Below are 56,430 nucleotides of genomic sequence, written 5' to 3'. Positions count from 1 at the left end.
CGCCGACGCTGAGCACCACGAGGTCGAGATGGGCGGCCATGTCGAGCGTCGAGCGCAGGCCGCAATGCTCGATGAGAGCGGTCTTGGTGGCCAAGCTGTCGACGATCGCGGGGGCGGTGAGAAGGAACGCGTCGCCGTTGAAGATCTGGGCGAAGCGCCAGGCAAATTCCGCGGGGTTGAAGCGATGCGCCTGAGAGATGCCGCCGAGAAGCGAGACGACGCGCAGGTCGTCGAGCGGCTGGGCATCGGTGAAGGGCAGCGAATCCAGAAGCGTGCGCCCCCATCCGAGGCCGACCGTCATGCCGCTCGCCACGGTCTTCGACAGGTAGGCGCCGATGGCGGCGCTGATCACCGGGGAGGGGTCCCGGCCGGCACCCGGCGCGGGCACGACGATCGCGGTTTCCAGCGTGAACCGGGCTTCGAGCGCGCGCTCGATCTGCGTGAGTTCGGCAAGTTCCCCGGCCACGGAGATGCGCACCTCCGAGCGGTTGCGCGCCTCCGCCAGCAGACGCACGACGCTGACCCGGCCGATGCCGAGCGCGGTCGCGATATCGTTCTGCGTCATCTGCTCGACGTAATACATCCAGGCCGCGCGCACCCGCATGCGGTCGGCCCGCGAGCCGATCTCGGCGGCGCGCTCGGATGAGGCCGAGCCGTTCGGGCCGGCCATCAGAATGGGCCCATCGCGCGGGCTTTCGGCCTCTTGCACGATACCGGGCCTAGCGGCCGGGAGAGCCCGGTCGTCGACGGTCTGGTTCGGGGTCGATCCATATAAGCCCTCTGGATTTCCATGCCCATATGCTAGAAATCCGCTACAGGTTGGAGAGTTCGATGTTGCCTCATCCCGATAGCTTATCGCTTCCCTTCAAGGAAGGAATACGAGACCTGCGCTGCTCGATCCGCCTCGAAGCGCGCTCGGGCGCGGTGTCGAGCCGGCTGTTCGGAACGCCGCGGCCGACGCGGGGTCTGGCGAGCTTCGCCGACGGCGTGCTGTCGCGGGCCGAGGAAGTCGCCGCGCGGGTGCTGCCGCGCGAGGGCGCCGATCTCGGCCAGCGGCTCGACCGGCTCGCCGTCGGCCTTCGCGGCGGACGGGGGACCGAGCGGCCCGGCGATCTCTATGCCGTGTGCCGCGAGATCCTGCGCGGTGCCGAGCCTGCGGGCTCCCTCGTCTCGGAACTGAAGCTCGCGGCGCGGCCCGCCGCCGACCTGCCCGTGGGAACCGACCCGATCCTCGCCGCCGTGACGCGGGCCCATCGCATGGCGGCGGGCGGCATCCTGCGCAATTGCCTGTCGCGCACCCTCCTGCCCGGCGCGCCGGTGGCCCATGGCGAGGGGGGCGACGACGCGCGCCTCGCCCTGACCTCCTGGCTGGCGGTGCTCGTGCGGCTGGAAACCGGCGAAGACGGCCGGCGCGTCGTCGAGGGCGCGTGCCTCGCCGTCGAGGCCGAAGGCGAGACCTGGGCCCGGCTTCTGCGCGAGAAGCGGTTGGCCGAATTGGCCGACGACTGGCGCCGGACCGTGCCCTACCTGCCCTGACACACTGGGGGTGTGGCGCGCCATCGAATGATAGGCCGACCCCGCGCCCCGCGACCTGACACGAAGGACGATGCGATGAGCGACAGCGCGGTCAAGCTGAACCTGAGCCTGCCGCTCGCGGGGGGCGGGGCGCCGCAGATGAAGCGCTCGATCCGTCGTCTCAGCGACTTCTCGCGCACCGTCGAGTTCGCGCTGCGCCAGTTCAACGAGCGCTACGGGCTCGAACTCGAACTGGTCTCGCGCAACCTGACGCGGGCCTTCCTCGAATGGGCGCGCTCCTTCGATGCCCAGCGCGAGTTCGCCGACCGCGACCGGCGCGACTTCAGCCATTTCGCCGCCGGGCTGATGCTCGGCAGCCTGATCCGGAACCGTCCGGTGCGCCTTGGCGCGAACCATCGCCCGCGCGTCGGCCACCGGCGACCGGAGGATGCGCTCGTCGATTTCTGGCCCGAGGGCGTCTTCTACTTCGAATTCTGCATCACCGTGCTCGACCGCGTGCTGCAGGAGCAGTCGCTCGAAGGGATCGCGCTGACGCCCGAAGCCGTCAGCCTGCGAAGCTGGCAGTCGTTCCGCGAGAACGTCGCGGAGAACCCCAACGTCGCCATTCCCTTCCTCGACTTGTTTCTAGGCGGCGATCCCGTCTGGGACTTCCCGACCGCCGCGCGCTTCCGCACGGCCCTGCGCGAACACCTCCTCGCCGAGGACCGCCGGCTGCCACCGGCCGCGCGGCCCATCCGCGCCTCCTGACGGGAGGCTCGTTCCGCGCTCGCGCTTGGGTGGGCGAGGAACGAGCCGCTGCCGGGCGTGTCGTCAGGCCGAGGCGGTGATGACGTCACCGAGGATCGAAGCGATCACGTCGATCTCGGCGGGCTCGACGATGAGCGGCGGCGAGAGGGCGACGATATCGCCGGTGACGCGGATGAGCAGCCCGCGCTTCAGGCACTCGGTGAAGACCTCGTAGGCCCGCGCCCCGACCGCCCCCTCGCGCGAGGTGAGCTCGATGCCGGCGACGAGGCCGATCGTGCGGATGTCGGTGACGTGGGGCGCGGCGCGCAAGCCGTGCATCGCCGCGGTCCAGTGGCCCTCGAGCGTGGCGGCGCGCGTCAGCAGTCCCTCGCTCTCGTAGATGTCGAGCGTCGCAAGACCGGCCGCGCAGGCCACCGGGTGGCCGGAATAGGTGTAGCCGTGGAACAGCTCGATCTGCGCGTCCGGTCCGTGCATCAGCGCGTCGTGGACGGCGCGGCGGGCGAACACCGCGCCCATCGGCACGACGCCGTTGGTCAGGCCCTTCGCGGTGCAGGCGAGATCGGGCACGACGCCGAAATGATCGGTGGCGAAGGAGGAGCCGAGGCGCCCGAACCCCGAGATGACCTCGTCGAAGATGAGGAGGATGCCGTGGCGCGTGGCGATCGCGCGCAGGCGCTCGAGATAGCCCTTTGGCGGCAGGAGGACGCCGGTCGAGCCGGCCACGGGCTCGACGATGACCGCCGCGATCGTCTCGGCGCCGTGGAGGGCGACGAGCCGTTCGAGATCGTCGGCGAGCTCCGCGCCGTGCTCGGGCAGGCCGCCGCTGGTGAAGGCATTACGCACGGGGTCGTGCGTGTGTCGGATGTGATCGACGCCCGGCAGCAGCGGGAAGACGCGGCGGTTGTTGACGAGTCCGCCGACCGAGATGCCGCCGAAGCCGACGCCGTGATAGCCGCGCTCGCGCCCGATGAGGCGGGTTCGGGTGCCCTGTCCGATGGCGCGCTGGTAGGCGATTGCGATCTTCAGCGCGGTGTCCACCGATTCCGAGCCCGAGCCGGTGAAGAACACGCGGTCGAGGCGCGTGTCGCCCGAACCCGGCGCGATGGCGGCGAGGCGCTCGGCGAACTCGAAGGCGATGGGATGGCCCATCTGGAAGGAGGGGGCGTAGTCGAGCGTCATCAGCTGGCGCTCGACGGCCTCGGCGATGCGCCGGCGCCCGTGGCCGGCATTGACGCACCAGAGCCCCGCCGTCCCGTCGATCACGGTGTGGCCGTCGATGTCGGTGTAGGTCATGCCCTCGGCCGAAACGAGCATGCGCGGCGCCGCCTTGAACTGCCGGTTCGCGGTGAACGGCATCCAGTAGCTGTCGAGGCTCGGGCGGTTGGGCTTGGCATGGATCGTCATCGCGCATCTCCGAAGGGGGCCATCGACCCCTGAGAGACGCCGATCTCTTGGAACCGACAAGTCCTTTTCTTCGCCGGCCCAGGTCATTGACTTGGCTTGTTCGTCCAGCCCTATGTTGCGAATCGAGAACAGGGAAAACGGCCTACGCATGAGCCTCGATATCGGCGAGCGCCTTCGATACCTGCGCAGCGCGCACAAGCTCTCGCAGCGCCAGCTCGCCAAGCGGGCGGGCGTCACCAACTCGGCGATCTCGCTGATCGAGTCGAATGCGCTCAACCCTTCGGTCGGCGTCCTCAAGCGCATCCTCGACGGCATCCCGATCGGCCTCGCCGAGTTCTTCTCCTTCGAGCCGGCCAAGCCGAAGAAGGCCTTCTACCGGGCCGACGAACTCGTCGAGATCGGCAAGGGGGCCATCTCCTACCGGCAGGTCGGCGAGAGCCTGTTCGGGCGCAGCCTGCAGATCCTCAAGGAGTGCTACCAGCCGGGTGCCGACACCGGAAAGGTGCCGCTCGTCCACGAGGGCGAGGAGGGCGGCCTCGTGCTGTCGGGGCGGCTGGAGGTGACGATCGACGACGAGCGCCGCATCCTCGGCCCGGGCGACGCCTATTACTTCGAGAGCCACCGCCCGCACCGCTTCCGCTGCGTCGGACCGGTGCCCTGCGAGGTCGTCAGCGCCTGCACCCCGCCGACTTTCTGAGCCGCAGGGTCAGGCCCCGCGCCCCTCGCTGTGGATCGCGTCGGCGATGCGCTCGGCGATCATGATCGTCGGGATGTTGGTGTTGGCGCAGGGGATCGAGGGCATGAGGGAGGCGTCACAGACGCGAAGCCCCTCGACGCCGTGGACGCGCCCCTGCGGGTCCGTGACCGCCAGCCGGTCGTCCGTCCGGCCCATGCGGCAGGTGCCCGACGGGTGCCAGGTGCCGCCGACCGAGGAGGTCACGAATTGGGTGAGCGCCTCGTCGTCGGCGAGAAGCCCGTCGAGCGTCAGGCCCCGCGTCACGAGGCCATGGAGGAGCGTCGGGCGCAGCGGGCCGGCCATGTCGAGAAGGGCGCTGAGCGCGCCGCGCTGTGCGGCGTTGGCAAGGCCGGGCACGGCGACCTTGGCGACGCGCGGCGAGTAACTGGTCGGAAAGGCGGCGTCGCAGACCGTCGCCATCGCGGGGTCGCGCAGCACGCCGGCCCCGAGGCGCAGGGCGAGCTTCAGCCGGTCGAGGTCGCGCCGGTCCGACAGCATGCGGAAGTCAACGTCCGGCTCGGCGCGTGGATCGGGCGAGGCGAGGGTCAGCTCGCCACGCGAATAGGACTTGTTGACCCAGAAGAAGATCGTGCCGAGCCGGTAGCCCACCGAATGCCAGCCCGAGCGCGACAGGATCGCGCCGTGCATGTCGCCCTGCGGGGTGCCGGGCAGCTTCGAGGAAAATCGCCAGACCGCCTGCTCGTGATGCTCGTCGGGATGCGGCGTGCGCCCCTTGCGGGTGAGGAAGGCCGAGACCGCGATCGAGGGATGCTCCATCAGGTTGCGCCCGACGCCCGGCCGGTCCGCGACCACTGCGATGCCGTGGGTCTGGAGCGCGGCGCCCGTGCCGATGCCGGAGCGCAGGAGCAGCGCGGGCGTGTGGATGGCGCCGGAGGAAACGACGATCTCGCGGGCCCGGATCGTCTCCGCCGGCCCGCCCGCCAGCGGCGACAGGCGCGCTCCGGTGGCGCGGGGGCCGTCGAAGAGGATCGCTTCGGCCAGAAGCCCGGTGCGCACGGTGAGGTTCGGGCGGGCGCGCACCTGCGGCGTCAGGTAGGCGATCGAGGTCGGGATGCGCTCGCCCGCATCGCTGGCGCCGATCGCGCCGGGAAAGGTGCCGTCCTCCCACTCGCCGTTCTGGTCGGTGCGCCTGGGCTGGCCGGCGGTCTCGATCGCCAGCCGCGCCGCGCGCACGAAGGGCGAGAGCCGCGCCTCGGGCGCGCGGCGCACGAGGATCGGCCCGTCGGTTCCGTGCAGCGGGCCGGCGAAGTCGCGATCGCTTTCGAGCTTGCGGAAGAAGGGCAGGCAGTCCGTCCAGCCCCAGCCGGCGGCGCCGAGCGCTTCCCATTCGTCGTAGTCGGCGGGCGCGCCGCGATTGGCCATGAGGGCGTTGATCGCCGAGCCGCCGCCGAGGATGCGGGCCTGCTCGTAGCGCCGCGGCTGGCGCTCGTCGCGGTTGCCGGCGGGTGCGCCCATGCGCGCCGTCAGGCGGCTCCAGATGTTGGCGGTGTCGAGATAGGCGCGGCCGGGATAGCGCGAGCGGATCGCCGGCGGCATCGAGGCTTGCGTCAGGTCGCGCCCGGCCTCGACGAGGACGACGCGGAGCGTGGGGTCTTCCGACAGGCGCGCGGCGAGCACGCAGCCCGCCGAGCCGCCGCCGAGGATGAGATAGTCGACCGGCTCGCCGCTCACCGGGGCGCCCGCTTCTGGAGAGCACCGACCGCGAGAATGAGCGCGAAGGAGGTGAGCGTCAGGAGGGTCGAGATCGCCGCGATCGTCGGGTCGATCTCGTCGCGCAGCGCCGTGAACATGCGCTTCGTCAGCGTCTGCGTCTCGCCGCCGGAGATGAAGAGCGCCACCACCGTCTCGTCGATCGAGGAGATGAACACGAAGATCGCGCCCGACACGACGCTCGGCCGGATCTGCGGCAGGGTCACGCTCATGAAGGCGCGGAACCGGTTCATGCCGAGCGAGCGGGCGACCATCTCCTGCGAGTGGTCGAAGCTCTGCAGGCCGGCGGTGACGGCGAGGACGACGAAGGGAATGCCGAGCATCGTGTCGGCGAGGACGAGGCCGGGAATGGAGGAGAGAAGCCCGGTCTGCGCATAGATGAGGAAGACGCCGATGGCGACGATGATGATCGGGATCATCAGGGGCAGCATCAGCATGAGTCGCAGCACCCGCATGATGCGCAGCGGCGAATGGGTGATCGCATAGGCCGCCGCGACGCCGATCGGCGTGGCGAGAAGGGTGGCGAGGAGCCCCACGGTGAAGCTGACGCGGGCCGCGCTCATCCAGGCGGCGCTGGCGAAGAAACTCTCGTACCAGCGAAACGACAGGGCTTTGGGCGGAAACGACAGGAAGCGCGCGTCCGAGAAGGACATCGGGATGATGATGAGGACGGGGATGATGAGGAAGAGCAGCGCGAAGGCGACGACGGCACCGAGCGCGAGACGGGAGGCAATCGAGGAGGTCATGACGAGGACAGAACCCGATCGAGGGGAAGGACGCGGCTGACGGCGAAGAAGATCGCGGCGACGATGGCCAGCAGCACGACGCTGACGGCGCTCGCCGCGCCCCAGGCCTGGTAGAGCTCGATGTTGCGCGAGACCACCATGGACACCATGATCGTCTTGCCGCCGCCCATCAGCTCGGGCGTGATGTAGAAGCCCAGGCACAGGACGAAGACGAGCGTCGAGCCCGCCAGCAGGCCCGGCAGCGACAACGGCAGGAACACCCGGCGGAAGACGTGGAACGGCGTGCCGCCGAGGCTCGCCCCGGCGGTGATGAGGTCGCGCGGGATCTTGGCCATCGTCGCCTGCAGCGGCAGGATCATGAAGGGCAGGAGGATGTGGATCGTGGCGATGATCGTGCCGAGCTCGTTGTGGACGAGCGCCAGCGGCCGGTCGATCAGCCCGAGATCGCGCAGCGTCGAGTTCACCAGCCCCGAGCGCTGCAGCAGGATCAGCCAGGCATAGGCGCGTACCAGGACGCTCGTCCAGAACGGCACGATCACCAGCGCCAGGATGAGCGCACGGGTGCGCCCGCTCGTCATCGTCGCGGCATAGGCGACGGGGTAGCCGATGAGGATGGTGGCCAGCGTCACGATGCCGGCGATGCGGAAGGTCAGCCAGAACGTGTTGAAGTAGACGGGGTCGGTGAAGATCCGACGGTAGTGGACGAGCGAAAGGCCGGTCTCGTCGAGGAAGGACTGGGCGAAGAGCCAGCCGAGCGGCAGCACGAGCAGCACGAAGACCACGAGGAAGGCCGGCGAGGCGAGAAGCGCCATCGTCAGGTGCTCGCGTCGCTCGAAGCGCCGGGCGAGGGTGGCGTCGGCGGCCGGCATGGGCGGTCTCCTCGGGCACGAAAAAGGCGGGGGATCGGCGAGAGGGCGCCCGCGCGGATCGCACGGGCGCCCCGGTTTCTCGTCTACTGCATGAAGGTCAGCCAGCGCGCCTCGGCGGCGACGCCCTCGGGCGAAGCCCACCATTCGTCCGACAGCAGCGCCTGCTTGGCGGCATTGGCGGGCGCGCTCGGCAGTTCGGCGGCGCGCTCGGCCGGGATCGTGCCGACATCGAAGGCGGCGGGGTTGCCCGGGCCGTAGTCGATCTCCATCGGCAGGTTGGCCTGCAGCGGTGGCGAGATGGCGGCGTTGAGGAAGGTGGTGGCGGTGGCGAGGTTCGGCGCGTTCTTCAGGATGCAGAGATGGGTGCTCTGCAGCAGGCCTTCGTTGAAGGTGAAGCCGATGTCGTCGCTGTCCTTCATCACGGCGCTGACGCGCCCGTTCCAGGCCATGATCATGTCGGCCTCGCCATCGTGGAGAAGCTGCGCGGACTGGCCGCCCGAGGTCCACCAGACCGTGACGAACGGCTTGATCTCGGCAAGCTTCCTGAAGGCGCGCTCGACGTCGAGCGGGTAGAGGTCGGCGGGCTTCACGCCGTCGGCGATGAGCGCGGCCTCGAGCGTCGCATGGGGATGGTTGCGCAGCGCGCGGGTGCCCGGAAACGCCTCGACGTTCCAGAAGTCGGCCCAGCTTTGCGGGACCTTGTCACCCAGAGTGGCCTTGTTGTAGGCCAGAACGCTCGAATAGAACTCGTAGGCGACGGAGTAGGGCGTCTTGTAGGCCGCCGGCATCGAGGCCGCGTTCGGGATCTTCGAGAAGTCGAGCGTCTCGATCAGACCCTCCTTGCCGCCGCGCACGCAATTGGCCGGCGGCGTGTCGACGACGTCCCAGATCGGCTGCTTCGTCTCGCCCTGCGTCTTGATCATCGGCCAGGCGTCGGGGGCGCTGTCCTGGTTGATGGTGATGCCGAGTTCCTTGGCGGCGGGATCGAGGATCGCCTTCGTCTGGGCCTCCTGATAGGCGCCGCCCTGCGAGACGAAGGTGATCTGCCCGGCGGCCGAGGCCGGAAGCGCCCCGCCGAGGCCAAGGCCCAGCATGGAGCCGAGGGCGAGCATGCGATGGATTCGATGCATTTCTTTGGTCTCCGGGATGCGCGCGGGGACGGGCCCCGGCGAGGGTTGATGGTCGGCCGTCTCGCCTCAGCGCCCGGCGGCGTCGAGGAACTGGTACCAGCCCGCGACCACCCGCACGGCGGGCTCGCGGACGGCGTAGAAGGGCACGGTGCGCAGCGTCGGCGCGTTCATCAGCGCGAGATCGGGCGCCTCGCCGAGCGCGACGTCGGCGACGTGGCGGCCCATCAGCGTCGCCATGGCGATGCCGGTGCCGTTGTAGCCCAGCGCATAGGAAACGCGCTCGTCGAGCCGCCCGACATGGGGCACGCTCGCCAGCGTCATCGCCACGAGGCCGGACCAGCGATGGGTGATCGCGGCGCCCTCGAGCTGGGGAAAGAGCTGGCGCAGCGCCCGCTCCAGCGCGGCGAAGGCCGCGCCGCTGTCGGACTTGCCGAAGGCGCCGCGCCCGCCGAAGATCATCCGGTCGCCGTGCGGGCGAAACCAGCGCATCATCCGCCGCGTCTCGCTGTAGGAGCGGCGTTCGCGCATCAGCGTGGCGCGGACCGCGGGGAGCAGGGGTTCGCTCGCCACCATGGCGCTGCGGAAGGGGATGAGCGTGCGGCGAACGCCCTGCGTCGCCAGCGTCAGGTCGGAATAGCCGTTCGTCGCCAGGACGACGCGCGGCGCGCGGATGCGCCCGGTCGGGGTCTCCACCACGACGCCCGCACCCTCGGGGCGCAGCCGCAGCGCCGGGGTCTGCCCGTGGACGGCGACGCCGCGCGCGAGAAGCGCCCGCGCCATGCCGCGGGCGTAGTTCAGCGGATGGATCAGCCCGGAATGGGGCGTCAGCACGCCGCCGACGAAATCGCGCGATCCCGTTTCGGCGGCGGTGTCAGTGGCATCCAGGATGCGGATCGCGGTGTCGCCGAAGCTGTCGCGCATGACGGCGGCCTCGGCGGTCAGCGCAGCGAGCGCCACGCCATTATGGGCGCAGCGAAGGTTGCCGCAGATCTGAAGGTCGGCGCCCTCGATGGCGAGGGTCTCCACCGTCTCCTCCACCGCGTCCACCGCCTCGTGGCCGATGCGGTACATGCGCCGCGCCGTCTCCAGCCCGTGCGAGCGCGCCACCGCCGGCATCGACACGCGGTACTTGGTGGAGACGACGCCGCCATTGCGCCCGCTCGCCCCCCAGCCGACCGTGCTGGCATCGATCACGATCGGTCGCAAGCCCCGCTCCGCGAAGCGCCGGGCTGCAGAGAGACCGGTATAGCCGGCGCCGACGATCACCACGTCCGCCTCTGCGTCGCCGATCAGCGGTCCGGCGCCGTCCAGCGGCAGCGCCGTCTCGGCCCAAAGCGAGGCCGCGCCGGGCATCGGGAAGGTGGGAGCGGCGGCGCGGCCCATCGTCAGGCCGCCCGGCGGGCGAAGGCGCCGACGGCATCGGCCTCGACGGCGTCGGCGAGCTGCGCCAGCGTCGCGAAGTGGAAGTCCGGCTTCGTCACGGTCTTGGGATCGGGCGAGCCGCCGAAGCCGACCTGTCCCTGCCGGCGCTCGATCCAGCAGACGGTGTAGCCGAGCTCGCGGGCGACGCCGATGTCGTGGTGCTGGCTCTGCGCGACGTGGAGGATCTCCTCCTTCTTGTAGCCGAAGGCCGATTGGCGCCCCTCGTTGAACGAGAAGAAGCGGGCGTTGGGCTTGGCCACTCCGGTCTCGTCGGCCGTCACGCTGTCGTGGAACGGGTTGTCGAGCGTGTGGGCGTAGCTCGTATAGGTCATGCGGTCGGCATTGGTCATCGCCACCAGCCGGAAGCGGGTGCGCAGGCGCTTCAGCGCCTCGATCGCGTCGGGAAAGGCCGGATGCTGGAGGATGCGGGCCTGAAAGGCGGCGGCCACCTCGTCGCGCGCGTCGAGGCCGAGCTTGCCCGCCAGATGCCGGTAGACATCCGCCATCGCCTGGCTGGAGCGGCCGGGGAAGAGGTCGCGCCCTTCGACGTAGGGCTTGAAGATGTCGTCGTCGGAAAGGGCCGTGCCGGCGTCCGGGTTGAGTTGTCGCACGCTGTCGAGGACGCCCTTCTCGAAATCGATGAGGGTGCCGACGACGTCGAAGGTGAGAACCTTGAACCGTTCGAATGCCATGGGGATCGAGCCTTTCTGCACGTGAGGATGACGGCGCCGTCAGGCGCGGGCCTCGGGGACGACGATCGCGTCCTCGGGATGAAGGGTGAGGGCGATGGGGCGGCCGGGTTCGGGGATCGCGGCGCGGCCGTGATGGTGGCTGGGCTGGCGCAGGCTCACGACATGGCCGCCGCCGAGATCGACGAGGACGCGCAGGCTCTCGCCCTGGTAGACGACGCTTCTCACCGTGCCGTGGAGCCGGTTGGCATCCGCCCGCGACCCGTCGTCGACGAGCAGCTTCTCGGTGTGGACGGCGAGAAGGATGGTGCCCGTCTGGGGGATAGCCCGCGCGGTGCGGATCACGGCGCCGGCGACTTCGACGCTCGATGCGTCGATGCGGGTGGCGGGGATCAGCGTCGCCTCGCCGATGAAGCCGGCGACGAAGGCGTCGGCCGGGTGATCGTGCAGGCGCTGCGGCGCGTCGATCTGCACGAGGCGTCCGTCTTTCAGGATCGCAACGCGGTCGCTCATCGTCAGCGCCTCGCGCTGGTCGTGCGTCACGTAAATCGTGGTGGAGCCGAGCTTCTCGTGGAGTTCGCGCAGCTCGATCTGCATCGTCTCGCGCAGCTGCTTGTCGAGCGCCGAGAGCGGCTCGTCCATGAGAATGAGGCGGGGCTCGAAGACGATGGCGCGGGCCAGAGCCACGCGCTGGCGCTGGCCGCCGGACATGGCGGAGATGCGCCGGTCCTCGTAGCCGGAGAGTTCCACCATCGCCAGCGCGTCGCGCACCTTCGCCGGCCAGTCGGCCTTCGGCTGGCGCCGGGCGCGCAGTGGAAAGGCGACGTTCTCGCCCACCGTCAGATGCGGGAAGAGCGCGTAGTTCTGAAAGACGACGCCGATGTCGCGCTTGTGCGGCGGCGCGAAGGTGACGTCCTGTCCGCCGATATGCACCGAGCCGGCGGTCGGCGCGACGAACCCGCCGAGAATGCCGAGAAGCGTCGACTTGCCGGAACCCGACGGGCCGAGCAGCGAGACGAACTCGCCGGGCGCGACGGAAAGCGAGACATCGGAGAGGACGTCGTACTTCCCGTAGCGCTTCGTCGCCCCGGCGATCTCGACCCCGACCTTCTCGCGCATCTGCATTCCCAGCCATTCCCCCGGATCGCGCATGACGGCAGGTTTTCGCTCTGCCGCATGGGTTTTGCTGCAAGGCACCATGACGAGGCGGTCGGAGCGCAGCATCGTTTGGGAAAGATCAGCAAAATGAATTGCTTGCGATCCCTTGAGAGAAGTTGACCAAATCAACGGCAGTTCCGCAATTGCAAAATTGTGCCGCATGGCATTACATCGTGTAATGACGCTGCGACGCCTCGTTCCCTCGATGAATGCCCTCTTCGCCTTCGAGACGGCCGCGCGCCTCGGCAATTTCGCGCAGGCCGCAAAGGAGCTGAGCGTGACGCCGCCCGCCGTCAGCCGCATGATCGCGCGGCTGGAGGAGCATCTCGGCGTCCGGCTGATCCACCGCCTGCCCACCGGCAACCGGCTGACCGACGACGGGGCCATCCTCTTCGAGGGCATCGCCAAGAGCTTCGCCGGGATCGAGCAGGCGCTCCTGGCGATCGAGGCGCGGCGCTCGGGCTCCGAAAGCGTGACGCTCTCGGTCTCCACCGCCTTCACGACGCATTGGCTGATGCCGCGCCTTCAGCGGTTCCAGGCCGACCTGCCGACGGTGGACCTGCGCTTCCAGCTCCTGCCGGGGCCGCTCGGTGGGCCGGTGGACGACGTCGATCTCGGCATGCGCTTCGGCGGCTTCACCGAGGGCCACGACGTGACCGACCTCGCGCCCGAGATCCTGCTGCCGATCTGCAGTCCCGGCTATCGCCGCTCGCCCTCCTCGGAAGGGTTCCAGCCCGATGTCGAGACGATCATCAACCTCAGCAAGGCGCAGCCGGACTGGTCGGGCCTCTTCTCGTTTCCCTCCGAGCGCCCGCCCTCGCACTCGCTGGCCTTCTCGGACTACGCGATCGTGGTGCAGGCGGCGCTGCTCGGGCAGGGGGTGGCGCTCGGCTGGCTCAGCGTCGTCGCCCACTGGCTCTGCGTCGACGCGCTCGTGCCCGCCACCTCGCGCATCATGGTGACCGGCCGGCCCTGCCAGCTCGTGCGCTCGCGTGCCCGGCCGCTGCGCCCCGCGGTCGCGGCGGTGCGCGACTGGATCGCTTCGGAAGTCGCGACGGAGCTGCGTCAGATCGACGCGAAATTTCCCGAGCTGGAGCTTCGCCGAACGCTGGACCATCGCATCCACTGACGCGCCCGGCGGAAACCCGAGGGTTCATGTCGCCCGTCCCCTCGCGTCGCGATGGAAAACCTGCAAGCCTGCCGCGTGACGACCCTTCCAAAATGAGTGGTCGCGCATTTGACGCGCCGTGATGATACCGATACCATCTCACAATCAGCAGGTGTCGGGAGGCTTCTGTGACAGATCTGATCTTCACCAACCTGCAGAAGCGGTTCGGCGGCACGCAAGCGCTGAAGGGCGTCGGCTTCAGCGTGCACTCCGGCGAGGTCGTCGCGCTCTTGGGCGAGAACGGAGCCGGCAAGTCGACGCTCATTAAGATCCTCGGGGGCATTCACAAGCCCGACGAGGGCGGCATCTCGATAGACGGCGAGCCTTACGTTCACGAGCCCAACCGCTCGGCCGGCGCGCGCACCAAGGTCGCCTTCGTCCACCAGGACCTCGGCCTCGTGGACTGGATGACGATCGCCGAGAACGTCGCGCTCGCCAACGGTTATCCCCGGCGTGGTGGCGGTAAGCGCGGGCTGGTCGACTGGGGGGCCTGCGAGCGCGTGGCGGCCGAGGCGCTGGCCCGGCTCGGCTGCGACTTCGAGCCCGATCGCCGCGTCTCGTCGCTGTCGCGCACCGAGAAGTCGCTCGTCGCCATCGCCCGCTCGCTGGCGACCCGCTGCGAATTCCTCGTGCTCGACGAGCCGACCGCCAGCCTTCCCGCCGACGAGGTGGAGAAGCTCCTCGCCGCGGTCCGTCGTCTGCGCGACGAGGGCGTCGGCATCATCTACGTCTCGCACCGGCTCGACGAGATCTTTCGCATCGCCGACCGGGTCGTGGTCCTGCGCGACGGGGCGCTCGTCGGCGTGCGCCCGGTGGCGGAGACGAATGCGGGAGATCTCGTCGAGATGATCGTCGGTACCGGCGCGCTCCGGGCCTTCGAGAAGACGCCGGCCGCCGCGCATCCCGTGCCGCGCGTCACCGTGCGGGGGCTCATCGCCGGCGGCGCCGGGCCGGTGGATTTCGACATCTGCACCGGCGAGATCCTCGGCCTCGTTGGGCTGCGCGGCGCCGGGCAGGAGGCGGTGGGGCGCTCGCTGTTCGGCGCGCTTCCTCACGCCGGGCGCGTCGAGATCGACGGCGCCGTGCCCGACCTGTCGTCGCCGCGCGCCGCGCTCGGTGCCGGGGTCGGCCTGGTGGCGCGCGAGCGCACCGAAGAGTCGATCGCGCCCTCGCTCTCGATCCGCGAGAACGCTTTCCTCAACCCGGCGGCGCGGGCCATCCCGCTCTTCTCGCTGCGCTCGCGGTCTCGCGAACGCGAGATGGCGCGCGAACTCGGCGCCCGGGTCGGGCTGCGGCCAAACGATCCGGATCTGGCGATCGAGGGCCTGTCGGGCGGCAACCAGCAGAAGGTCGTGGTCGGGCGATGGCTCGACACCGGCCGCCGGCTGCTCATCCTCGAGGATCCCACCGCCGGCGTCGATGTCGGCGCCAAGGCCGAAATCTACCGGCTGGTGGAGGCGGCGGTGGCCGCCGGGCTCGCCGTTCTCGTCATCTCCACGGATTTCGAGGAGGTCGCGACGCTCTGTCACCGGGCGTTGGTGTTCAACCGCGGGGCCATCATCGCGGAGCTGTCGGGCGACGAGGTGACCACCGAACGGGTGATCGCGGCCGCGAGCGCGGCCGAGGCGGCCTGACGGGACGTTAGACAGGTTTGAAGGCCCGAGATGGGCAACGGTCTGGGAGGGCCTTCATGAACTCGATCAAGTCGACCGCGCTGGAGCCGACGCGCTCGGACCTGCGCGGCCTGTCCCGAGGCCAGGCGGCGCTGCGGCTGCTGCCGGTCTACGGCCTGCCGATCCTGACGCTGGCGCTGATCTGCCTCTTTGCCATCCTGCTTCCGCGCACCTTCCCGACGATGCTGAACCTGCGCTCGATCGTCTCCGACAAGTCGATCATCGCGCTGCTGGCGCTCGCCGCCATGCTGCCGATGACGGCCGGCAAAATCGACCTGACGGTGGGCTACGGCATCGTGCTCTGGCACATCCTGGCGATCTCGCTGCAGACGGCCTTCGGCATTCCCTGGCCGGTGGCGGTGCTGATCGTGCTCCTGCTCGGTGCGTTCGTCGGCTTCCTCAACGGCCTCCTCGTCGAGGTGGCGCAGATCGACAGCTTCATCGCCACGCTCGGCACCGGCACGATCCTCTATGCCCTCGCGCTCTGGTACACGGGCGGCCGGCAGGTCGTGGCACCGCTGCCGCCGGGGTTCCTCGCCCTCAACGGCACCACGATCCTCGGGCTTCCGATCGGCGGCTTCTACGTTCTGGCGCTGGCCTTCGTCTTGTGGATCGTCCTCGAATACACCCCGGTCGGCCGCTACCTCTACGCCATCGGCTCGAACCCGAAGGCGGCGGCGCTGAACGGCATTCCCGTGCGCCGCTTCACCATCGCCACCTTCGTCGCTTCCGGCCTGCTGACGGCGCTCACCGGCGTGCTGCTCGCCTCGAAGCTGCGCATCGGGCAGGCGAGCGTCGGTCTCGAATATCTCCTGCCCGCGCTGGTGGGCGCCTTTCTCGGCTCGACCACGATCAAGCCGGGCCGGGTCAACGTCTGGGGCACGGTGATCGGCGTCGTGATCCTCGCGGTCGGCATTTCCGGCATCCAGCAGTTCGGCGGCTCCTTCTTCGTGGAGCCCCTCTTCAACGGCGCGACGCTGCTCGTCGCGATCGGCATCGCCGCCTACGCCCAGCGCCGTCGCGGCGCGAGCGCGGCGGCCGCACCCAAGACGGGCGCCTGAACCCGTCCCAACCGGAGGAACCACGGCATGCTGAAACGAACGCTCCTGATGACCGCCGCAAGCCTCGCGCTGCTCGGTACGGGTCTGTCCGCGGCGCGGGCCGACGCCCTCGTCGACGAGGCCAAGGCCGTCGTCGCCAAGGCGACGAGCCGCGCCGACAAATGGGAGGGCCCCACCACCGGCCCGAAGGCGGTCGGCGCCAAGTCGATCGTCTATGTTGCCGGCGACATGCGCAACGGCGGCATTCTCGGCGTCGCCACCGGCGTCAAGGAAGCGGCCGGCGTCATCGGCTGGGACTATCGCGAGATCGACGGGCAGGGCACCGTATCCGGACAGGCGACCGCCCTGTCGCAGGCCATCGCCCTGAAGCCCGACGCGATCGTCGTCAGCGGCTCCGACGCCGTCGAGCAGAAGGCGGCGCTCGAGGGCGCGGCGGCCGAGGGCATCACCATCGTCGGCTGGCACACCGGTCCGGTGCCGGGACCGCAGGCGGGAACGCCGGTCTTCGCCAACGTCAACACCGACTCGATGGAGGTCGCCCGCGTCGCCGCGATGAAGGCGATCGCCGATTCCGATGGCAAGGCCGGCGTCGTGATCTTCGCCGACTCCACCTACGCCATGGCGATCGCCAAGGGCCGGGCGATGGAGGAAGTCATCAAGAAATGCGCGGGCTGCAAGGTGCTCGACTTCCAGGACACCCCGCTCGCCGACGTCTCGACCCGCGTTCCGCAGCTGACGACGACGCTCCTCCAGAACAACGGATCGGCCTGGACGCATTCCCTGGCGATCAACGACCTCTACTACGACTTCATGCCGCCCGCGCTCTCGGCGGCCGGTCTCGATTCGGCCAGCGCACCGCAGAACATCTCGGCCGGTGACGGCTCCGAATCGGCCTTCCAGCGCATCCGAGCCAAGGATTTCCAGGCCGCCACCGTGCCGGAGCCACTGGCCATGCAGGGCTGGCAGGTCATCGACGAGCTGAATCGCGCGTTCTCCAAGCAGCCCTGGTCGGGCTACGTTCCGAGCGTCCATCTCGTCACCGCCGACAATGTCGAGTTCGACGGCGGGCCGAAGAACGTCTTCGATCCCGACAACGGGTATCGCGACGCCTATCGCAAGATCTGGGGCAAGTAACCGACGCCCCGCAATCGGCCGACGGCGATGCGCCGCCGGCCTCGTCTTCCCTGTCTCCAGATCGGATCGCCGCCCATGTATATCCGCTGCGCCTTCTTCCGCGGCCGCGCCAAGCCGGGCCGCGAGGCCGAGTTCACGGCCTATGTTCGCGAAAAGCTCGTGCCGCTCTGGACGAGGTTTCCCGGCGCCGAGGAGGTGCGGGTGCTCCGCCAGGAGGAGGCCGACGTCGAGGATCCCCATTTCGAGATGGTTCTGCAGGTCCGCTACCCCTCGAAGGCCGCGATCGAGGACGCGCTCGCCTCCGATATGCGCACCCGGTCGCGCGAGGTAACCAAGGGGCTTCTGGAAATGTACGAGGGCGACATCTTCCACACCGTGTTTCGCGCCGACGATTACGCCCTGCCGACGGATTGAGCCGCCATGTCCGCCCCCTTCATCGTCCATGACCCGCGTTTTTCCCGCCTCATGATCGGCCATGCCCGGCTCGACACGCTCTGGACCGGCGGTCGCTGGGTGGAGGGCCCCGTCTACATGCCGGCCGCCAAGTCGCTGCTCTGGTCCGACATCCCGAACGACCGGGTGATGCGCCTCGACGAGTGCGACGGTTCGGTCGGCGTCTTCGAAGCCCCATGCGGCTTCCACAACGGCCATACGCTGGACGCGCAAGGCCGCGTCATCGCCTGCGAGCACGGCGGACGGCAGATCTCCCGCCTCGACCATGACGGCGTCTGGCGCGCCCTCGTCTCGCATGTCGGCGACAAGCGCCTGAACTCGCCCAACGACGTCGTCGCGCATTCCGATGGCTCGATCTGGTTCACCGACCCGACCTACGGCATCGACTCGCACTATGAGGGCCATCAGGCCACGCCGGAGCTCGCCTCCTGCGACGTCTACCGTCTGGATCCCGAAAGCGGTGCGCTGACGGCGGTGGTCACCGACATGCTGCGGCCGAACGGGCTCTGCTTCTCGCCGGACGAGCGCCTTCTCTACGTCTCCGACACCGGCAAGACCCATGACGAGAGCCACGATCCCGTGATCCGGGTCTATCCAATCGGCGCCGACGGGCGGCCGGGCGAGGGGCGGACCTTCGCGCGCTCGCCGAACGGCTTCTTCGACGGGTTCCGCTGCGACCGCGAGGGCAACGTCTGGGCCTCGAACGCCAACGCGGTCTGCGTCTACGCGCCGGACGGCACCCATATCGGCTCGATCCCGATCCCCGAAATGGTTGCGAATCTCTGCTTCGGCGGGCCCCGGCGCAACCGCCTCTACATCACCGCGCAGACCTCGCTCTACGCGATCTACGTCAATGCCCACGGCGCCGGCTGGACCGGCTGACGTACGGCTTGCGAGGATCGTCCGGGCTCTTTAGTGTCGAATGGTGTTATCGGTATCATGGCGCCTGATTCCCGGATGGGTCGTGGTGCGAGGAGAGTTTCGATGAAGGCAGCCGTCATCCACGCCGCCAAGGACCTGCGTCTCGACGAGCGCGAAACCCCTCGCCCGGCGCCGGGCGAGGTCGTGGTGCGCTTCGGCGCCGGCGGCATCTGCGGGTCCGATCTGTCCTACTGGGGCAAAGGGCGCGTCGGCGACTTCGCGCTGCGCGAGCCGCTGGTTCTCGGCCACGAAATCTCGGGCGAGATCGAAGCCCTTGGCGAGGGCGTCTCGAACCTCGCGGTGGGCCAGCGCGTCGCGGTCAATCCGAGCCGCCCATGTCTCCACTGCGACTATTGCCGGGCAGGGCGCTCCAACCTCTGCCGCAACATGCGCTTCTTCGGCTCGGCCGCCATCTATCCTCATGTGCAGGGTGGCTTTTCGGAGCATCTCGTCTGCCGGGCGGACCAGGCCGTCGTGGTGCCCGCCAACATGCCGTTCGCAAGGGCCGCGCTCGCCGAGCCGCTGTCGGTGGCGATCCACGGCATCCGGCGCGCCGGCGATCTCGTCGGCAAGAAGGTCCTGATCGCGGGCGCGGGGCCGATCGGCCTGCTTCTCGCGCTGGCCGCACGGCGCGCCGGCGCGAGCTTCGTGGCCATCACCGATCTCATCGACGAGCCGCTGGCGCTGGCCCGGCAGGCCGGCGTCGACGAGGCGATCAACGTCGCGACGTCGCCGGAGAAGCTTGCGGCTTTCGGCGCCGACAAGGGCTTTTTCGACGTGGCGCTGGAAGCCACCGGCTCGCCGCAGGCGCTGGCCTCGCTCTTCGACGTGGTGCGGCCCGGCGGGCGCGTCGTACAGCTCGGCATGATGCCGCCCGGCGACATTCCCGTTCCCGCCAACAAGCTGATGGCCCGCGAGATCGACTTCGTCGGCGCCTTCCGCTTCGCCTCCGAGTTCCAGACCGCCGTCGAATGGCTGGTGGCCGATCTTGTCGACGTGACGCCCGTGCTCTCGGCCGAGATGCCGATGAGCCGTCTCGGCGAGGCGTTCGAGCTGGCAGCCGACCGGCGGCGCGCCATCAAGGTCCACCTGCACTTCTGAGGCCTGAGCGAGCGAGGCCATGATATTATAACGAGGACAGGACATGGAGACGCGCAGCGCCATCTTCACCGGTCGAATCCATACCGGGCGGGAGGACGAGTTCTTCGCCATCGTCGAGTCCGAACTGCTGCCGGTCTGGCGGCGCATGCCCGGCGCCCTCGCGGTGCGGGTCTATCGCCCGCGCCGGGCCGATCCCGGCAGCCCGCCGATCGTCCTCCTGCAGGAGATCGACTATGCCTCGCCCGAGGCGGTTCGCGAGGCCGAGGCGTCGCCGATTCGCGCGGAGGGCGCGCCCGTCGTCGCTCGTCTCATGACGATGTTCGACGGCGCCCTCCACCATATCGTTTCCGAGCGCATCACCTGACCGATCCGGCAGGACCGGGAGTTTCCGCCATGGCCGCACAGCCCCGAAAGCCGACGATGCGAGACGTCTCGCGGCTGGCCGGCGTCTCCACGATGACGGTCAGCCGCGTCCTCGCCGATCCCTCGATCGTCGCCGAGGATACGCGCGCGCGCGTCATGCAGGCGGTCGAGCAACTCGGCTACGTGCCCGATCTCGTGGCGGGTTCGCTCTCGTCGCGTCGCACCCGCTTCGTCGGCCTCATCCTGCCGACCCTCACCAACAGCAATTTCGGCGACACGGCGCAGGGTCTCGCCGAGGCGCTGGGGCCCGCCTACCAGCTCCTGATCGGCTACACGCTCTACCGCGCGAGCGAGGAGGAGAGGCTGGTGCGCGCGCTGCTGGCGCGCCGGCCCGAAGCCCTCGTCATCGCCGGCTCGATCCACACGGCCGCGACGCGCCGCATGCTGTCGAACGCGGCCATTCCGATCGTCGAGATCTGGGAGCGGCCCGAGCCACCGCTGGACCGGGCCGTCGGCTTCTCCAACGTCGAGGCGGGCCGCGCGGCGGCGCGTCACCTCATCGGGCTCGGCCATCGGCGGATCGCCGCCATCGGCTCGGAACTCGACGACGACGTCGCCGACCATCGCGGCGAGGGACGCCTGCAGGGGTTCGCAGCGGCGCTGCGCGAGGCCGGCTTGTCCGACGATCTGGTGCTGCGACGTGGCCATGCGCCGGTCTCGTTCGAGCATGGGGCCGAGGCGATGGCTGCGCTTCTGGAGAGGGCGCCGGACGTCGAGGCCGTGTTCGCAGTCTCCGACGCTTCCGCCTTCGGCGCGATGATGGAGTGCCGGCGCCGGGGGATCGACGTGCCCGGCACGGTCGCGATCATGGGCTTCGGCGATTTCGAGGTCGGCCGGCAGTGCGAGCCGGCGATCTCCACCGTGCGCGTCGATGCGAAGGCGATCGGCGAGAAGACCGGGCGCCTGCTTCTGGAGACGCTGACGGGCGCGGGCACGGCGCGCGCACCGTTGACGGAGGATGTCGGCGTCTCAGTCGTCGCGCGCGGCACCACGGCACGGCGCGACGAAGCGGGGCCGCACGGCGCGGAACGAAAGGGGCGGGGATCATGAACGAGACGGTGAGCCAGCAGGAGCGGGTCGGCCTCGTCGGCGTCGGGGTGATGGGCAGCGCGATCGCCGGGCGGCTTTTAGACCGCGGCGTGTCGCTTCGTCTCCTCGATCGCGATCCCGCGAAGCTGGAGGCATTGGCGGCGCGCGGAGCCGTCGTCGCAGCCTCGCTCGCCGATCTCGCGGCAAGCTGCGACACCGTCATTCTCAGCCTCAACACGGCTGACATCGTCGAGGCCGTGGTCTTCGGGCCGGAGGGCATCGCCGCCTCGGCGCGGCCCGGCCTTCTCCTCGTCGACATGTCGAGCACGGACCCCAAGGCCACCGGCGCGATGGCGGCCCGTCTTCGCGCGGAGACCGGCATGGGCTGGGTCGACGCGCCGCTGTCGGGCGGAGCGCCGGCGGCGGCGCAGGGCCGGCTGACGCTGATGATGGGCGGCGAGCCCGCCGAGGTCGAGCGGGCGATGCGACTGCTCTCCGCGGTGGCCGCGAACATGACGCATATGGGCCCGGTCGGCGCCGGCCAGACCACCAAGCTGATCAACCAGGTCCTGTGCGCCTGCAACTTTCTGGCCGTCGCCGAGGCGACGCGGCTGGCGCTCGATGCGGGCGTCGATGCCGAGCGCATTCCGGCGGCGCTCGCGGGCGGGCGCGCCGACAGTCGCATCCTGCAGGAGTTCATGGGGAAGATGGCCCGCGCCGACCTGACCCCGACCGGGCGCATCGACAACATGCTGAAGGACCTCGAGGCGACGCAGCGCTTCGCCATGGACCTGCGCACGCCGATGCCGCTGACCAGCCTGATCGCCGACCTCCACCGCATGATGGTGGCGGCGGGCTTGGGCGCCGAAGACAGCGCGGCCTACATGAAGCTGTTCGATTTCGGGCGCGAGCGCGCGTCATCGTGATCGAAAGGCGGGCCGCCTGACGCCGCCCATGCGCAATCCAGCCTTGTGATCCGCGTTCGTCGATGATACCGATAACAGACCCAACGCCGGCCCGTGCCGGCCGCCGCCAACGCCAACCGGATCCGCCTTCATGTCGCTTGCCCTCTTCGATCTGACCGGCCGCACGGCGCTCGTTACCGGCTCCAGCCAGGGCATCGGCTATTCGCTGGCCGAAGGGCTCGGGCGAGCCGGCGCACGCATCGTCCTCAACGGGCGCAGCGAGGCGAAGACCGGGGAGGCCGCAGCGAGGCTCGAGGCCGAAGGGCTGAGCGTCTCGGCCGCCGCCTTCGACGTGACGGATCTCGATGCGGTGCGTGCGGGGATCGAGCGGATCGAGAGCGAAGTCGGCGCCATCGATATCCTCGTCAACAATGCCGGCATCCAGCGCCGGGCGCCGCTGGAGGACTATCCCGAAGAGACCTGGCACGAGATCATGCGTGCCAATGTCGACTCGGTCTTCTACGTCGGCCAGACGGTCGCCCGGAAGATGATCCCGCGCGGTCGCGGCAAGATCATCAACATCGCCAGCCTCCAGGCCCATGCCGCCCGCTATTCGATCGCCCCTTATACCGCGACGAAGGGCGCCGTGCTCAACCTCACGAAGGGCATGTGCACGGACTGGGCGCGCCATGGCCTGCAGATCAACGCCATCGGGCCCGGCTATTTCGAGACGCCGCTGAACCAGGCGCTCGTCGACGATCCCAAGTTCACCGAATGGCTGAAGACCCGCACGCCTACCGGGCGCTGGGGCAAGGTCGAGGAGCTCCAGGGCGCCGCCATCTTCCTGGCCTCGGCGGCCTCCGATTTCGTCAACGGACAGATCATCTACGTCGACGGAGGCGTGCTGGCCACGCTCTGAGACGCACCACGTTTTCCGCAAGAACCATTCTGGGAGGAATGAGAATGCTCCATCGGATCACCAGAACCCTCGCCGCCGGCGCCATGGCGTTCGGACTGCTGGCCGCCGTCGCGCCCATCGGGGCTGACGCCGCCAATCTCGCCGACATCCAGTCGCGGGGCACCGTGCGCATCGGCGTTCTCACCGGCGCCCCGCCCATGGGCATGGTGGACGCGCAGGGCAATCCGACCGGCTACGACGTCGACGTCGCCAATCTCGTCGGCCAGTATCTCGGCCTGCCCGTGCAGCTCGTGCCGCTGACGCCGCCGGCGCGCATTCCCGCCCTGCAGACGGGGCAGGTGGACTTCCTCGTCGCGACGCTCGCGCCCACCGGCGAACGGGCGAAGACCGTCATGTTCACCTCGCCCTATTCGGCCTTCAACATGGTGATCGTCTCCGGGCCGAGCGAGAAGTTCGAAAACCTCGACCAGTTGAAGGGCAAGCGGATCGCGGTCAATCGCGGCTCCTCGCAGGAGACGGCGCTGCGCCGCGCCAATGTCGAGGGCCTCGAGATCGTCGTCTACGAAGACGATTCCACATCGGCGCAGGCGCTGCTCTCGGGGCAGGTCGATGCCACGGCGCTGCCCTCGACGGTCGCTGCCGGCGTCCTCCAGCAGCTGCCCGCTGCCGGCCTCCAGATCGGCTTCACCTTCTTCCGGCAGGGCAATTCGATGGCCACGCTGCCGGCCGACTTCGAGCTGCACCAGTACCTGAACACCGCCATCTACCTGATGAAGGTGTCGGGCGATCTCGACAAGATCGCCGTCAAGTGGACCGGCGACCCGCTGCCGCCGACGCTTCCGAGCTTCTGACCCCTTCGCTGCCGACATCGAACGCCCGGCACGCGCTGCCGGGCGGCTGATCGCAACGGGACCTCAAGCGCTCATGAACTACACGTTCCAGTTCGGCGTCCTCGCCCGCTATCAGGACCAGCTTCTCGCCGGCCTGTGGACGACGATCCAGATCTCCGTCTTCGCCATCATCGCGGGCACCGCCATCGGCATCGTGCTGGCCTCGCTGCGCAGCATCGGCAACCGGCCGACGCGCCTTCTCGTCGATGCCTATGTCGAGCTGATCCGCAACACGCCGTTCCTCGTCCAGCTCTTCATCATCTATTTCGGGCTGCCGGGCATGGGTCTTCGCGTCGGCGCCATCACGGCCGCGCTGATCGGCATGACGATCAACCTCGCGGCCTATTCCACCGAGATCATCCGCGCCGGCATCGAGGCGATCCACAAGTCGCAGATCGAGGCAGGCGAGTCGCTGGGGTTCACGCGGTTCCAGATCTATCGCTACGTGATCATCCTGCCGGCGATCCAGAAGGTCTATCCCGCGCTCTGCTCGCAATTCGTACTGATGATGCTGGCCTCCTCGATCTGCTCGGCGATCTCGACGAACGAGCTGACCGCGGCGGCTTCTTTCGTCCAGTCGCAGAGCTACCGCTCCTTCGAGGTCTACATCGCCGTCACCGGCATCTATCTGGCGCTCGCCCTGGTGCTGCGCGCCATCCTCGCGCTGATCGGACTCTGGCTGTTCGGGCGCCGGGCCGGGCGCGGCGCGATGCAGCCCGTGGTGGAGGTCTCGGCATGATCTTCCGTACCTTCGGGCCGTCCGAGTTCTGGTTCCTCGTCCAGTCGCTGCAGTGGACCCTGGTGCTCACGGCCATGGCGCTGGCGGGCGGCGGGCTCGTCGGCTTCTTCGTGGCGCTGGCCCGCGTCTCGCAGCTGAAGGCGGTGCGTCTCGCCGCCGCCGTCTACATCCAGATCATCCAGGGCATTCCCGTCCTGATGATCCTCTTCCTGTCCTTCTACGGCCTCAGCCTGATGGGCTACCAGCTGCCGCCGCTCGTTGCCGCCGGCGTGTCGATGACGATCTACGCCTCGGGCTATCTCGCCGAAATCTGGCGTGGCTCGATCCAGTCGGTGCCCAAGCAGCAGTGGGAGGGCTCGGAGTCGCTGGCGATGACGCGCGTCCAGCAATATCGCTACGTGATCCTGCCGCAGGCCGTCCGCATCTCGCTGCCCTCCACCGTGGGCTTCGCGGTGCAGGTCGTGAAGAACACCTCGATCGCCTCGCTGATCGGTTTCGTCGAACTCGCCCGGGCGGGACAGCTCATCAACAACGCGACATTCCAGCCGTTCCGCGTCTTCCTCGTCGTGGCGGCCCTGTATTTCGTCATCTGTTATCCGCTGTCGCAGCTGTCGCGCTGGCTGGAAAGGAGGCTTCGTGTCGGAAGTCGTCATTGATCGCGTCCACAAGAGTTTCGGGGCCGTGGAGGTGCTGAAGGGCGTCTCGATCACGGTCGAGCGCGGCGAAGTCACCGCCCTCATCGGCCGCTCGGGGTCGGGCAAGTCCACCCTTCTTCGCTGCGTCAACGGGCTGGAGAAGATCAGCTCCGGCACGATCGAGATCGCCGGCCACAAGGTCGGCGAGGACAAGGCCTCGCTCCGCAAGCTGCGGCGCGACGTCGGCATCGTCTTCCAGAGCTACAATCTCTTCCCGCATCTTTCCGTCGGCCAGAACATCATGCTGGCGCCGCGTATCGTGAAGGGCGTCGCCAAGCCCGATACGCGCGCGATCGCCGAAGAGGTTCTGGCGCTCGTCGGCCTCTCCGAGAAGTTCGATGCCTATCCCGACGAGCTATCGGGCGGCCAGCAGCAGCGCGTCGCCATCGCACGCTCCCTCGCGATGCGCCCCAAGGTCATGCTCTTCGACGAAGTGACCTCGGCGCTCGATCCCGAGCTGACGGGCGAGGTGCTGGCGGTGATGGAGAAGCTGGCGCGCGACGGCATGACGATGCTGCTCGTGACCCATGAAATGGGCTTTGCCCGGCGCGTCGCCAACACCACGGTGTTCATGCACCAGGGCCGCATCCACGAGGCCGGTCCCTCCCGCACGCTCTTCGAAAACCCGCAGACGCCGGAACTCGCCCAGTTCGTCCGGTCCGACATCAAGTGAAACAGTCCGGAGCATCCCCGATGAAGCCCTCAATCTTGCAGCTCTGCCCACTCATGCCGCATCTGGAGGCGGCGCTGGCGGAGCGCTTCGACATCCATCGCTTCTTCGAGACGGATGCGGCCGTGCCCGGCGAGCAGGCCGCCTCCATCCGCGGTGTCGTCACCGGCGGCCATATCGGCATTCCCGCCACGCTCGCCGCGCAGCTCCCGGCGCTCGAGATCGTCGCGATTAATGGCGTCGGCTTCGACAAGGTCGATCTCGGCGAGGCCAAGCGACGGGGCGTGCGGGTGTCGAACACGCCGGACGTCCTCACCGAGGACGTCGCCGATCTCGCCATCGGCCTCGTCATCGCGCTCCTGCGTCAACTCGCGCTCGGCGACCGCCACGTGCGCGAAGGGCGCTGGCCGGCGGGCGATCTCGGGCTCGGGCACAAGGTGTCGCGGCGCCGCTACGGCATCTTCGGCCTTGGACGCATCGGCCTCGCCATCGCCCGGCGTCTCGAAGGCTTCGACGCCGAGATCCACTATGCCAGCCGCAGCGCGCGCGACGTCGCCTATCCCCGCCACGAGACGCTCGTCGAACTCGCGGCCGCCTGCGACGTGCTGATCGTCGCTGCCGCCGCTTCGGCCGAGACGCGTCATGTCATCGACCGCAGCGTCCTCGACGCGCTCGGGCCGAAGGGCGTTCTCGTCAACGTGGCGCGAGGCTCGCTCATTGACGAGGCGGCGCTGCTGGACGCGCTTCGGGAGGGCCGCATCGCGGGTGCCGCGCTCGACGTCTTCGCCGATGAGCCGCATGTGCCCGAGGCGTTCTTCGCCCTGCCGAACGTCGTCCTGACGCCGCACATGGCGAGCGCCACGCACGAGACACGGCAGGCGATGGCCGATCTCGTCCTCGCCAATCTCGATGCCCACTTCGCCGGACGCGAGTTGCCGACCGCGCTGGTCTGAAGCGCAAGCGAGCGCGTCGTGGGAGCGGATATCATCGCCCTGTGACGGCGCGCGGCGTTGCCGAACCGCGGCCCGGTGATAGCTTAAGCGCAGCGAATCCGTCGGGAGCGGATTTGCCGATCGCGATGGTTGCCACGGGTTCCGGCGGCAACCGCGGTCGTATCCACCGGGAGGACTGACGCGATCATGACGATGAAGACGATACGGGGGCCGGGGATCTTCCTCGCGCAGTTCGCGGGCGATGCCGCGCCCTTCAACTCGCTCGATGCGATCTGCGGCTGGGCGGCCGGGCTCGGCTACAAGGGCGTGCAGATCCCGACCTGGGACGCGCGCCTCTTCGACCTGAAGCGGGCCTCGGATTCAAAGGATTATTGCGACGAGGTCGCCGGCATCGTCGCCGGACACGGACTCGCCATCACCGAACTCTCGACGCATCTTCAGGGTCAGCTCGTCGCGGTCCATCCGGCTTACGACCTCGCCTTCGACGGGTTCGCCGACCCGGCCGTTCGCGGCGACCCGAAGGCGCGCCAGGCCTGGGCCTCGGATCAGGTGAAGCGGGCGCTGACAGCCTCGCGCCATCTCGGTCTGAGCGCCCACGCGACGTTTTCGGGCGCGCTCGCCTGGCCCTACATCTACCCCTGGCCGCAGCGCCCGGCCGGGCTGGTGGAGGCCGCCTTCGACGAACTCGCCAAGCGCTGGCGACCGATCCTCGATCATGCCGAGGAGATGGGCGTCGATATCGCCTACGAGGTCCATCCCGGCGAGGACCTCCACGATGGCGTCTCCTACGAGATGTTCCTCGAGCGCGTCGATGGGCACGCGCGCGCCAACCTTTTGTACGATCCCTCGCATTTCGTGCTGCAGCAGCTCGACTATCTCGCCTATATCGACATCTACCACGAGCGCATCCGCGCCTTTCACGCCAAGGACGCCGAGTTCAACCCGACGGGGCGCCAGGGCGTCTATGGCGGTTTCCAGTCCTGGGCCGACCGCGCCGGGCGCTTCCGTTCGCTGGGCGACGGGCAGGTGGATTTCGCCGGGGTCTTCTCCAAGCTGACGCAATACGGCTTCGACGGTTGGGCCGTGCTCGAATGGGAATGCGCCATCAAGCATCCCGAGCAGGGCGCGGCGGAAGGCGCGCCGTTCATCGCCGCTCACATCATCCGCACCACCGAACGGGCCTTCGACGACTTCGCCGGAGCCGGCACGGACGAGGTCGCCAACCGGCGCATGCTCGGGCTGGACGGCTAGGCGCTCGCCGTCCTATCGACCGCTGGAAGAACGGCAAGAGCCCCAGACGGGCGAGCCGGGAGACCCAAAGCCGGCGCGAGCCGACGAGAACATGGGCGCGGCTGGAAGAGGCCGGCGTCTTCGGGAGGATGGACATGGTTGCGGCTTCGACATCGACGGCGGCCCGGCGCCCGCTCAAGCTCGGGATGGTGGGCGGCGGGCAGGGCGCGTTCATCGGCGCGGTGCATCGCATCGCCGCGCGCATCGACGGCGAGTTCACGCTGGTTGCCGGCGCCTTCTCGTCGGATCCCGAGCGGGCCAAGGCGTCGGCCGCCGAACTCGGCATCGACCCGGACCGCGCCTACGCCTCGTTCAACGAGATGGCGAGCGCGGAGGCCGCGCGCGAGGACGGCATCGACGCCGTGGCGATCGTGACGCCCAACCACATGCATTTCGGCCCGGCCAAGGCGTTTCTGGAGGCCGGCATCCATGTCCTCTGCGAGAAGCCGCTGACGGCCAGGCTCGACGAGGCGGTGGAACTGGCTCGCCTGGCCGAGGGCTCGGGGCGGATCTTCGTCCTCACCCACAACTACACCGGCTATCCGATGGTGCGCCAGGCCCGTGAGATGGTGGCGGCCGGAGAGCTCGGTTCGATCCGCGTCGTGCAGGCCGAGTATGCGCAGGACTGGCTGACGGAAGCGGCCGAAAGTAGCGGGTCCAAGCAGGCGGAATGGCGGGTCGATCCCGAAAAGGCGGGCGCGGGCGGCGCGCTCGGCGACATCGGCACGCATGCCTTTAACCTTCTCTCCTTCGTCACCGGCCTGACGCTCGACGCGGTGGCGGCCGATCTCACCGCCTTCGTGCCCGGTCGTCGGCTCGACGACAACGACCACGTGATGCTGCGCTTTGCCGGCGGCGCGAAGGGCATGCTCTGGGCGAGCCAGGTGGCGCCCGGCCATGAGAACGGGCTGACGCTGCGGGTCTATGGCGAGCGCGGCGGGCTCGAATGGCATCAGGAGAACCCGAACCAGCTCTGGTTCACCCGGTTCGGCGAGCCCAAGCAGTTGATGACGCGCGGCGGCGCAGGCGCGGGTGCGGCGGCCGCGCGCGTCACCCGCACCCCCGGCGGCCACCCGGAGGGCTATCTCGAAGGCTTCGCCACGATCTACCGCGAGGCGGGGGCCGCGATCCGCGCGGCGCAGGACGGCGAGGCGACCCCCGAGGGCGTCCTGTTCCCCACTGCCGCCGACGGCCTTCTCGCCATGCGCTTCGTGGACGCCTGCGTGCGCTCCTCGAAGGCCGACAGCCGCTGGACGCCGTTGATCGGCTGACGGTTTCAGGGCAGGGCGGGCAAGCTGCTTCGAAGCCTCGCGCCCGCCCGGTTCCGAGACCTACTCTTCCTCGATCTCGTAGTCGGGATCGGCGCAGAAGTCCCAGCCGCGATCTTCCGTGCTTTCGCCGTCCGCGAACACGGTCTTCACGTCGTAGAGGCAGCTGCCGGTATCGGTGATCGACGAGATCACCTTCTGGCCCGGCTGAACCGGGCTGGTGACGAGGTTCTCCTCCCAATTGTCGGTGGTCGGCAGCGACAGGTAGAACTCCTCGACCGGCGAGGAGGTCGAATTCTTGAACGTGAAGTCGATGGTCGCCGCGGAGGCGGCGGAGGCGAGCCCCGTAAGAACGGCGGCGGCGGCGAGGATGCGCTTCATGGCGGAGGCCTTGGCAGGCTGGGATGACGGTGCCGGCAGCCTGAACCGGACGAGATCCGCCCTACACCCCGCGCCCCCACGCCGGCGTTAAGACCCCATCCAAACCACGAAGCGTGGTTGACGCTTCACGGACGACCCCGCCGGTTTCCTATCGAACGGCAGGGGATCCCGCGGACGCGGCCGTACGGGTCTTGTCGTCGAACACGGCCTCGTTTGGAAGTCGTCGGGGCATGAGAATGCGCCAGATCGTGCCGGACTGGCGACGGATGAGAAGGAAGTCGCGGCGAAAGCGATCGGCCTCCGACGGCCGGGTCGGCGCCAGCGGGCGAGCGAGCGAACCGGCCGCGACGCTGCGAAACGGGGTCGGCGAGGGGATCGCCGCATCCATGATCCGCACGGGCCGCAACGCCGTCTCTCCCGCCGCAACGGGCGCGCAGGACACCAGCACCAGGACGAGGGACGCGAGCTTCATGCCCGATCATGCCCAAGCCCGGAGCCATCGTCCATTACGCGAGACATCCTCCATTCGCCGATGCCGGTGAGATCGGAATGCGTACGAGAGCCGACCATCGAGCTTCGTTCGACATAGGTCCAGATATATCTTGATTCACGATAGGACGAGATCTATATCGACCTTATGAAACACCATCATCACGACGACCACACCGGCTTCGGCCGCGACTTTCACCTTTCCCATCATCGCCACCACCATCCCGAAGCCGAAGACCATCGCGGGCGCCATGGCGGCCATCGTCGCGGCGGTCGGCCCGGCGGCCGGCTCTTCGACTATGGCGAGTTGCGCCTGCTCATCCTCGCCATGCTGGCCGAGGGCCCGAGCCACGGCTACGAGTTAATCAAGGCGATCGAGGAGCGCTTCGCCGGCAGTTACAGCCCGAGCCCCGGGGTGATTTACCCGACGCTCGCCTGGCTGGAGGACATGGGATACGCCAGCGTCGAGCCGGCGCCGGGCAATCGCAAGAGCTACCGCGTGACACCCGAAGGCGAGGCTTTTCTCGTCGCCAACCGGGCAGCGGCCGACGATCTCCTGTCGCGCGCCGCGCAAGCCGCCGGCATGGGCGGTGGGCGCCCGCCGATGCCGCCGCCGGTGGAGCGGGCGATGGAGAACCTGAAGCTCGCCATGCGGCTGCGCTTCCGGGCCGGCACGCTCGATGCGGCCAGCGCCGAGGCGATCGCCAACGCGCTCGACGAGGCCGCCAAGGCCGTGGAGCGCAGCTGATGGACGCGCCCGACCTCAAGACGGCTGCCGCCAGCGTGGCGGATATCGCGACCCCGCAAGCCAGCCGCTACCTGCAGCAGCTCTGCAAGCATTTCGCCCACAAGCGCCCCGTCGCCTTCGACCAGACGGGGGGCCGGATCGAGTTCACGATCGGCACCTGCCGGCTGGAAGCCGGGGAGGCGATCCTGCGGCTGATGCTCGACGCGCCGCAGGCCACCGACATGCCCCAGCTTCAGGATGTCGTGGTGCGCCATCTCGAACGCTTCGCCTTCCGCGAGATGCTGGCGGTGGATTGGCGCGCCGCCTGAGGCGAGGCGCGTGATGGGGCGGGGTGGCGGCTGACGGCCAGCGCATCAGCCTCGCAGGGCGACGCGGCGCTGTCCTTGCGTTCGCTCGGGCCTCGGCATATCGGCAGTTTTCGCGCTGCAGGCGAAACCCGGCGCTTGTGGTGAGGGGGGCTTCTCTCCTACGCTCCGATCCGGGATCGGATGGGAGCGAACGCGATGGCACGGCGGCACGGACGGTTCGCGAGCCTCGTCTTCGCATGGCTGGTGGCCTTCGCTCCCGCCGGAAGCGCTCTGGCGCAGGGGCCGGAGCGCTCGCTCATCGCGGCGCCCGACGCCGACTATTACGGGCACGACTACGACATCCTGAAGGATGCCGACCAGAACCTCTGCGAGACCGCGTGCCTCGCCGACAACCGCTGCCAGGCCTTCACCTTCAACACCGCCAAGGGCTGGTGCTTCCTGAAGGAGGAGGTCGGCGAGCTTCGTGCGGCTTCCGGCACCGTGTCGGGACGGATCGCGACCGCCACGCCCGCCGGCAGCGAGGACGAACTGCGCCAGCGGACGGCGGAACTCGCCTTCGTCGCAAAATCTACCCTCGACGAGGCCCGCCAGTTCCGTCTGGGGCTTGCGCAAGAGGCCCGCGACGCCGCGGCGCCCGCCGGCGAAGCGCTCTGGGCCGCGGCCGACGCGGCGCTCGCGCGGCGCGACTTCGGCGCCGCCAGCCCGCTCTATCGCGAGGCGCTGCGACGCGACCCGTCATCCGCCCGCGCCTGGCTCGGCCTCACGCTCTCGAGCCTCTCCTTCACGTCCGACGATGACGAAGCGATGCAGGCGAGCACGGCGCTGCGCCAGCCCGCTGCGATCAACGCCTATCTCACGGCCGGCGACACCAAGGCGAAGGCGGCGGCGCTCGATTTCCTCGCCCAGTCGATGGCGGCGAACGAGGACTGGAAGGAGGCTATTCGCGTCTGGCGCGCCAGCCTCGGCATCGAGGAGCGCTTGGACGCCCGCGGGCGGCTCGATGCCGCCGTGGCCGCGCATGGCTTCCGCATCGTCGACAACAGCGTCGACAACAATGCGGCGAGCCCGCGCATCTGCCTCAACTTCTCCGAACCGCTCAGCCCCGCCGTCACCGCGTCCGAGACGGCCGGCGACTTCCTGTCGGTGGAGGGCGGCGACACGCTGCCGGTGACCGCCAGCGGATCGCAGATCTGCGTCGAGGGCGTGCGCCACGGCATGCGCTACCGGCTGGTGGCGCGAAAGGGCATACCGGCGGCGAGCGGCGAGGTCCTGTCGAAGGCGGCCGACGTCTCGATCTACGTTCGCGACCGCGATCCTTCGGTGCGCCTCTCCGGCAATGCCTACGTGCTGCCGGCCGGCGGCGACGCCTCGATGCCAGTGACCACCGTCAACACCGACGTGGTGGAGGCCCGGCTGCTGCGGATCGGCGACCGCGCGCTCGCCCGCACGATGGGCGCCAGCCGCTTCCTGTCGCAGATGGGCGACTACGACCTGGATGAAGTGAAGGGCACCGACGGCGAGGCGGTGTGGAGCGGCTTCGTCGATGTCAAGCGCGTCGCCAACGAGGAGGTGACGACGGCAATTCCCGTCGCCGCCCTCCGGAAGGAGCGCCGGCCCGGCGTCTACATTCTCGCCGCCAAGGCCGCCAACGCGCGCAGCGACGAGGACACGCTGGCGACGCAATGGTTCGTCGTCACCGATATCGGCTTGACTAGCTTTGCCGGCGAGGACGGGTTCCATGTCTTCGCCCGCTCGCTCGGCAGCGCCGCGCCGCTTGCCGGGGTCGCGCTCGAACTCGTGGCAGTCAACAACGAGATCCTCGGCACCGCCGAGACCGACGCGAACGGACATGCGCGCCTTGCGCCGGGCCTTCTGAAAGGCACCGGCGGCGACCGGCCGGCCGTCTTGATGGCAAGCGGCCCGAAGGCCGCTGACAACCCGGGCGAGGCGGGCGAGGACTTCTCCTTCCTCGACATGACCGCGGCGCCCTTCGATCTCACCGATCGCGGCGTCGAGGGCCGCGAGCCGGCGGGCGCGCTCGACGTCTTCCTCACCACCGAGCGCGGCATCTACCGTGCCGGCGACACCGTGCATCTGACGGCGCTGGTGCGCGACGCCGGGGGGCAGGCGGTGGACGATCTCGCCCTCACCGGCATCCTCACCCGCCCCGACGGCGTCGAAGACCGGCGCCTCGTGCTGCGGGCCACTGACGCCGGCGGTCTCGCCCTCGACTTGCCCCTACCGGGCGGCGCGATGCGCGGTCTCTGGCGGTTCGCCGTCTTCACCGACCCCAAGCAGCCGGCGCTGGCGACCACCAGCCTTCGCGTCGAGGATTTCGCCCCCGAGACGATCGACTTCGACCTGACGTTACCCGACGGTCCCATCGATCCCGCCGCCCCGCCGCCGATCGAGCTCGCGGTGCGCTACCTCTTCGGCGCGCCCGCCGCCGGGCTTGCCGTTTCCGGCGAGACGGTGCTCGCGGCAGCACCCGGGCTCGACGCCTATCCCGGCGTCCGGTTCGGCCTCGCCGACGACATGCCGACCGCGCTGCGCCTGCCCTTCGAGGCCGAGCCGACCGGCGAGGACGGGCGGACGCGCGTCGAACCCGGCGCCTTCGAGGTGCCGGCCACGACGAAACCGCTGACGGCCACCGTCCAACTGCGCGTCACCGACGCCGGCGGGCGACCGGTGGAGCGCACGGCTGCGCGCCCGTTGCTCGGCACGGCAGCACGCCTCGGCGTCCGGCCGCTCTTCGACGGTGCGCTCGGACAGGGCGGTGAGGCCGGATTCGAACTTCTGGCCATCGGCGCGGACGGCGCGCGGATCGCTTTGAACAGTGCCCAATGGGTGCTGAACCACGTGACCACGGACTATCAATGGTACTCCGCGAACGGGCGCTGGAACTACGAGCCGACCCGGCGGGTCGCCCGCGTCGCCAGCGGCACCGCCGATCTGACTGCCGACGCACCGGCCCGCCTCTCGCTGCCCGTCGACTGGGGCGGCTACGAACTCGTGCTGACCGATCCCACCGGCGCGGCACTTCCCGTCAGCATCGCCTTCGATGCCGGATGGAGCGTTTCGGCCCGCTCGATGGAGACGCCGGACATTCTCAAGATCGCGCTCGACAAGCCGCGCTACCGCGTCGGTGACAAGGCGGTGGTGCATGTCGAGCCGCGCTTTGCCGGGCGGGCGCAGGTGCTGGTGATGAGCGAGCGCGTCGTCGCCATGGCGAGCGCCGACATTCCGCTGGGCGGCGGCGACGTGACGCTCGACGTCACCCGCGACTGGGGGCCGGGCGCCTATGTCTCGGCGGTGCTCTATCGGCCGATGGACATCGCGCAGCGGCAGATGCCGGGCCGGGCGATGGGGCTCGCCCATGCCGGCGTCGAGCCCGGCGAGCGGGCGCTGACGGTCGCGATCGAGGCGCCCGAGCGGATCGCGCCGCGCGGTCCCGTCGAGGTCGGCGTGACGCTGGCGGGCGTAAAGCCCGGGGAGAGCGCCTTCGTGACGCTCGCGGCGGTGGATGTCGGCATCCTCAACATCACCGGCTTCGCGCCGCCTTCGCCGCAGGACTACTATTTCGGCCAGCGCCGGCTCGGCGTCGAGATCCGCGACCTCTACAGCCGGCTCATCGATCGCATGCAGGGCGCACCCGGCTCGGTGCGCTCGGGCGGCGATGCGGGCGCGGACGGCGTCAGCCCGCCGCCGATGGACGATCTCGTGGCGCTGTTTTCGGGCGTCGTCGCGGTGGGAGCCGACGGCCGGGCGCACGTGACGCTCGACGTGCCCGACTTCAACGGCAGCCTCAAGCTGATGGCGCTCGCTTGGTCGAAGACCGGCGTCGGCGAGGCCTCCGCCGATCTCGTGGTGCGCGATCCCGTGGTGGCGCAGGTGAGCCGACCGCTCTTCCTCTCGCCCGGCGACACCTCGCGGATCGCGATCGACCTCAACCATGTCGACGGCCCGGCGGGTCGCGTGCATCTGGCGCTCACCGGCGCCGAAGGCACGCTACGCATTGCCGCTAACGAGGCGGCAGATCTCGATCTCGCGCCGAACGGCCGGGCGCGGCTTCTCGTGCCGGTCGAGGCTCTGGCGCCCGGCGACGGTGCGCTCGAACTCGCCCTGACGACGCCGGACGGCACGGTGCTGCGCAAGAGCTTCGCGCTTCCCGTCCGCTCGATCCAGCCGCGTACGGTGACGAAGAGCCGGTTCGAAATCGCCGCCGACGGTGGCCGGCTGCGGCTCGGCTCCGAACTTCTCACCGAGTTCCAGCCCGGCACCGCTCGCGCCACGCTCGCCGTGACGCCGCCCGGAGGGTTCGATCTCGCGGGCGTCGTCGCCGCACTCGACCAGTATCCGTATGGCTGCACGGAACAGCTGACCAGCCGGGCGCTGCCGCTGCTCTATCTCGACGACACCGTGCTGGCGGCGGGTCTCTCCACCAAGCCCGGCGGCGGCACGGATCGGCGCGAGCGCGTCGCCGCGGCGATCAAGAGCGTTCTCGCCAACCAGGATTCCAGCGGCGGCTTCGGCCTCTGGGCGCCGGGCAGCGGCGATCTCTGGCTCGATGCCTATGTCACCGACTTCCTCACCCGCGCCCGGGAGGCCGGCTACGACATGCCCGACGAGGGCTTCACGCTGGCGCTCGACAACCTGCGAAGCCAGCTCGCCTACCTGCCGGACCAGCCGGATTGGGGGAAGGCGGCCTATGCCTACTACGTGCTGGCCCGCAACGGTCGGGCCGCGATCGGCGACCTCAGATACACCGCCGACAACGAGGCGGCGGGCTTCAAGACGCCGTTGGCGCAGGCGCAGCTTGCCGCCGCGCTCGCCCTCTACGGCGACCGGGTGCGCGCCGAGACGCTGTTCCGCACGGCGGTGGACGCGGCGACGCAAGGGGCCGGCGATGCGGCGGACCGGAGCGACTACGGAACAGTGCTGCGCGACGGCGCGGCCGTGGCGACCCTGGCGCTGGAAACCGGCATCGACGGCATCGATCTGGGCGCGCTGACGCGCAAGGTCGGGCAGGAGCGGTCGGACAAGCGCATGACCTCGACGCAGGAAGACGTCTGGTCGCTGCTGGCGGCCCATGCGCAGATCGCCGCCGCCCCGCCTCGCCTCGCGATCGACGGCGCCTCGCATGAAGGCACCTACGCCGCGACACTGGATGCGGGGGCGCTCGCACCGGGCGTTGCGATCGAAAATCGCGGTCCGGTGCCGGTCGCCGCGTCGGTGACGCTGGCGGGCGTGCCGGTGCAGGCGCTGCCCGCGATGAGCGCCGGCTACGAGATCACCCGGCGCTATTACACGCTCGACGGCGCAGAGGCCGATCCGGCCGCGATCGCGGAGGGCGAACGGCTCGTGGCGGTTCTCGATGTGCTGCCGGTCGACACCGCGCCGGCGCGGCTGATGATCGACGATCCGCTGCCGGCGGGCTTTGCCATCGACAATCCCGCGATCCTGCGCGGCGGCGACGTGGCGGCGCTCGGCTTTCTCGATCTCAACCTCGAGGCCGCCCACACCGAGTTTCGCGGCGATCGCTTCCTGGCGGCCGTGGACAAGCCTGCGGGCAGCACGGCCAGCCTGCGCTTTGCCTACATCGTGCGGGCGCTCTCGCCCGGCGAGTTCGTGCATCCGGCGGCGAGCGTCGAGGACATGTACCGGCCGGAGCGGCGCGGCCAGACCGCCGAGACCCGCGTCTCGGTCGTCGGCCCCTTGCGTTGACGCCATGACGCGGCGTCGTCTCGGGCTAGTCGGTGCGGCGGCGCTGGTGCTGGTCGCGATGGCCCTTCTCGGACACGCCGCGATCGAGCGGGCGGTGGCGGCTCGTGTCGCCGCGTTGCGCGAACCCGAGACGAGCCGCATCGTGGAAGCGCGCGACGGGGAGCTGCTGCGGGCGTTCGCCGCCAGCGACGGGCGCTGGCGGTTGGAGGCCGTTGTCGGCGACGTCGATCCGCGCTTCCTGCGCATGCTCTCGGCTTGGGAGGACAAGCGCTTCGAGACCCATGGCGGCATCGACGCGCAGGCGCTGGCTCGCGCCCTCTGGCAGTCGCTCCGGCACGGGCGGCCGGTGTCCGGCGGGTCGACGCTGACGATGCAGGTGGCGCGGCTGCTCGCGCGCCTGCCGACGGGAAGCCTTCGGGCCAAGGGCGAGCAGCTTCTCGGTGCGCTGGCGCTGGAACGGGCGCGCACCAAGCCGGAAATCCTCTCGCTCTATCTGCGCCTCGCACCCTACGGCGGCAACATCGAGGGCGTGCGGGCCGCCAGCCTCGTCTGGTTCGGTCATGAGCCGAAGCGCCTGACGGCGGGCGAGGCGGCGCTGCTCGTCGCCCTGCCGCAGGCGCCCGAACGGCTGCGCCCGGATCTTCATCCTCAGGCCACGCGGCTGGCGCGCGACCGCGTCCTCGCTCGCATGGCGGCGCTCGGTCTCCTCGACCCCGCGGAGGCCGAGCGCGCGCGGCGCGAGACGATCCCGACCCGGCGGCGCGAGATGCCGATGCTCGCGGCCCACGCCGCGCGCGAGGCGATGGCGCGGGCACAGCGGCCGGGGGCGGGGCGTGTGCGGGTTCGACTGACGATCGACGCCGCGCTGCAGCGGCGGATCGAGGCCTATGCGCGCGACAAGATGGCGGGCGTTCCCAGGCCGCAGAGCCTCGCGATCCTCGTCGCCGACCATGCGACCGGCGAGATCCTCGCCTCGCTCGGTTCGCCCGATCTCTTCGACGAGGGCCGGCAGGGCCATGTCGACCTGACGAAGGCGTTCCGCTCGCCCGGCTCGACGCTGAAACCGCTGATCTACGGTCTCGCCTTCGAGCGCGGCGTCGCCCATCCCGAAAGCCTTCTCGACGATCGCCCCACCGCCTTCGCCGGCTACGCGCCGCAGAATTTCGACGGCGCCTTCGAGGGCAGTCTCACCGCGCGCCGGGCGCTGCAGCTCTCGCGCAACCTGCCGGCGGTGGAGCTTCTGGCCGCCGTCGGCCCCTCGCGCCTCGTCGAGCGCATGCGCCGCGCCGGGGCTGTGCCGGAACTCGGCAGCCGTACGCTGCCGGGCCTTGCCATCGGTCTCGGTGGTCTCGGGATCTCGCTCGAAGACCTCGTGCGCCTTTATGCCGGGCTGGCCAATGGCGGGATCGCGCGGCCGCTGCGCATCGACGCCGACCCGGCCGCTGCGCTGGCGGCCGGACCCGGCCGCCGCATCCTGTCGGAGCAGGCCGCGTGGTACGTCACCTCGATCCTCGCGGGCGCGCCCACCACCGCGAAGGGCCCGCCCGGCACCATCGCCTTCAAGACCGGCACCTCCTTCGGCTATCGCGACGCCTGGACGGTCGGCTACGACGGGCGCCATGTCGTCGGCGTCTGGCTCGGGCGGCCGGACGGGGCTCCCGTCGCCGGGCTGGTGGGGCAGGATTCGGCCGCGCCGGTGATGCGCGACGTCTTCGCGCGGATCGGCCCGGCGACGCGCCTGCCGGGACCGCCGCCCGGCATCCTCGCCGCCAGCGGGTCGCAGCCCCTGCCGCCCGCCATGCGGCGGCTGCGGGCGGGTGGCGCGGGTGCCTCGGCCGATGCGCCCGAGATCGTCTTCCCGCCGAACGCGGCGCGGATCGAACTGGGGCTGGGGCAAAGCGGCAACGCGCGCGGGGTCTCCGATCTCGCCCTCAAGCTGCGCAACGGCAAGCCGCCCTTCACCTGGTATATCGATGGTCGCCCCGCCTTGCGCGGTCTCTACGACCGGCAGGCGGCCTGGCACCCGAGCGAGCCCGGCTTCGTCGAGATCTCGGTGGTGGATGCGGCGGGCGCGGCCGCCTCGACGCGGGTCTTTCTGGAATAGCCGTTCCGTCTCACCGAAAGGCGGGCGCGTGCGAACTCGAGGATCGCCGTCGGCGACCCGAAGCGTTCTATTGCAGCAGCGTGTCGCCCGGCGCGAACTGGCTCTCGCCGTCGGCGGACGCGCCGTCGAACGCGGTGTCGATGCGCGACCGGCTGTCCGCGGCCATGTTGGCGATGGTCAGCGTCAGGAGTTGCGACACGACCTCTAGTTTCTGGGACGCGGCTTCGCGCTGGGCGTAGATCAACAGGGAGTGGAGAGCGTCGCGATCGGTCATGTCAGTCCGTTCTTTCGGGCAAGAAACGCGTCAGGATTGCATCCGTTGAAGCGCACTCGCCGTGACACCGGCGTGACACGATTGTTTGCGACCCGATCTGCCGCGATCTGGCCGGACCTCAATGCGAGCGACGGGGCGCCGATCCTCTGGCGACTGGGGCTGCGAAAGGATTGCTGGCGAAGGAGCGATGCGGGCGCGGACCCGGTGCGCCCCCGGTCGATCCCCAACGGGACCGGCTCCGATTGTCCCTCAATCGCTCGAGGTCAGGTGAAGCCGGCCATGCTGAGCGCGCCCGCATAGCGCGCCAGATGGTCTTTCGAGCGCAGCGGCATCGTCTTGATCCACGCGTCGATGCGGAAATTAGGCTGGTCCTCGAGCGCCCGCGCCACGAAGCGGGCGGCCTCGGCGGTCTGCCCGGTCATGGCGAGGCAGGCTGCCGTCAGGCGGTAGGCGGGCTTGCGCTGCTGCATGCGCGCCAGCGTGACGAGTGCCTTTTCGTAGTCCTCGACGAGGAACAGCGTGCTGCCCGCCGTCCAGAGGTAGTCGTCGGGTGGAATCGGGTTGAGGTCGATCGCCTTCTCGATGCGCCGCAGGGCGGGCAGGGCATCGCAGGAATGGGTCAGCGCGTTGGCATGGTCGGCCAGGATGTCGGCATGGTGGGGCACGAGCCGCTCGGCCTCGGCCAGCCCTTCGACGGCTTCGTCGAGACCGCCGAGGAAAAGCGACGCGCTTGCCACCTCCCGCAGCGCCTCGCCGCTGAACGGATCAAGATTGGCAGCCCGCATCGCCACGCGCTTGGCCTGATGCAGGAGGTCCGGCTCGGTGCGCGCGAGGAGCAGCCATTCGAGGACGAGCGACCGGGCGATGCCGTTGAGGGCGGGGGCGAAGGCGGGCGCGTTGTCCGCGGCCTGGATGAAGGCGCGCCGAGCCCGGCGAACGTCCGGCAGGTCGAGGACGCGCAGGTGGCGGCGGCCGAGGAGATACAATTGATAGGCGCTGGGCGGGCAGGCGATGGTGAACGCGGCCGCCTCGGAGCGCTCGATCTGGTCCGCCAGCGCCAACGCGATCGAGCGCGACAGCGTGCGGTGGTGCTCGGCCGAGGCGCCCACAGCCAGATCGTAATCGTCCGCCCAGAGCGTGACCCGGCCGGCCTGGCGCATCAGCTTGACGACGAGGCGCGTGCGCCCGGCGAAATTGCGCACGCTCGTCTCGGCGAAATACTCGATGCCGAACCGCTCCTTCGGCTGGTCCTCCGCGCCGAGCCGCCAGGCCGTATGCGGCGCGATCACGGCGATGGAGCGCAGACGGCAGAGACCGAGCGTCACGTCCTCGATCAGGGCTTCCGCCAGATGGGTGTGCTCCGCATCGACCCCGCTCGAGGCCGTGGGCATGAGGAGGCAGACCCGCGGGATGGCGGCCACGGCGGCCGTCGCCAGCAGCGTCTCGACGCGGCGTCCGGCATCGAGCGGACGAGCGGCCGCGAGGGGGGCGGGAACGGCGACCGCGCGCTTCAACCTGACGAGGAGTTCGCGCACCGGCTCGCTCGGCGTCGCACCGAGCTCAGCGCCGAACCGGCGGCGCATCTCGTCGTAGACCGCCTCGGCCGCACTGAGCCCTTGCGTCTGCGCGCGGATCTCGACGAGCGTCAGCCACGCATCCTCGCGGAACGGATCGATCTCCAGCAACCGGCGCAGCGCCGTCTCTGCGCGGCCGCCCCGCACGTGGCGGGCTCCCGCCGTGACGAGGTCGCCGTAGCGCTCGCGCAGCCGGTTGCGCTGCGTGCCGATCCAGCCCGACAGCGTCTCGCCATCGGCCGTAAAGCTCTCGAGGAGGTCGCCCCGGTACAGTCCCGAGAGGGCCTCGAGATCGTCCGCGTGGGCGGGTACGGGCAGCGCCATCAGCCTGTCGAGGTCGCAGGTCGGCGCGGTTTCGCCGGAGACCAGCCGCACTTCGTCGCGACCGGTCGCGATCAGTTCGATCCCGAGATGCTTCTGACGGGTGTGGATGCGCGACAGCAGCTGGCGAAGATTGGCCATGGCGCCCGTCTGGTCGGCATCCTCGTAGATCCAGGCGGCGAGGGTGGAGCGCAGCGCCCGGCGATCGGATGCCAGATGCAGGATGGCGAGCAGCGCGAACGCCTTCTGCGGGAGAGGCGCCGCCTCGTCCTCATGCAGAAGGGCCGGGTGTCCGAGGAGACGAAGGAAAGGTCGTCCGATGTTCATCCGCGCGTGTGGGTCCACAATCATGCCGTGAGCCCATGATGTATCAGGATATGGCGCGTGAGCCAAACGATCGGGCACCAGCGGACGGCATTCGTTTACCGCCTTGTAGGACCGCATGCCCGATCGGCAGGACGGGGCCTCGATCCGCTGCCCATCGATGCGATCATATGATGCGTGTCCAGCGCTCAGCAACCCTGCGCGCGCACGTAGATCGAATAGAGCGAGCGGGTCGCGGTAATGAAGAGCCGGTTGCGCTTGGGGCCGCCGAAACAGAGATTGGCGACGACCTCCGGCACGAGGATCTTGCCGAGGCACGTGCCGTCCGGCGCGAAGCAGTGGACGCCGTCGGCGGCGCTCGACCAGACGTTGCCGTTGCGGTCGACGCGGATTCCGTCGGGAATGCCCCGGTCGATCACGGCGAAGACACCGTCGTCGATCAGCCGCTCGCCCTCGACGCGCAAGCGCCGGATGTGGCGGGGATGGTCGGGAGCGTGGCTGGCGCCCGAATCAGCGATGTAGAGACGGCTTTCGTCCGGCGAGAAAGCGAGGCCGTTGGGCTGCAGGAAGTCGTCGGCGACGCGCGTGACCGCGCCGCTCGCACCGTCGACGCGGTAGACGCCGCGCACCGGCTGCTCCTCCTCGGCCCGGTCGCCCTCGTAGGCGTCGCGGATGCCGTAGCTCGGGTCGGTGAACCAGACCGAGCCGTCGGACTTCACCACCGCGTCGTTCGGCGAGTTGAGGCGGCGGCCCTCGAAGCGGTCGGCGAGGGTGACGACCCGCCCGTCGGCCTCGGTGCGGCTCACCCGGCGGGCGAGATGCTCGCAGGAGACGAGCCGGCCCTCGCGGTCGCGCGTGTTGCCGTTGGAATTGCGCGAGACGCCGCGAAACACCGAGGTTCCGACTTCGGGGATGTAGCGCATCATCCGGTCGTTCGGGATGTCGCTCCAGACCAGCTGATTCATGTCGCCGAACCAGACCGGGCCCTCGGCCCAGCGGCAGCCCTCGAACAGATGCTCCAGCTCGACATTGTGGAGCGTCAGGTCCTCGAAGCGGGGATCGCGGATCTCGTAGGGGGTCATGATGGCCATGGCGGGTCTTTCAGCTGCGACCCGTGCGGGGGCCGCCGGCAATGGTGATGATGGCGATGATGATCAGGCCGGTGAGGAGGAGGCGCAGGCCCGCCCCGACGCCGAACGTGTTAAGCATGGTAATGAGGAGATAGAGGAAGAGCGATGCGCCCCAGAGCCCGGTGACGTTGGACTGGCCGCCCGAGACCGACGAGCCGCCGACCACCACCACCGCGATCGAGGCGAGGAGGTACTCCTCGCCCATGTTGAGCGAGGAGCCGCCCGAGAAGCCCGCCAGCACCGCGCCGCAGAGCCCCGCGAGCGAAGCCGAGAGCACGTAGGTCGCCCAGCGTACGATCTCGACGCGGATGCCGGCGAGCGCGGCAGCGCGCGGGTTCTGGCCGATGGCCGAGATGGCGCGGCCGTAATAGGTGCGGTGCAGGAGCACCGCCATCAGCCCGCAGAGCGCCAGCGTCGCGATCGCCAGAAGCGGCACGCCGGCGATCCGGCCGGTGGCGAAGTCGGCGAAGCTTTCGGGCGGGCGCACGCGCAGGCCCCGCCCGTAGGCGATGGCGACCGACTGGATGAGGAAGCTCGCCGAGAGCGTGGCGATGATCGGCGGGATCTGGAGAAGGCGGATCAGCGCGAAGTTGAAGCAGCCGACCGCCACGCCGACGGCGAGCGCGGCGAGGATGCCGGGCAGGATCATCGCGTCCGTGCCGCCCATGACGCTCATCGACACCGCGCCGGCCAGCGCGATCGTCGAGGGGATCGAGAGATCGACATTGCCGGGGCCGGTGGTGATCACGAACATCTGGCCGAGGCCGACGATGACGTACATCGTGGCGAAGGTCAGGGCGGTCGAGAGGATCTGGCCCGATCCCTGGCCGCCGGTGAAGACGATCGTCGCCGCGAAGATCGCGGCCGCTCCTGCGAACGAGAAGAGCCACGGCGCCCGGAAGGGGAGGGCAAACCTGCGTCGTGCCGGTGTCGTCGCGCTCATGCGGCCTGTCTTTCCAAGCGGTTGACGAGGGCGCGCAGCGCCAGCACCACGATGAGGATCGCGCCCTGCGCGCCGATCTGCCAGTCCGGCGCGATGCGCAGGAACGAGAGGAGCGAGCCCGCGAGCGTCAGCGTCAGCGCGCCGAGCACGGCGCCGACCGGCGAGATGCGCCCGCCCGTGAACTCGCCGCCGCCCAGGATCACGCCCGCGATCGAGAGGAGCGTGTAGCGCAGCGCGATGTTGGCATCCGCCGAGGTGGTGAGCCCGACGAGCGCCAGCCCGGAGAGGACGCCGAAGAAGCCGCAGAGCGCATACATCGTCATCTTGGCGCGCAGCAGCGACCAGCCGGCGCGGGCCACGGCCTGCGCGTTGCCGCCGGTGCCCCGCAGCACGGTGCCGAAGGAGGAGCGCATGAGGAGGAGCTGGGCCCCGATCGCCAGCACGGCGCTGGCGATGATGGCGAAGGGCACGAGCGGCGTCTTCAGCTTGACGAGGGTGGAGAGCCAGACCGGCGCGCTGCCGCCGGGCACCGGCAGGAGCAGCACGGCGGCGCCGAGCCAGACGAAGCTCATGCCGAGCGTCACCACGATCGAGGGCAGGTTGCGCAGGTGGATGAGCGCGCCGAGCAGCGCATAGACGAGGATGCAGCCGGCGAGCGCGGCGACGCCGAGAAGCGGATCGTCCTTGAGGAGGGTCGCGCCGATGCAGGCGACGAAGGAGACGAAGCCGCCGATCGAGAGGTCGAGATCGTTGACGGTGATGACGCAGAGCTGCGCGATCGTGGCGAGCGCGATCGGCAGGGCGAGATTGAGCATCAGGGTCAGGCCGAGATAGCTCATCGCGCGCGGCTGGATGATGAAGATCGCGACGAGCAGCAGCGCCAGCGAGACCGGCGGCAGAAGCTCGCGCAGGGTGCGGGCGAGCGCCAGACGGTTGGCGACCATCGGACGGGCGCTCATGCCGCGGCCTCCGCGAAGGAGGATTGCAGCACGCGGGCCTCGGACAGCTCGTCCCGCGCCATGTCGGCGACGATGCGCCCGGAGCGCAGCACGTAGACGTGGTCGCAGGCGCGCAATTCGTCGAATTCGGTGGTGTACCAGACGAAGGTGCGCCCGCGCGCGGCCTCGGCGCGCACGATGGCGTAGACCTCCTGCTTGGTGCCGATGTCGACGCCCCGCATCGGGTCGTCCATCAGGATGATCTCGGCATCCGAGGCCAGCGCCCGCGCGAAGAGGGCCTTCTGCTGGTTGCCGCCCGACAGCGTCAGGATGCCGTTGTCCATGTCGGGGGTGCGGATGGCGATGCGCTCCTTCCACTCGGCCTCCATGCGCCGCTCGGCGGCCCGATCGATGAGGCCGAAGCGCTGCATGGATTGGAGCGAGCGCACCGTGACGTTGCCGCCGATCGACCAGAGCGGAAAGACGCCGTCGGTCTGCCGGTCGCCGGCCACGAAGGCGACGCGCCCGTCGAGCCTGGCATAGTGGCCGCCGCGATGGGCGGCATTGTGCAGGAGCACGAGAAGCGCGGTCTGCCCGTGGCCGGCGAGCCCGCCGAGGCCGACGATCTCGCCGCGCCGGGCCTCGAGCTGCCGTCCGTCGCCCTGGCGCGGCGAATGGGCGGAGGCGACGATCGGCGCGCTCGTGCGGGCCTTGGGGGCGCCGGCCGCTTCGCCCTCCGTATGCGCGGCGACATGGCCCATCGCCTCGACGAGCGAATGGCGGTCGAATTCGGCGGCGGGCCGCAGCGCCACAACGCGCCCGTCGCTCATCACGCTGATGCGGTCGCAGGTCGAGAGGATCTCGCCGAGAATGTGGGAGATCAGGATGACGCTGCCGCCCGAGGCCACGAAGCGGCGGACATGGGCGAGAAGCTGGCCGGCGACCTGCGCGTCCAGCGAAGAGGTGGGCTCGTCGAGGATCACGAGCGAGAGCGGCGCGTCGCCGCGCGCGAAGACGGTGGCGATCTCCACCATCTGGCGCTGGCCGAGGGCGAGGTCCGAGACGAGATCGCGAAGGCGGATACCGTGGCCGGGGAAGATCTCGTCGAGCGCCTCGCCGATGAGCTTGGCGGCGCGCTTGCGCCAGCCGAAGCCTTTCAAGGCGGGGTGGCGCACACGGGCGTTCTCGATCACCGTCAGATTGGGGCAGAGCGAAAGCTCCTGGAAGACGCAGCGCACGCCGAGCTGGCCGGCGCGCTCGACGCCGAAGCGCTGGGTCTCGTCGTTGCCCGCGATCTCGATGCGCCCCTCGTCGGGTCGCACGTTGCCGGCGAGCACCTGCATCAGCGTCGACTTGCCGGCGCCGTTGTGCCCGGCGAGGCCGAGGCATTCGCCGGGCCGGATGGCGAGATCGACGCCGTCGAGGGCGCGCACGGCGCCGTAGCTCTTCTTGACCTGGGCGAGATCGATGAGCGGACGCGGCGCGCCGCGGTCTGGGACGGGCATGGCGGCGGGAACTCCCAAGGGACGCGGCAGCGGTCCGGGGCGGCAGGTGCCGCCGCCCCGGACCGGATCGGATGAACAGTCGCTCCGCTTTAGCGAGCGGCCGCGATCACCTTCTCGGCGTCGGCCTGCGAATACTCGACATTGGCGACGCCGCCCTCGGGCGTCGTCTGCAGCGAGGCGTCGAGCCCGGCCTGGTCGATCGACAGGAACGGCACCACAAGGTCCTTGGGGACCTCCTTGCCGTCGAGGATCTGCTGCGCCACCCAGAAGGCGAGGGTGGAGACGCCCGGCGCGATCGAGACCGACATGGTCTCGTAGCCGTCCTTGTCCTTCTGCGCCTTCCACCAGGCGAGCTCGTCCTGGCGGTTGCCCATGATGATGGTCGGGGTCTTGCGCCCGGCCGCCGAGAAGGCTTCCGCCGCGCCGAACCCGTCGCCGCCCTGCGTCACCACGCCGACGACTTCCGGGATGCTCGGCAGGACGCCGGCCACCGACTTCTGCGCCACGGTCTGCGTCCAGTCGCCCTGAACCTCCGAGACGATCTTGAACTTCGGGTGGGCGGCGACGCCCGCCGCGATCCCCTCGTGGATCTCGCCGTCGACGGAGGTGCCGGCGAGGCCCCGGATCTCGAGGAGGTTGCCGCCCTCGGGGAAACGCTGCGCCAGATAGTCGAGCTGGCCGGCGCCCATCTTGCGGAAGTCCACCGCCACGCGCCAGGCGCAGGGCTCGGTGACGATGCCGTCGAAGGAGACGACGGTGATGCCGGCGTCGCAGGCTTCCTTCACCGCGCCGTTGAGGGCGGTCGGCGAGGCCGAGTTGACGACGATGGCGTCGTAGCCCTGCAGGATCATGTTCTGGATCTGCGCGGCCTGCTCGGTGGCCTGGTTCTCGGCGGTGGTGAAGGCGTCGGCGCTCTTCACGGTGCCCGCCTTCACGGCCTCGCCGGTGACCTTCTGCCAGCTTTCCAGCATGGCCTGGCGCCAGGAATTGCCGGCATAGTTGTTCGACAGCGCGATGGTCTTGTCCGCCGTCTCGGCGAATGCGGCGCCGGACAGGCTGGTCACGGCCAGCATCGCGAGCATGAGTCGCTTGGTCATCCTGAAATCCTCCCATGGGCCGATCGGCCCGAACCCGGCGAGCGGCATCTCGTGTCCGCTGGCCCGCAAGCCGCTCCCACAGCCCGCCCGCAGTTTCGGCGCTGCGGGCGCATCTGTCCAACCCTGAAGGCGCATCCTTTTTGCGGGTTCCCGCAAACGGCCTGCCGGGAACCCGGCACGTCGGACGCGAAACGGACTGGCGAAGCTCCGGCAAACATGGTGCCATCGGGCGATGAGCAGCCTTTCGTTCCCGAGCCCTCGCGCCGCCGCCGCCGAGCCCCGCCCCGTGCTCGATCCCGACGCGATCTTCGGCCATCTCCTGCGCATCTCGCGCGCGCTCGCCGGCAAGCTGGAATTTCAGGCGGCGATCCAGGCGGTGTCGGACGAGCTGGCCGAGGTGCTGCCGCACGATCATCTCGACATCTGCATCCTGCGGCGCGACGACGTCCACGTCGCCTACGAGGCGGGGCTCCACACCGACTGGGGCCGGCATCTCCACACCGTGCCGGTGCGGCGCAGCCCGATCCGCTCGGTGCTGCTGGGCGACGTGCCCTTTCTCATCACCGGCAACGCGATGGAGGATCCGCGCTTCGGCTTCGAGGGCGCCTTCAACGATCCGATCTTCAGCCAGCGGCTGCGCTCGCGCCTCCATGCGCCGCTTCTGGTGCGCGGCGAGGTCATCGGCGCCTTTTCCTGCTCGCGGCACGATGCCGATTTCTACGCGCTGGAGGACGTGACGATCGCCCAGCACGTCGCCGAGATGCTGGCGCCCTACGTCTACGCGCTCGGGGCTGCCGAGGAGGCGCGGCGCCTCGCGATCGAGGAGGCGGAGGGGCGCGCCCGCGAGGAGGGCCTGCGCGACGGGGCGCTGCGGCTGACGGAAGAGCTGGAGCGCGAGCGCCAGCGCATCGGCATGGATCTCCATGACGGCACGCTCGCCGATCTCACCCGCATCGCCCGCCGGCTGGAGCGCCTCTGCGAGAGCGAGACGGCGCCGCGCGAGGCGCTGGAGCCGATCGTCGACGGGTTGCAGCGCTGCATGGGGGAGCTGCGCCAGATCATCGACGATGCCCGGCCGAACGTCCTCGAACTCTTCGGCTTCGCCGAAGGCGTCGAGGACTTTCTCGGCCGGGCGCTCCTGGAGCCGCGCACCGGCATCGCCTGGCGGCTCGACGACGCGAGCGAGGGCGCGGTGGACGCCCTCCCGGCGGCGCTGCGCGTCGCGCTCTTCCGCATCGTGCAGGAGGCGGTGAACAACGCCGCGCAGCATGCCGGCCCCTCGCTGATCGAGGTGTCGGTGGAGCGCGTGGAGGAGGACGGCACGCCGGCGATCCGCATCGGCGTGCGCGACGACGGCGTCGGCTTCATGCCGATGCAGCAGCGTCGGCGCGTCGGCGGCATCCGCAACATGCAGACCCGCGCCCGCCTCGTCTCCGCCGCGTTCACGCTGCAGCGCCGCGCCGACGGTCAGGGCACCGAGATGCTGCTGGTCCTGCCGGTCGCATCCGCCGCCGGCGCCGTCCGATGAGCGGGCCGCTCGAAGTCCTCGTGGTCGAGGACGACGCGGTGCATCGCACCTTCCTGCGCGACGTCATTGCCTCGGCCCTGCCGGGCTCGGCGCTGATCGAGGCCGGCGACGGCGAGGAGGGCGAGCGGCTCGCCCGTCATCACGGCTCGCGCCAGATCATCGTCGATCTCCAGATGCCGCGCCGCACGGGCGTCGAGATGGCCCGGGCGCTCTGGCGCGACCGGCCGGAGACCAGCATCCTCTTCTGGTCCAACTATGCCGACGAGGCCTATGTGCGCGGCGTCTCGCGCATCGTGCCGGCGGGCGCGGCCTACGGCTACATCCTCAAGTCCGCCTCCGAAGAGCGGCTGAGCCTGGCGCTGCGCAGCGTCTTCCTCGAAGGCCAGTGCGTCATCGATCGCGAGATCCGCACGGTGCAGCAGAAGGCCTCGAGCCACCACGAGAGCCTGTCGGACGTCGAATACGAGATCCTGCTCGATCTGGCGCTCGGGCTCACCGACCGCCTGATCGCCGAGCGGCGCTCGGTCTCGCTGCGCAGCGTGCAGAACCGGCTGCAGCAGATCTACGAGAAGGTCGGGGCCTATGAGGGCGGGGCGGGCGCCGACACGTTCAATCTGCGCACCCGCGCCGTCAGCCTGGCGCTGCTGCGCAAGCTCCTCAACCGCAACGGCCTCGAACAGGCCGAGATCGAGCTCGGCCTCTGGCTGGCCAGGACCCGCGACCGGCGCGGCGGGGGATAGGTGCGAGGCCCGTTCAGGTCAGGCGCGCGGCGTCCGAGGTGCCGGTTCGACGGCCAACCGCCCTACGCCCCGAAAGCAATATGTGAGACTTGCTTTTGTCGGCGTCCCCGTGACAGGACGAGGCGCGCGTGGCAGGTGATGCTGTCTCCGAGCATCTCGCGCGAACGGCAGGAACCGCAGCCCCATGTCCAGCCCTTCGGAAACCGCGGACGTCGTTCCGCAGGCCGTGCCGCATCCCGGCATGGGCTTTCGCGAGTTCGTCGCCTTCGTCGCGGCGCTGATGGCGATCAACGCGCTGGCGATCGACGCCATGCTGCCGGCGCTGCCGCAGATCGGCGAGGCGCTGAACGTCGCCGACGAGAACCGGCGCCAGCTGATCATCACCGCCTATCTCCTCGGCTTCGGCGTCGCGCAGCTCGTCTACGGCCCGCTGTCCGACCGCTTCGGCCGGCGTCCCGTGCTGATGTTCGGCCTTCTCGTCTACGTCGCGGCGAGCGGCCTGTCGGCGTTCTCGACCTCGCTCGACCAGATGGTGGTGGCGCGGGTGCTGCAGGGCGTCGGCTCGGCGGCGACGCGGGTGCTCGCCGTCTCGATCGTGCGCGACTGCTATTCCGGCCGGCACATGGCGCGGGTCATGTCCTTCGCCTTCATCGTCTTCATCGCGGTGCCGGTGATCGCGCCGAGCGTCGGGCAGGCGATCGTGCTCGTGGCGCCGTGGGAGTGGATCTTCCTCATCCTCGGGCTCTTCGGGCTCGCCGTGGCGCTCTGGTCGGGCCTGCGGCTGCCCGAGACGCTGCCGCCCGAGCGGCGCACGCCGATCTCGGTTCGCGGCGTCGCCGGCGCCTTCCGCATCGTCGCCACCGACCGGGCGTGCCTCGGCTACACGCTGGCGGCCTCCGCCATTCTCGGGGCGCTGTTCGGCTTCATCAACTCCGCCCAGCAGATCTTCGTCGGCATCTTCGACACCGGCGCGGCCTTCCCGCTGATCTTCGCCAGCATTGCGCTCTTCGTCGCCGTGTCCTCGCTGGTCAACGCCCGCATCGTCGAGCGGCTCGGCATGCGGCGGGTCTCGCACACCGCGCTTCTGGGCTTCACCGGTTTCGCGACGCTCCACGCCGCCATCGCCTTGAGCGGGCACGAGACGCTGGCGGTCTTCGTGGCTCTCCAGTCGGCCATGATGTTCTGCTTCGGGCTCATCATCTCGAACTTCTCGTCGATGGCGATGGACCCGGTCGGCCGCGTCGCCGGCACCGCCGCCTCGTTCCAGGGCTTCGGCACCACCGTCATCGGCGCGCTGCTCGGCTTCTACATCGGCCAGCACTACGACGGCACGGTGGTGCCGCTGACGGTCGGCTATGCCGCGCTTGGGTTCCTGGCGATCCTCATCGTGCTCGTCACCGAGCGCGGTCGGCTCTTCGCCCCCGTGAACGCCGCTTCAGGCGGCTGAGGCCCGGCGTCAGGCTTCGGCCCGAGGCGCCGGCCAGTCGCGGATCGGTCCCCGCCACGTCTCATAGAGATGCGAGAGGCGCAGCACGTCGAGATCGGCGAAGCGCGGGCCGACGATCTGCAGCCCGATCGGCATCCCCGTTCGCGAGAAGCCGCAATTGATCGAGGCGGCCGGCTGGTCCGACATGTTCCACGGGACGGTGAAGGCGATGTGCTCGAAGGGCCGCGCCGGATCGTTCGTCGGCGAGGCCCATTCGGCGGGGTAGGAGACGATCGGGTTGGTGGGCGAGAGAACCATGTCGACCCGCTGGAAGAGCGCGCCGCAGGCCCGGCGCATCGCCATCGTCTGGTCGAACCCGGCCACCGCCGCGACGCCGCTGATGCGCTCGCCCGCCTTCGCCCAGTCGAGAATATAGGGTAGGATCGTGTCGCGAGCGGCCTCGTCGAGCTTCAGCATCTCGCCCCAGAAGCGGGCCCGCCAGAAGTCGTCGAGCCCGTCGAGCATGGCGCGCGTCAGCACCGGGCCGACCTCCTCGACAACAGCGCCGGCCGCCTCGAAGCGGCGCGCGGCGCTGACCACCGCCTCGCGGACCTCGTCGTCGAGCGGCAGGCCGCAGCCGGCGTCGAGCATCAGGCCGATGCGCAGCCCCGAGACGTCGAGGCCGCCCAACGCCTGCCACTCGATCGCGGCGGGCGGCAGGCTGGTGCCGTCGCGCCAGTCGGACCGCGCCAGCGTTTCCATCGCCAGCGCGGCATCGGCGACGGTGCGCGTCATCGGGCCGGCGCAGCGGCCGACATAGTAGGGGTCGACGGGAATGCGGCCCTGGCTCGGCTTGAAGCCGAAGACGCCGGTGCAGCCGGCGGGCAGGCGCACCGAGCCGCCGATATCGGTGCCGACATGGATCGGACCGTAGCCGGCCGCCGCCGCCGCACCGGCGCCGGCACTCGATCCGCCAGGATTGGTGGCGGGATCCCACGGATTGCGCGAGAGCCGGTGGAAGGACGAGAGGCCGGAGGACAGCATGCCGTAATCGGGGCAGGTCGTCTTGGCGAAGAGGATCGCGCCGTCCTCGCGCAGCCGGGCGGCGGCGGGCGCGTCGGCCGGGGCGGGCGCGAGCGTCGTCGCGCGCGTGCCGAGCGGCACGGGCACCCCTTGCGTCGCGATCAGCTCCTTCAGCGTCACCGGCAGGCCGTCGAGCCGCCCGTTTGGGCGCCCCATCGCCCAACGCTCGGTGGCCGCCATGGCGGCGCGCCGGGCGTCCTCGGGATCGTAGGCGTAGAGCGCCGCTATCACCGGCTCGAACGCCGCGATGCGCTGCTCCACCGCATCCCAGTATTCGAGCGGCGAAAGGGTTCGGGCACGGAAGGCGCCGAGAAGATCGACGGCGGTGAGATCGAGCGGCGAGGTCATGACGGACAGGCTTTCGAAGGGGGCGGTCCTTGCGAGCGGACGGGCTCGTCGGCCATCGCCTCGGCGTGATGGCAGGCGACGAGGCGCTCCGAGGCCGGATCGAGGCGGCGCGGTATCGGGGCCTCCACGCGGCAGCGCGCGTCGGCGAGCGGGCAGCGCGGCCGGAAGGCACAGCCTTGCCAGTCGGCGGGATCGCCGGCGAGGGGCGCTGCCCGGCGGGGGAGCGGCGCGCCGGCGTCTTCGATCCGCGGCTCGGCTTCGAGCAGCAGCCGCGTATAGGGATGGAACGGCCGGTCGAACACCGCATTCGCCGGCCCGGTCTCGACGAGGCGGCCAAGATACATGACGCCCACCCGGTCGCAGATCGCGTCGACCACGCCGAGATTGTGGGTGATGAAGAGAAAGGCGACGCCGTCGCGCTCGCGAAGGTCGAGAATGAGGTTGAGCACCTGCGCCTGCACCGAGAGGTCGAGCGCCGAGACGGCCTCGTCGGCAATCACCAGCTTGGGGCGGGTGACGAGGGCGCGGGCGATGGCGATGCGCTGGCGCTGGCCGCCCGAGAACTCGTGTGGGAAGCGCTCGGCGTCGCCGGGCTTCAGGCCGACGCTGGCGAGCACCTCGGCGACGCGGGCCTCGCTGTCCCGGCGGCTCGGGCGGGGATCGAGGACGTGCATCGGCTCGGCGACGATGCGCCCGACGCGCTGGCGCGGATCGAGCGAGCCGTAGGGATCCTGGAACACCATCTGGAAATCGCGCCGGCGCCGGGCGAGGGCACGGGCGGGCAGTGCGAAGAGATCGTCGCCCTCGAGGAGGACATGGCCCTCGGTCGGCCGGTCCAGCGCGGCGACGATGCGCGCGAGGGTCGACTTGCCGCAGCCGCTTTCGCCGACGATGCCGACGATGCTGCCCCGGTCCACCGTCAGGGACACGCCGTCGAGCGCGCGGGTGGTCGCGGTACGGCCCGTCAGGCCGCCGCCATAGTCGCGCTTGAGCGAGCGCAGGTCGAGAAGCGGGGTCGGCTTCATCGCACGGCCTCCGGCATGCCGGCGCGGATGCAGCGAACGCCGCGGGCTTGCGTGCCCGCGCCGAGGATCCGCCAGCCGGGCTCGGCCGCGTCGCACTCCGCGACACGGTCGGCGCAGCGCGGCGCGAAGCGGCAGCCCGGCGGCAGCGCGGCAAAGCCCGGCACCGTGCCGGGAATGGTGGCGAGGCGCGCCGCTGGCCCCGCGCCGGTCGAGCGATCCGGCCGGCGCGGCATCGCGGCGAGGAGGCCGCGCGTGTAGGGGCTGGCGGGGCGCGCCAGGAGGTCGGCCGTCCGGCCCTCTTCCAGCCGGGCGCCGGCATAGAGGACGAGCGTTCGTGCGGTGGCCTTCGCGACGACGCCGAGATCGTGGCTGACGAAGATCATCGCCCGGTCACCCTCTGCGACGAGCTCGGCGAGGATGTCGAGGATTTCGGCCTGCACGGTGACGTCGAGCGCCGTGGTCGGCTCGTCGGCGACGAGGATCGAGGGCTCCAGCGCGAGCGCGATGGCGATCCCGACGCGCTGGCGCTGGCCCCCCGACATTTCGTGCGGATAGGCGTCGATGCGGCGCCGAGCCTCGGGAATGCGCACGCGCTCCAGAAGCGCGAGGGCGCGGGCGCGCGCCTCGGTGCGCGACAGGCCCCGGCCGCGGATCAGCCCTTCGGATATCTGGTCGCCGACCCGCATCGCCGGGTTCAGCGCCGTCATCGGTTCCTGGAAGATCATGCCGATCTGCTGCCCGCGAATGCCGCAGAGCTCGGCCTCCGAGGCGGCGAGGAGATCGGTGCCCTCGAGCCGGATCGCGCCGCCGGCCCGCGCGCCGTCCGGCAGCAGCCCGATCAGCGCCAGCGACAGCATCGACTTGCCCGAGCCGCTCTCGCCGACGATGCCGAGGGTTTCGCCCCTCTCCAGCCGGAACGAGATGTCGTCGAGGATCGGGAGCGGCGGCAGGCCCGGCCTGCGGACGGCGACGGACAGGTGCTCGACCTCGAGAAGCGGCGGAACGGTCATCGACTGACGCTCCGGCGGGGATCGAGGCGATCGCGCAGGCCGTCGCCGAGAAGGTTGAGGCCGAGCACGGCGAGCGCGATCGTCGCGCCGGGCACGATGGCGAGCCAGGGCGCCTGGATCATGTAGGTCTGCGCGTCCGCCAGCATCCGCCCCCAGCTCGGCGCCGGCGGCGGCGCGCCGAGGCCGAGGAAGGACAGGCCGGCCTCGGTGAGGATGGCGAGGCCGAGCTGGATCGTCGCCTGCACGATGATCTGGCCGGCGATGTTGGGCAGGACATGGGCGAAGGTGATGCGCTGGGCGCCCTTGCCGGCCCCGCGCGAGGCCAGCACGTAGTCCCGCGACCAGATCTGCAACGCGGCGCCGCGCGTGACGCGGGCGAAGACCGGCACCATGAACACGGCGATGGCGACGATCGCCGTCAGCCGGCCGGGGCCGAGCAGCGCGCCGAGCATCATCGCCGAGACGATCGGCGGAAAGGCGAAGACGACGTCGCAGCCGCGCATCACGAGGCTCTCGATCCAGCCGCGGCAGGCTGCGACGGTGACGCCGAGGAGCGTGCCGACGGTGCCGCCGAGCGCGACGGCGCAGGCCGCCACGAGAAGCGAGTTCCGCGCGCCGGCCATCAGCATCGACAGGACGTCCCGGCCGAAGTGGTCGGTGCCGAGCAGGCCGTGTTCGAGCGGCGCCTTCAGCTTGGCCAGGATGGCGATCTTCGTCGGCGGCAGCGGCGTCCAGACGAGCGAGACCAGCGCCATTGCGACGAGGAGCGCCGTGATCGCGAGGCCGAGGGCGAGCCGCAGCGGCACGGCCGCGCGGCGACGGGCGGGAGCGGGGGCGATGAGGACGGCGCTCATGCGGCACCGCGGCCGCGCAGGCGCGGATCAAGCACGAGATAGGCGAGATCGACGAGGAAGTTCACGATGATCACCAGACCCGCGAACAGGAGCACGACGCTCTGCATCACGATGAGATCGCGCTGGGTGAACGCCTGAAGCGCGAGGCGCCCGAGGCCGGGCAGGCCGAAGATGTTCTCGACGAGCACCGAGCCGGCGATGAGGAAGGTGAACTGCAGGCCGAGGATGGTGACCACCGGCACGAGCGCGTTGGGCACGGCGTGGCGCCAGAGCGCCGCGCGGCGCGTCAGCCCCTTGGCGCGGGCGGTGCGCACGAAATCCTCGCCGAGCACGTCGAGGACGGCGGTGCGGGTGACGCGGGTGAGGATGCCGGCCTGCGGCAGGGCCAGCGCCACCGCCGGCAGCAAGAGCGCCGAGAGCGCCGGCAGGAGACCGGTCTCCCAGCCGGGAAAGCCGCCGGCCGGCAGCCAGCCGAGCGTCACCGCGAAGACGAGAATGAGCAGAAGGCCGATCCAGAAGTTCGGCAGGGCGACGCTGGCTTGCGTGAACACTGTCACGAGGGCATCCGGCCAGCGACCCTGGCGCGCGGCGGCGAGCACCCCGAGCGGGATCGCCAGCGCCATCGACAGCGCGATCGCCATCGCCGCCAGCGGCAGGGTGACGGCGAGGCGCTCCGCGATGAGGCCGGCGACGGGGACGCCGTAGGTCGTGGAGGTGCCGAGATCGCCGGTGAGCGAGCCGCCGATCCACAGGCCGAAGCGCACCACCGCCGGCTCGTCGAGGCCCATCTGCGTGCGAAGCGCGGCCAGCGTCTCGGGCTGCGCCGAGGTTCCCAGCATGATCGCCGCGGGATCGCCCGGCAGCACGTTCATGACGAGGAAGATCAGGATCGAGACCACCAGGAGCGTCGCCGCCAGCCCGAGGGCGCGGCGCGATAGAAGGGCAAGCATCGGCATCCTCCCGGGTCTGGGTGACGGGTGATGGAGGGCGGCAGGGGTTTCGAGCGCCCTCGCGATGTCGCGGCGTCCGGCGAAGATCGCGCGGCGGGATGCTTGCGGCGGGCGATCGAAGGGGCCTGCAGGCAGGGGGGCAGACC

51 protein-coding genes (1 of these 51 only partly in view) are annotated in these 56,430 nt (G+C 70.1%); 28 read left to right on the top strand and 23 right to left on the bottom strand.

Features of this window, described 5'->3' with window-relative positions; translation table 11 throughout:
• Positions 1 to 670 carry the 5' portion of a sugar-binding transcriptional regulator gene (locus tag AUL33_RS06115; RefSeq protein ID WP_062205213.1) on the bottom strand. The gene continues 323 nt to the left of window position 1, outside the view, so only the first 670 of its 993 coding nucleotides appear in the window; it begins with the start codon at positions 668 to 670; the stop codon falls past the left edge of the window.
• A 161-nt stretch (positions 671 to 831) separates the two neighbouring features.
• On the opposite strand from AUL33_RS06115, the gene AUL33_RS06110 reads away from it, so the two are divergent.
• On the top strand, positions 832 to 1,536 hold the full coding sequence (locus AUL33_RS06110) for a hypothetical protein (RefSeq protein ID WP_062205210.1): 705 nt from the start codon (positions 832 to 834) through the stop codon (positions 1,534 to 1,536).
• 75 nt (positions 1,537 to 1,611) lie between these two features.
• The gene (locus tag AUL33_RS06105; RefSeq protein WP_062205208.1) at positions 1,612 to 2,283 is read left to right on the top strand and encodes a hypothetical protein; all 672 of its coding nucleotides are present in this window, start codon (positions 1,612 to 1,614) and stop codon (positions 2,281 to 2,283) included.
• A 63-nt stretch (positions 2,284 to 2,346) separates the two neighbouring features.
• Here the strand turns inward: AUL33_RS06105 and AUL33_RS06100 are convergent, their stop codons facing one another.
• Positions 2,347 to 3,687: an aspartate aminotransferase family protein gene (locus tag AUL33_RS06100; RefSeq protein WP_062205205.1), complete on the bottom strand. Its 1,341-nt coding sequence runs from the start codon at positions 3,685 to 3,687 to the stop codon at positions 2,347 to 2,349.
• Positions 3,688 to 3,835: 148 nt separating this feature from the next.
• Between AUL33_RS06100 and AUL33_RS06095 the strand changes: the two genes are divergently transcribed.
• Positions 3,836 to 4,384, top strand: coding sequence for a cupin domain-containing protein (locus AUL33_RS06095; protein WP_062205202.1), 549 nt, complete (start codon positions 3,836 to 3,838; stop codon positions 4,382 to 4,384).
• 9 nt (positions 4,385 to 4,393) lie between these two features.
• Here the strand turns inward: AUL33_RS06095 and AUL33_RS06090 are convergent, their stop codons facing one another.
• From AUL33_RS06090 to AUL33_RS06060, 7 genes are all read right to left on the bottom strand, one after another.
• A complete protein-coding gene (locus AUL33_RS06090) occupies positions 4,394 to 6,115 on the bottom strand; it encodes a GMC family oxidoreductase (protein WP_062205199.1) in 1,722 nt (573 codons plus the stop codon).
• Positions 6,112 to 6,900 (bottom strand): ABC transporter permease, encoded by a 789-nt coding sequence (locus AUL33_RS06085; RefSeq protein ID WP_062205196.1) that lies wholly within the window; start codon positions 6,898 to 6,900, stop codon positions 6,112 to 6,114. The genes AUL33_RS06090 and AUL33_RS06085 overlap by 4 nt, the downstream gene beginning before the upstream one ends.
• The gene (locus AUL33_RS06080) at positions 6,897 to 7,769 is read right to left on the bottom strand and encodes an ABC transporter permease (RefSeq protein ID WP_062205193.1); all 873 of its coding nucleotides are present in this window, start codon (positions 7,767 to 7,769) and stop codon (positions 6,897 to 6,899) included. Before AUL33_RS06080 ends, AUL33_RS06085 begins: the two co-directional genes overlap by 4 nt.
• Before the next feature lie 83 nt (positions 7,770 to 7,852).
• Complete coding sequence (locus AUL33_RS06075; protein WP_202815293.1) at positions 7,853 to 8,881, bottom strand: ABC transporter substrate-binding protein; 1,029 nt, start codon at positions 8,879 to 8,881, stop codon at positions 7,853 to 7,855.
• 84 nt (positions 8,882 to 8,965) lie between these two features.
• Positions 8,966 to 10,282, bottom strand: a complete 1,317-nt coding sequence (locus tag AUL33_RS06070; RefSeq protein ID WP_062205187.1) for an FAD-binding oxidoreductase — start codon at positions 10,280 to 10,282, stop codon at positions 8,966 to 8,968.
• Positions 10,283 to 10,284: 2 nt separating this feature from the next.
• Positions 10,285 to 11,013 carry an HAD-IA family hydrolase gene (locus tag AUL33_RS06065; RefSeq protein WP_062205183.1) on the bottom strand — a complete coding sequence of 243 codons (729 nt, stop codon included), beginning with the start codon at positions 11,011 to 11,013 and terminating at the stop codon, positions 10,285 to 10,287.
• Between the two features lie 39 nt (positions 11,014 to 11,052).
• Positions 11,053 to 12,162: an ABC transporter ATP-binding protein gene (locus AUL33_RS06060; RefSeq protein ID WP_244492023.1), complete on the bottom strand. Its 1,110-nt coding sequence runs from the start codon at positions 12,160 to 12,162 to the stop codon at positions 11,053 to 11,055.
• Between the two features lie 166 nt (positions 12,163 to 12,328).
• On the opposite strand from AUL33_RS06060, the gene AUL33_RS06055 reads away from it, so the two are divergent.
• From AUL33_RS06055 to AUL33_RS05970, 18 genes are all read left to right on the top strand, one after another.
• Positions 12,329 to 13,297 carry a LysR family transcriptional regulator gene (locus AUL33_RS06055; protein ID WP_244492021.1) on the top strand — a complete coding sequence of 323 codons (969 nt, stop codon included), beginning with the start codon at positions 12,329 to 12,331 and terminating at the stop codon, positions 13,295 to 13,297.
• A 167-nt stretch (positions 13,298 to 13,464) separates the two neighbouring features.
• The gene (locus AUL33_RS06050; RefSeq protein WP_062205178.1) at positions 13,465 to 14,970 is read left to right on the top strand and encodes a sugar ABC transporter ATP-binding protein; all 1,506 of its coding nucleotides are present in this window, start codon (positions 13,465 to 13,467) and stop codon (positions 14,968 to 14,970) included.
• A 56-nt stretch (positions 14,971 to 15,026) separates the two neighbouring features.
• Entirely contained in the window at positions 15,027 to 16,070 is a 1,044-nt protein-coding gene (locus tag AUL33_RS06045; RefSeq protein ID WP_062205173.1) for an ABC transporter permease, read from the top strand.
• A gap of 27 nt (positions 16,071 to 16,097) precedes the next feature.
• Entirely contained in the window at positions 16,098 to 17,204 is a 1,107-nt protein-coding gene (locus AUL33_RS06040) for a substrate-binding domain-containing protein (RefSeq protein WP_062205170.1), read from the top strand.
• 75 nt (positions 17,205 to 17,279) lie between these two features.
• Entirely contained in the window at positions 17,280 to 17,618 is a 339-nt protein-coding gene (locus AUL33_RS06035; RefSeq protein ID WP_062205167.1) for a hypothetical protein, read from the top strand.
• 6 nt (positions 17,619 to 17,624) lie between these two features.
• Positions 17,625 to 18,539 (top strand): SMP-30/gluconolactonase/LRE family protein, encoded by a 915-nt coding sequence (locus tag AUL33_RS06030; RefSeq protein WP_062205164.1) that lies wholly within the window; start codon positions 17,625 to 17,627, stop codon positions 18,537 to 18,539.
• Positions 18,540 to 18,641: 102 nt separating this feature from the next.
• Positions 18,642 to 19,679, top strand: a complete 1,038-nt coding sequence (locus AUL33_RS06025) for an L-idonate 5-dehydrogenase (protein WP_062205161.1) — start codon at positions 18,642 to 18,644, stop codon at positions 19,677 to 19,679.
• A gap of 43 nt (positions 19,680 to 19,722) precedes the next feature.
• The gene (locus tag AUL33_RS06020; protein ID WP_062205157.1) at positions 19,723 to 20,043 is read left to right on the top strand and encodes a hypothetical protein; all 321 of its coding nucleotides are present in this window, start codon (positions 19,723 to 19,725) and stop codon (positions 20,041 to 20,043) included.
• A gap of 56 nt (positions 20,044 to 20,099) precedes the next feature.
• Positions 20,100 to 21,152 (top strand): LacI family DNA-binding transcriptional regulator, encoded by a 1,053-nt coding sequence (locus tag AUL33_RS06015; RefSeq protein WP_062205154.1) that lies wholly within the window; start codon positions 20,100 to 20,102, stop codon positions 21,150 to 21,152.
• Entirely contained in the window at positions 21,149 to 22,057 is a 909-nt protein-coding gene (locus tag AUL33_RS06010; protein WP_062205150.1) for an NAD(P)-dependent oxidoreductase, read from the top strand. Before AUL33_RS06015 ends, AUL33_RS06010 begins: the two co-directional genes overlap by 4 nt.
• 130 nt (positions 22,058 to 22,187) lie before the next feature.
• A complete protein-coding gene (locus AUL33_RS06005) occupies positions 22,188 to 22,955 on the top strand; it encodes an SDR family oxidoreductase (RefSeq protein ID WP_062205147.1) in 768 nt (255 codons plus the stop codon).
• Between the two features lie 38 nt (positions 22,956 to 22,993).
• Entirely contained in the window at positions 22,994 to 23,806 is an 813-nt protein-coding gene (locus AUL33_RS06000) for a transporter substrate-binding domain-containing protein (protein WP_374754411.1), read from the top strand.
• A gap of 73 nt (positions 23,807 to 23,879) precedes the next feature.
• Positions 23,880 to 24,584 (top strand): amino acid ABC transporter permease, encoded by a 705-nt coding sequence (locus AUL33_RS05995; RefSeq protein ID WP_062205141.1) that lies wholly within the window; start codon positions 23,880 to 23,882, stop codon positions 24,582 to 24,584.
• Positions 24,581 to 25,240: an amino acid ABC transporter permease gene (locus tag AUL33_RS05990; protein ID WP_062205138.1), complete on the top strand. Its 660-nt coding sequence runs from the start codon at positions 24,581 to 24,583 to the stop codon at positions 25,238 to 25,240. The genes AUL33_RS05995 and AUL33_RS05990 overlap by 4 nt, the downstream gene beginning before the upstream one ends.
• On the top strand, positions 25,221 to 25,952 hold the full coding sequence (locus tag AUL33_RS05985; protein WP_062205134.1) for an amino acid ABC transporter ATP-binding protein: 732 nt from the start codon (positions 25,221 to 25,223) through the stop codon (positions 25,950 to 25,952). The genes AUL33_RS05990 and AUL33_RS05985 overlap by 20 nt, the downstream gene beginning before the upstream one ends.
• A gap of 20 nt (positions 25,953 to 25,972) precedes the next feature.
• Positions 25,973 to 26,902, top strand: a complete 930-nt coding sequence (locus tag AUL33_RS05980; RefSeq protein WP_062205131.1) for a 2-hydroxyacid dehydrogenase — start codon at positions 25,973 to 25,975, stop codon at positions 26,900 to 26,902.
• Positions 26,903 to 27,094: 192 nt separating this feature from the next.
• Positions 27,095 to 28,153: a sugar phosphate isomerase/epimerase gene (locus AUL33_RS05975; protein WP_062205393.1), complete on the top strand. Its 1,059-nt coding sequence runs from the start codon at positions 27,095 to 27,097 to the stop codon at positions 28,151 to 28,153.
• 134 nt (positions 28,154 to 28,287) lie between these two features.
• A complete protein-coding gene (locus AUL33_RS05970) occupies positions 28,288 to 29,463 on the top strand; it encodes a Gfo/Idh/MocA family protein (protein WP_062205390.1) in 1,176 nt (391 codons plus the stop codon).
• Positions 29,464 to 29,523: 60 nt separating this feature from the next.
• Here AUL33_RS05970 and AUL33_RS05965 read toward each other — a convergent pair whose 3' ends face one another.
• Together AUL33_RS05965 and AUL33_RS05960 are read right to left on the bottom strand one after the other, a co-directional pair.
• Positions 29,524 to 29,841: a hypothetical protein gene (locus AUL33_RS05965; protein ID WP_062205128.1), complete on the bottom strand. Its 318-nt coding sequence runs from the start codon at positions 29,839 to 29,841 to the stop codon at positions 29,524 to 29,526.
• 148 nt (positions 29,842 to 29,989) lie between these two features.
• A complete protein-coding gene (locus AUL33_RS05960; RefSeq protein ID WP_062205125.1) occupies positions 29,990 to 30,313 on the bottom strand; it encodes a hypothetical protein in 324 nt (107 codons plus the stop codon).
• Between the two features lie 165 nt (positions 30,314 to 30,478).
• Here AUL33_RS05960 and AUL33_RS05955 point away from each other — a divergent pair, with 165 nt between their 5' ends.
• The 4 genes from AUL33_RS05955 (at position 30,479) to pbpC (ending at position 39,214) form a co-directional block, all read left to right on the top strand.
• The gene (locus AUL33_RS05955; protein ID WP_082652357.1) at positions 30,479 to 31,078 is read left to right on the top strand and encodes a PadR family transcriptional regulator; all 600 of its coding nucleotides are present in this window, start codon (positions 30,479 to 30,481) and stop codon (positions 31,076 to 31,078) included.
• Positions 31,078 to 31,386, top strand: coding sequence for a DUF2218 domain-containing protein (locus AUL33_RS05950; protein WP_062205122.1), 309 nt, complete (start codon positions 31,078 to 31,080; stop codon positions 31,384 to 31,386). The genes AUL33_RS05955 and AUL33_RS05950 overlap by 1 nt, the downstream gene beginning before the upstream one ends.
• 195 nt (positions 31,387 to 31,581) lie before the next feature.
• The gene (locus AUL33_RS05945; RefSeq protein ID WP_082652362.1) at positions 31,582 to 37,110 is read left to right on the top strand and encodes an alpha-2-macroglobulin family protein; all 5,529 of its coding nucleotides are present in this window, start codon (positions 31,582 to 31,584) and stop codon (positions 37,108 to 37,110) included.
• A gap of 4 nt (positions 37,111 to 37,114) precedes the next feature.
• A complete protein-coding gene (gene pbpC / locus AUL33_RS05940) occupies positions 37,115 to 39,214 on the top strand; it encodes a penicillin-binding protein 1C (RefSeq protein ID WP_062205115.1) in 2,100 nt (699 codons plus the stop codon).
• A gap of 67 nt (positions 39,215 to 39,281) precedes the next feature.
• Here pbpC and AUL33_RS05935 read toward each other — a convergent pair whose 3' ends face one another.
• The 7 genes from AUL33_RS05935 to AUL33_RS05905 form a co-directional block, all read right to left on the bottom strand.
• A complete protein-coding gene (locus AUL33_RS05935) occupies positions 39,282 to 39,488 on the bottom strand; it encodes a hypothetical protein (RefSeq protein ID WP_062205112.1) in 207 nt (68 codons plus the stop codon).
• Between the two features lie 263 nt (positions 39,489 to 39,751).
• Positions 39,752 to 41,710 (bottom strand): BTAD domain-containing putative transcriptional regulator, encoded by a 1,959-nt coding sequence (locus AUL33_RS05930; RefSeq protein ID WP_062205109.1) that lies wholly within the window; start codon positions 41,708 to 41,710, stop codon positions 39,752 to 39,754.
• A 185-nt stretch (positions 41,711 to 41,895) separates the two neighbouring features.
• Positions 41,896 to 42,798 carry an SMP-30/gluconolactonase/LRE family protein gene (locus tag AUL33_RS05925; protein WP_062205105.1) on the bottom strand — a complete coding sequence of 301 codons (903 nt, stop codon included), beginning with the start codon at positions 42,796 to 42,798 and terminating at the stop codon, positions 41,896 to 41,898.
• A gap of 10 nt (positions 42,799 to 42,808) precedes the next feature.
• A complete protein-coding gene (locus AUL33_RS05920; protein WP_062205100.1) occupies positions 42,809 to 43,780 on the bottom strand; it encodes an ABC transporter permease in 972 nt (323 codons plus the stop codon).
• Positions 43,777 to 44,724, bottom strand: a complete 948-nt coding sequence (locus AUL33_RS05915) for an ABC transporter permease (protein WP_192843148.1) — start codon at positions 44,722 to 44,724, stop codon at positions 43,777 to 43,779. Before AUL33_RS05915 ends, AUL33_RS05920 begins: the two co-directional genes overlap by 4 nt.
• Before the next feature lie 11 nt (positions 44,725 to 44,735).
• The gene (locus AUL33_RS05910; protein ID WP_062205091.1) at positions 44,736 to 46,223 is read right to left on the bottom strand and encodes a sugar ABC transporter ATP-binding protein; all 1,488 of its coding nucleotides are present in this window, start codon (positions 46,221 to 46,223) and stop codon (positions 44,736 to 44,738) included.
• 89 nt (positions 46,224 to 46,312) lie between these two features.
• Complete coding sequence (locus AUL33_RS05905; RefSeq protein ID WP_062205388.1) at positions 46,313 to 47,320, bottom strand: ABC transporter substrate-binding protein; 1,008 nt, start codon at positions 47,318 to 47,320, stop codon at positions 46,313 to 46,315.
• Between the two features lie 232 nt (positions 47,321 to 47,552).
• Between AUL33_RS05905 and AUL33_RS05900 the strand changes: the two genes are divergently transcribed.
• The 3 genes from AUL33_RS05900 (at position 47,553) to AUL33_RS05890 (ending at position 51,035) form a co-directional block, all read left to right on the top strand.
• On the top strand, positions 47,553 to 48,848 hold the full coding sequence (locus AUL33_RS05900; protein WP_062205087.1) for a GAF domain-containing protein: 1,296 nt from the start codon (positions 47,553 to 47,555) through the stop codon (positions 48,846 to 48,848).
• Positions 48,845 to 49,588, top strand: coding sequence for a response regulator transcription factor (locus AUL33_RS05895; protein WP_062205084.1), 744 nt, complete (start codon positions 48,845 to 48,847; stop codon positions 49,586 to 49,588). The genes AUL33_RS05900 and AUL33_RS05895 overlap by 4 nt, the downstream gene beginning before the upstream one ends.
• A gap of 184 nt (positions 49,589 to 49,772) precedes the next feature.
• The gene (locus AUL33_RS05890) at positions 49,773 to 51,035 is read left to right on the top strand and encodes a multidrug effflux MFS transporter (protein ID WP_374754410.1); all 1,263 of its coding nucleotides are present in this window, start codon (positions 49,773 to 49,775) and stop codon (positions 51,033 to 51,035) included.
• Between the two features lie 9 nt (positions 51,036 to 51,044).
• Here the strand turns inward: AUL33_RS05890 and AUL33_RS05885 are convergent, their stop codons facing one another.
• Genes AUL33_RS05885 through AUL33_RS05865 form a run of 5 tightly spaced genes read right to left on the bottom strand, consistent with a single transcriptional unit; the run spans position 51,045 to position 56,284 of the window.
• Complete coding sequence (locus AUL33_RS05885; protein ID WP_062205081.1) at positions 51,045 to 52,445, bottom strand: amidase; 1,401 nt, start codon at positions 52,443 to 52,445, stop codon at positions 51,045 to 51,047.
• Positions 52,442 to 53,470 carry an oligopeptide/dipeptide ABC transporter ATP-binding protein gene (locus AUL33_RS05880; RefSeq protein WP_062205079.1) on the bottom strand — a complete coding sequence of 343 codons (1,029 nt, stop codon included), beginning with the start codon at positions 53,468 to 53,470 and terminating at the stop codon, positions 52,442 to 52,444. The genes AUL33_RS05885 and AUL33_RS05880 overlap by 4 nt, the downstream gene beginning before the upstream one ends.
• Positions 53,467 to 54,480, bottom strand: a complete 1,014-nt coding sequence (locus AUL33_RS05875) for an ABC transporter ATP-binding protein (protein ID WP_062205076.1) — start codon at positions 54,478 to 54,480, stop codon at positions 53,467 to 53,469. The genes AUL33_RS05880 and AUL33_RS05875 overlap by 4 nt, the downstream gene beginning before the upstream one ends.
• Entirely contained in the window at positions 54,477 to 55,334 is an 858-nt protein-coding gene (locus tag AUL33_RS05870; RefSeq protein ID WP_062205073.1) for an ABC transporter permease, read from the bottom strand. Before AUL33_RS05870 ends, AUL33_RS05875 begins: the two co-directional genes overlap by 4 nt.
• Positions 55,331 to 56,284: an ABC transporter permease gene (locus tag AUL33_RS05865; protein ID WP_062205069.1), complete on the bottom strand. Its 954-nt coding sequence runs from the start codon at positions 56,282 to 56,284 to the stop codon at positions 55,331 to 55,333. The genes AUL33_RS05870 and AUL33_RS05865 overlap by 4 nt, the downstream gene beginning before the upstream one ends.
• Positions 56,285 to 56,430 lie beyond the last annotated feature (146 nt).

Source organism: Aureimonas sp. AU12, assembly GCF_001463705.1.
GTDB lineage: Bacteria > Pseudomonadota > Alphaproteobacteria > Rhizobiales > Rhizobiaceae > Aureimonas.
This window is presented reverse-complemented; position numbering and strand designations above follow the sequence as displayed.

Coding starts and splice junctions, on each gene's coding strand:
- AUL33_RS06110 (WP_062205210.1), top strand. CDS start 832: ATGTTGCCTCATCCCGATAGCTTATCGCTTCCCTTCAAGGAAGGAATA.
- AUL33_RS06105 (WP_062205208.1), top strand. CDS start 1,612: ATGAGCGACAGCGCGGTCAAGCTGAACCTGAGCCTGCCGCTCGCGGGG.
- AUL33_RS06100 (WP_062205205.1), bottom strand. CDS start 3,687: ATGACGATCCATGCCAAGCCCAACCGCCCGAGCCTCGACAGCTACTGG.
- AUL33_RS06095 (WP_062205202.1), top strand. CDS start 3,836: ATGAGCCTCGATATCGGCGAGCGCCTTCGATACCTGCGCAGCGCGCAC.
- AUL33_RS06085 (WP_062205196.1), bottom strand. CDS start 6,900: ATGACCTCCTCGATTGCCTCCCGTCTCGCGCTCGGTGCCGTCGTCGCC.
- AUL33_RS06080 (WP_062205193.1), bottom strand. CDS start 7,769: ATGCCGGCCGCCGACGCCACCCTCGCCCGGCGCTTCGAGCGACGCGAG.
- AUL33_RS06075 (WP_202815293.1), bottom strand. CDS start 8,881: ATGCTCGCCCTCGGCTCCATGCTGGGCCTTGGCCTCGGCGGGGCGCTT.
- AUL33_RS06070 (WP_062205187.1), bottom strand. CDS start 10,282: ATGGGCCGCGCCGCCGCTCCCACCTTCCCGATGCCCGGCGCGGCCTCG.
- AUL33_RS06065 (WP_062205183.1), bottom strand. CDS start 11,013: ATGGCATTCGAACGGTTCAAGGTTCTCACCTTCGACGTCGTCGGCACC.
- AUL33_RS06060 (WP_244492023.1), bottom strand. CDS start 12,162: ATGCGCGATCCGGGGGAATGGCTGGGAATGCAGATGCGCGAGAAGGTC.
- AUL33_RS06055 (WP_244492021.1), top strand. CDS start 12,329: ATGGCATTACATCGTGTAATGACGCTGCGACGCCTCGTTCCCTCGATG.
- AUL33_RS06045 (WP_062205173.1), top strand. CDS start 15,027: ATGAACTCGATCAAGTCGACCGCGCTGGAGCCGACGCGCTCGGACCTG.
- AUL33_RS06040 (WP_062205170.1), top strand. CDS start 16,098: ATGCTGAAACGAACGCTCCTGATGACCGCCGCAAGCCTCGCGCTGCTC.
- AUL33_RS06035 (WP_062205167.1), top strand. CDS start 17,280: ATGTATATCCGCTGCGCCTTCTTCCGCGGCCGCGCCAAGCCGGGCCGC.
- AUL33_RS06030 (WP_062205164.1), top strand. CDS start 17,625: ATGTCCGCCCCCTTCATCGTCCATGACCCGCGTTTTTCCCGCCTCATG.
- AUL33_RS06025 (WP_062205161.1), top strand. CDS start 18,642: ATGAAGGCAGCCGTCATCCACGCCGCCAAGGACCTGCGTCTCGACGAG.
- AUL33_RS06020 (WP_062205157.1), top strand. CDS start 19,723: ATGGAGACGCGCAGCGCCATCTTCACCGGTCGAATCCATACCGGGCGG.
- AUL33_RS06015 (WP_062205154.1), top strand. CDS start 20,100: ATGCGAGACGTCTCGCGGCTGGCCGGCGTCTCCACGATGACGGTCAGC.
- AUL33_RS06010 (WP_062205150.1), top strand. CDS start 21,149: ATGAACGAGACGGTGAGCCAGCAGGAGCGGGTCGGCCTCGTCGGCGTC.
- AUL33_RS06005 (WP_062205147.1), top strand. CDS start 22,188: ATGTCGCTTGCCCTCTTCGATCTGACCGGCCGCACGGCGCTCGTTACC.
- AUL33_RS06000 (WP_374754411.1), top strand. CDS start 22,994: ATGAGAATGCTCCATCGGATCACCAGAACCCTCGCCGCCGGCGCCATG.
- AUL33_RS05995 (WP_062205141.1), top strand. CDS start 23,880: ATGAACTACACGTTCCAGTTCGGCGTCCTCGCCCGCTATCAGGACCAG.
- AUL33_RS05990 (WP_062205138.1), top strand. CDS start 24,581: ATGATCTTCCGTACCTTCGGGCCGTCCGAGTTCTGGTTCCTCGTCCAG.
- AUL33_RS05980 (WP_062205131.1), top strand. CDS start 25,973: ATGAAGCCCTCAATCTTGCAGCTCTGCCCACTCATGCCGCATCTGGAG.
- AUL33_RS05975 (WP_062205393.1), top strand. CDS start 27,095: ATGAAGACGATACGGGGGCCGGGGATCTTCCTCGCGCAGTTCGCGGGC.
- AUL33_RS05970 (WP_062205390.1), top strand. CDS start 28,288: ATGGTTGCGGCTTCGACATCGACGGCGGCCCGGCGCCCGCTCAAGCTC.
- AUL33_RS05965 (WP_062205128.1), bottom strand. CDS start 29,841: ATGAAGCGCATCCTCGCCGCCGCCGCCGTTCTTACGGGGCTCGCCTCC.
- AUL33_RS05960 (WP_062205125.1), bottom strand. CDS start 30,313: ATGAAGCTCGCGTCCCTCGTCCTGGTGCTGGTGTCCTGCGCGCCCGTT.
- AUL33_RS05955 (WP_082652357.1), top strand. CDS start 30,479: ATGAAACACCATCATCACGACGACCACACCGGCTTCGGCCGCGACTTT.
- AUL33_RS05950 (WP_062205122.1), top strand. CDS start 31,078: ATGGACGCGCCCGACCTCAAGACGGCTGCCGCCAGCGTGGCGGATATC.
- AUL33_RS05945 (WP_082652362.1), top strand. CDS start 31,582: ATGGCACGGCGGCACGGACGGTTCGCGAGCCTCGTCTTCGCATGGCTG.
- pbpC (WP_062205115.1), top strand. CDS start 37,115: ATGACGCGGCGTCGTCTCGGGCTAGTCGGTGCGGCGGCGCTGGTGCTG.
- AUL33_RS05935 (WP_062205112.1), bottom strand. CDS start 39,488: ATGACCGATCGCGACGCTCTCCACTCCCTGTTGATCTACGCCCAGCGC.
- AUL33_RS05930 (WP_062205109.1), bottom strand. CDS start 41,710: ATGAACATCGGACGACCTTTCCTTCGTCTCCTCGGACACCCGGCCCTT.
- AUL33_RS05925 (WP_062205105.1), bottom strand. CDS start 42,798: ATGGCCATCATGACCCCCTACGAGATCCGCGATCCCCGCTTCGAGGAC.
- AUL33_RS05920 (WP_062205100.1), bottom strand. CDS start 43,780: ATGAGCGCGACGACACCGGCACGACGCAGGTTTGCCCTCCCCTTCCGG.
- AUL33_RS05915 (WP_192843148.1), bottom strand. CDS start 44,724: ATGGTCGCCAACCGTCTGGCGCTCGCCCGCACCCTGCGCGAGCTTCTG.
- AUL33_RS05910 (WP_062205091.1), bottom strand. CDS start 46,223: ATGCCCGTCCCAGACCGCGGCGCGCCGCGTCCGCTCATCGATCTCGCC.
- AUL33_RS05905 (WP_062205388.1), bottom strand. CDS start 47,320: ATGACCAAGCGACTCATGCTCGCGATGCTGGCCGTGACCAGCCTGTCC.
- AUL33_RS05900 (WP_062205087.1), top strand. CDS start 47,553: ATGAGCAGCCTTTCGTTCCCGAGCCCTCGCGCCGCCGCCGCCGAGCCC.
- AUL33_RS05895 (WP_062205084.1), top strand. CDS start 48,845: ATGAGCGGGCCGCTCGAAGTCCTCGTGGTCGAGGACGACGCGGTGCAT.
- AUL33_RS05890 (WP_374754410.1), top strand. CDS start 49,773: ATGTCCAGCCCTTCGGAAACCGCGGACGTCGTTCCGCAGGCCGTGCCG.
- AUL33_RS05885 (WP_062205081.1), bottom strand. CDS start 52,445: ATGACCTCGCCGCTCGATCTCACCGCCGTCGATCTTCTCGGCGCCTTC.
- AUL33_RS05880 (WP_062205079.1), bottom strand. CDS start 53,470: ATGAAGCCGACCCCGCTTCTCGACCTGCGCTCGCTCAAGCGCGACTAT.
- AUL33_RS05875 (WP_062205076.1), bottom strand. CDS start 54,480: ATGACCGTTCCGCCGCTTCTCGAGGTCGAGCACCTGTCCGTCGCCGTC.
- AUL33_RS05870 (WP_062205073.1), bottom strand. CDS start 55,334: ATGAGCGCCGTCCTCATCGCCCCCGCTCCCGCCCGTCGCCGCGCGGCC.
- AUL33_RS05865 (WP_062205069.1), bottom strand. CDS start 56,284: ATGCTTGCCCTTCTATCGCGCCGCGCCCTCGGGCTGGCGGCGACGCTC.